The organism is Streptomyces sp. P17, assembly GCF_032436805.1.
Lineage (GTDB): Bacteria > Actinomycetota > Actinomycetes > Streptomycetales > Streptomycetaceae > Streptomyces.
On record NZ_JAVRBF010000006.1, the window covers coordinates 110,100 to 167,295 of the forward strand.

At 71.0% G+C, this 57,196-nt stretch carries 47 protein-coding genes, 1 tRNA gene and 8 pseudogenes (1 of these 56 running past the window's edge); 37 read left to right on the forward strand and 19 right to left on the reverse strand.

What is annotated here, in order from left to right:
- Positions 1-189: 189 nt before the first annotated feature.
- Both RMT89_RS05710 and RMT89_RS05715 read left to right on the forward strand, forming a co-directional pair.
- Positions 190-474, forward strand: a pseudogene (locus RMT89_RS05710) (Tat pathway signal sequence domain protein); the annotation flags it as partial.
- 91 nt (positions 475-565) lie between these two features.
- Entirely contained in the window at positions 566-790 is a 225-nt protein-coding gene (locus RMT89_RS05715) for a hypothetical protein (RefSeq protein WP_315882863.1), read from the forward strand.
- 7 nt (positions 791-797) lie between these two features.
- Here RMT89_RS05715 and RMT89_RS05720 read toward each other — a convergent pair whose 3' ends face one another.
- Together RMT89_RS05720 and RMT89_RS05725 are read right to left on the reverse strand one after the other, a co-directional pair.
- On the reverse strand, positions 798-2,624 hold the full coding sequence (locus RMT89_RS05720; protein WP_315882807.1) for an AMP-dependent synthetase/ligase: 1,827 nt from the start codon (positions 2,622-2,624) through the stop codon (positions 798-800).
- A gap of 210 nt (positions 2,625-2,834) precedes the next feature.
- Positions 2,835-3,698 carry a LysR substrate-binding domain-containing protein gene (locus RMT89_RS05725; RefSeq protein WP_315882808.1) on the reverse strand — a complete coding sequence of 288 codons (864 nt, stop codon included), beginning with the start codon at positions 3,696-3,698 and terminating at the stop codon, positions 2,835-2,837.
- Between the two features lie 160 nt (positions 3,699-3,858).
- Between RMT89_RS05725 and RMT89_RS05730 the strand changes: the two genes are divergently transcribed.
- Positions 3,859-4,872 (forward strand): bile acid:sodium symporter family protein, encoded by a 1,014-nt coding sequence (locus RMT89_RS05730; RefSeq protein WP_315882809.1) that lies wholly within the window; start codon positions 3,859-3,861, stop codon positions 4,870-4,872.
- Here RMT89_RS05730 and RMT89_RS05735 read toward each other — a convergent pair.
- The 6 genes from RMT89_RS05735 to RMT89_RS05760 form a co-directional block, all read right to left on the reverse strand.
- A complete protein-coding gene (locus RMT89_RS05735) occupies positions 4,808-6,031 on the reverse strand; it encodes a DUF4185 domain-containing protein (protein WP_315882810.1) in 1,224 nt (407 codons plus the stop codon). The two genes, RMT89_RS05730 and RMT89_RS05735, sit on opposite strands and share 65 nt — an antisense overlap.
- A 311-nt stretch (positions 6,032-6,342) precedes the next feature.
- Complete coding sequence (gene fdhD, locus RMT89_RS05740; protein ID WP_315882811.1) at positions 6,343-7,191, reverse strand: formate dehydrogenase accessory sulfurtransferase FdhD; 849 nt, start codon at positions 7,189-7,191, stop codon at positions 6,343-6,345.
- Between the two features lie 17 nt (positions 7,192-7,208).
- Entirely contained in the window at positions 7,209-8,069 is an 861-nt protein-coding gene (locus tag RMT89_RS05745) for a 2Fe-2S iron-sulfur cluster-binding protein (protein ID WP_315882812.1), read from the reverse strand.
- Positions 8,066-9,892, reverse strand: coding sequence for an NADH-ubiquinone oxidoreductase-F iron-sulfur binding region domain-containing protein (locus tag RMT89_RS05750; RefSeq protein ID WP_315882858.1), 1,827 nt, complete (start codon positions 9,890-9,892; stop codon positions 8,066-8,068). The genes RMT89_RS05745 and RMT89_RS05750 overlap by 4 nt, the downstream gene beginning before the upstream one ends.
- Positions 9,893-9,897: 5 nt before the next feature.
- A complete protein-coding gene (locus tag RMT89_RS05755; RefSeq protein WP_315882813.1) occupies positions 9,898-11,817 on the reverse strand; it encodes a molybdopterin-dependent oxidoreductase in 1,920 nt (639 codons plus the stop codon).
- Positions 11,814-12,785, reverse strand: coding sequence for a 2-dehydropantoate 2-reductase (locus RMT89_RS05760; RefSeq protein ID WP_315882814.1), 972 nt, complete (start codon positions 12,783-12,785; stop codon positions 11,814-11,816). The genes RMT89_RS05755 and RMT89_RS05760 overlap by 4 nt, the downstream gene beginning before the upstream one ends.
- A gap of 233 nt (positions 12,786-13,018) precedes the next feature.
- Between RMT89_RS05760 and RMT89_RS05765 the strand changes: the two genes are divergently transcribed.
- The 4 genes from RMT89_RS05765 to RMT89_RS05780 all read left to right on the forward strand — a co-directional run bounded on the left by RMT89_RS05765 (position 13,019) and on the right by RMT89_RS05780 (position 16,346).
- Positions 13,019-14,353, forward strand: a complete 1,335-nt coding sequence (locus RMT89_RS05765; protein WP_315882815.1) for an OFA family MFS transporter — start codon at positions 13,019-13,021, stop codon at positions 14,351-14,353.
- Positions 14,322-14,456 carry a hypothetical protein gene (locus tag RMT89_RS05770; protein WP_315882816.1) on the forward strand — a complete coding sequence of 45 codons (135 nt, stop codon included), beginning with the start codon at positions 14,322-14,324 and terminating at the stop codon, positions 14,454-14,456. The genes RMT89_RS05765 and RMT89_RS05770 overlap by 32 nt, the downstream gene beginning before the upstream one ends.
- Positions 14,457-14,619: 163 nt before the next feature.
- Positions 14,620-15,558 (forward strand): beta-ketoacyl-ACP synthase III, encoded by a 939-nt coding sequence (locus RMT89_RS05775; RefSeq protein WP_315882817.1) that lies wholly within the window; start codon positions 14,620-14,622, stop codon positions 15,556-15,558.
- 110 nt (positions 15,559-15,668) lie between these two features.
- Positions 15,669-16,346, forward strand: a complete 678-nt coding sequence (locus RMT89_RS05780; protein ID WP_315882818.1) for a GntR family transcriptional regulator — start codon at positions 15,669-15,671, stop codon at positions 16,344-16,346.
- Here the strand turns inward: RMT89_RS05780 and RMT89_RS45880 are convergent.
- On the reverse strand, positions 16,288-16,764 hold the full coding sequence (locus tag RMT89_RS45880; RefSeq protein WP_399497632.1) for an NmrA family NAD(P)-binding protein: 477 nt from the start codon (positions 16,762-16,764) through the stop codon (positions 16,288-16,290). The genes RMT89_RS05780 and RMT89_RS45880 overlap by 59 nt on opposite strands.
- Between RMT89_RS45880 and RMT89_RS05790 the strand changes: the two genes are divergently transcribed.
- From RMT89_RS05790 to RMT89_RS05850, 13 genes and pseudogenes are all read left to right on the forward strand, one after another.
- The gene (locus RMT89_RS05790) at positions 16,763-17,944 is read left to right on the forward strand and encodes an ROK family transcriptional regulator (RefSeq protein WP_315882819.1); all 1,182 of its coding nucleotides are present in this window, start codon (positions 16,763-16,765) and stop codon (positions 17,942-17,944) included. The two genes, RMT89_RS45880 and RMT89_RS05790, sit on opposite strands and share 2 nt — an antisense overlap.
- 137 nt (positions 17,945-18,081) lie before the next feature.
- A pseudogene (locus RMT89_RS05795) lies at positions 18,082-18,561 on the forward strand (ATP-binding cassette domain-containing protein); the annotation flags it as partial.
- A gap of 271 nt (positions 18,562-18,832) precedes the next feature.
- Positions 18,833-19,111, forward strand: a pseudogene (locus RMT89_RS05800) (ABC transporter permease); the annotation flags it as partial.
- A gap of 17 nt (positions 19,112-19,128) precedes the next feature.
- A complete protein-coding gene (locus tag RMT89_RS05805) occupies positions 19,129-20,166 on the forward strand; it encodes a substrate-binding domain-containing protein (protein WP_315882859.1) in 1,038 nt (345 codons plus the stop codon).
- Between the two features lie 50 nt (positions 20,167-20,216).
- On the forward strand, positions 20,217-21,407 hold the full coding sequence (locus RMT89_RS05810; protein ID WP_315882820.1) for a Gfo/Idh/MocA family oxidoreductase: 1,191 nt from the start codon (positions 20,217-20,219) through the stop codon (positions 21,405-21,407).
- Positions 21,408-21,425: 18 nt separating this feature from the next.
- Entirely contained in the window at positions 21,426-22,424 is a 999-nt protein-coding gene (locus tag RMT89_RS05815; RefSeq protein WP_315882821.1) for a sugar phosphate isomerase/epimerase family protein, read from the forward strand.
- Between the two features lie 477 nt (positions 22,425-22,901).
- Positions 22,902-24,206 (forward strand): inositol-3-phosphate synthase, encoded by a 1,305-nt coding sequence (locus RMT89_RS05820; protein ID WP_315882822.1) that lies wholly within the window; start codon positions 22,902-22,904, stop codon positions 24,204-24,206.
- Between the two features lie 154 nt (positions 24,207-24,360).
- Positions 24,361-25,302, forward strand: coding sequence for a sugar phosphate isomerase/epimerase family protein (locus RMT89_RS05825; RefSeq protein ID WP_315882823.1), 942 nt, complete (start codon positions 24,361-24,363; stop codon positions 25,300-25,302).
- Positions 25,299-26,030: an EboA domain-containing protein gene (locus RMT89_RS05830; RefSeq protein WP_315882824.1), complete on the forward strand. Its 732-nt coding sequence runs from the start codon at positions 25,299-25,301 to the stop codon at positions 26,028-26,030. Before RMT89_RS05825 ends, RMT89_RS05830 begins: the two co-directional genes overlap by 4 nt.
- Positions 26,030-26,877 (forward strand): annotated as a pseudogene (locus RMT89_RS05835) (TatD family hydrolase). The gene RMT89_RS05830 and the pseudogene RMT89_RS05835 overlap by 1 nt, the downstream one beginning before the upstream one ends.
- A 3-nt stretch (positions 26,878-26,880) precedes the next feature.
- Positions 26,881-28,038: a metabolite traffic protein EboE gene (eboE, locus tag RMT89_RS05840; RefSeq protein WP_315882825.1), complete on the forward strand. Its 1,158-nt coding sequence runs from the start codon at positions 26,881-26,883 to the stop codon at positions 28,036-28,038.
- Positions 28,035-29,417, forward strand: coding sequence for an alkaline phosphatase family protein (locus RMT89_RS05845; RefSeq protein ID WP_315882826.1), 1,383 nt, complete (start codon positions 28,035-28,037; stop codon positions 29,415-29,417). The genes eboE and RMT89_RS05845 overlap by 4 nt, the downstream gene beginning before the upstream one ends.
- 81 nt (positions 29,418-29,498) lie before the next feature.
- A pseudogene (locus RMT89_RS05850) lies at positions 29,499-29,984 on the forward strand (sugar phosphate isomerase/epimerase family protein); the annotation flags it as partial.
- Positions 29,985-30,204: 220 nt separating this feature from the next.
- Here RMT89_RS05850 and RMT89_RS05855 read toward each other — a convergent pair.
- From RMT89_RS05855 to RMT89_RS05870, 4 genes are all read right to left on the reverse strand, one after another.
- Positions 30,205-31,593, reverse strand: coding sequence for an OFA family MFS transporter (locus RMT89_RS05855; protein ID WP_315882860.1), 1,389 nt, complete (start codon positions 31,591-31,593; stop codon positions 30,205-30,207).
- Between the two features lie 122 nt (positions 31,594-31,715).
- Positions 31,716-33,902, reverse strand: a complete 2,187-nt coding sequence (locus tag RMT89_RS05860) for an acetate--CoA ligase family protein (RefSeq protein ID WP_315882861.1) — start codon at positions 33,900-33,902, stop codon at positions 31,716-31,718.
- A 4-nt stretch (positions 33,903-33,906) separates the two neighbouring features.
- Positions 33,907-35,148 carry a formyl-CoA transferase gene (gene frc, locus RMT89_RS05865; protein ID WP_315882827.1) on the reverse strand — a complete coding sequence of 414 codons (1,242 nt, stop codon included), beginning with the start codon at positions 35,146-35,148 and terminating at the stop codon, positions 33,907-33,909.
- Positions 35,149-35,158: 10 nt separating this feature from the next.
- Positions 35,159-36,841 carry a thiamine pyrophosphate-binding protein gene (locus RMT89_RS05870; RefSeq protein ID WP_315882828.1) on the reverse strand — a complete coding sequence of 561 codons (1,683 nt, stop codon included), beginning with the start codon at positions 36,839-36,841 and terminating at the stop codon, positions 35,159-35,161.
- Positions 36,842-36,985: 144 nt separating this feature from the next.
- On the opposite strand from RMT89_RS05870, the gene sucC reads away from it, so the two are divergent.
- The 6 genes and pseudogenes from sucC to RMT89_RS05900 all read left to right on the forward strand — a co-directional run.
- Positions 36,986-38,116 carry an ADP-forming succinate--CoA ligase subunit beta gene (gene sucC, locus RMT89_RS05875; RefSeq protein WP_315882829.1) on the forward strand — a complete coding sequence of 377 codons (1,131 nt, stop codon included), beginning with the start codon at positions 36,986-36,988 and terminating at the stop codon, positions 38,114-38,116.
- A 14-nt stretch (positions 38,117-38,130) separates the two neighbouring features.
- A complete protein-coding gene (gene sucD / locus RMT89_RS05880; RefSeq protein ID WP_315882830.1) occupies positions 38,131-39,015 on the forward strand; it encodes a succinate--CoA ligase subunit alpha in 885 nt (294 codons plus the stop codon).
- Positions 39,016-39,061: 46 nt separating this feature from the next.
- Positions 39,062-40,603 carry an aldehyde dehydrogenase family protein gene (locus RMT89_RS05885; RefSeq protein WP_315882831.1) on the forward strand — a complete coding sequence of 514 codons (1,542 nt, stop codon included), beginning with the start codon at positions 39,062-39,064 and terminating at the stop codon, positions 40,601-40,603.
- Between the two features lie 94 nt (positions 40,604-40,697).
- Complete coding sequence (locus tag RMT89_RS05890) at positions 40,698-41,045, forward strand: MarR family winged helix-turn-helix transcriptional regulator (RefSeq protein WP_315882832.1); 348 nt, start codon at positions 40,698-40,700, stop codon at positions 41,043-41,045.
- Between the two features lie 184 nt (positions 41,046-41,229).
- A tRNA-Leu gene (locus tag RMT89_RS05895) sits at positions 41,230-41,314 on the forward strand.
- A 148-nt stretch (positions 41,315-41,462) separates the two neighbouring features.
- Positions 41,463-41,960, forward strand: a pseudogene (locus RMT89_RS05900) (aldo/keto reductase); the annotation flags it as partial.
- Between the two features lie 16 nt (positions 41,961-41,976).
- Here RMT89_RS05900 and RMT89_RS05905 read toward each other — a convergent pair.
- From RMT89_RS05905 to RMT89_RS05920, 4 genes are all read right to left on the reverse strand, one after another.
- Positions 41,977-43,227, reverse strand: coding sequence for a glycosyltransferase family 39 protein (locus RMT89_RS05905; RefSeq protein ID WP_315882833.1), 1,251 nt, complete (start codon positions 43,225-43,227; stop codon positions 41,977-41,979).
- On the reverse strand, positions 43,224-44,411 hold the full coding sequence (locus RMT89_RS05910) for a bifunctional glycosyltransferase family 2/GtrA family protein (protein WP_315882834.1): 1,188 nt from the start codon (positions 44,409-44,411) through the stop codon (positions 43,224-43,226). The genes RMT89_RS05905 and RMT89_RS05910 overlap by 4 nt, the downstream gene beginning before the upstream one ends.
- 79 nt (positions 44,412-44,490) lie before the next feature.
- The gene (locus RMT89_RS05915) at positions 44,491-44,940 is read right to left on the reverse strand and encodes a hypothetical protein (protein ID WP_315882835.1); all 450 of its coding nucleotides are present in this window, start codon (positions 44,938-44,940) and stop codon (positions 44,491-44,493) included.
- Positions 44,941-44,950: 10 nt separating this feature from the next.
- On the reverse strand, positions 44,951-45,457 hold the full coding sequence (locus tag RMT89_RS05920; protein WP_315882862.1) for a SigE family RNA polymerase sigma factor: 507 nt from the start codon (positions 45,455-45,457) through the stop codon (positions 44,951-44,953).
- A 159-nt stretch (positions 45,458-45,616) separates the two neighbouring features.
- Between RMT89_RS05920 and RMT89_RS05925 the strand changes: the two genes are divergently transcribed.
- The 3 genes and pseudogenes from RMT89_RS05925 to RMT89_RS05935 form a co-directional block, all read left to right on the forward strand.
- A complete protein-coding gene (locus tag RMT89_RS05925; RefSeq protein ID WP_315882836.1) occupies positions 45,617-46,153 on the forward strand; it encodes a GNAT family N-acetyltransferase in 537 nt (178 codons plus the stop codon).
- Positions 46,154-46,160: 7 nt separating this feature from the next.
- Complete coding sequence (locus tag RMT89_RS05930) at positions 46,161-47,648, forward strand: ABC transporter substrate-binding protein (protein ID WP_315882837.1); 1,488 nt, start codon at positions 46,161-46,163, stop codon at positions 47,646-47,648.
- Positions 47,649-47,651: 3 nt separating this feature from the next.
- Positions 47,652-48,083 (forward strand): annotated as a pseudogene (locus tag RMT89_RS05935) (ABC transporter permease); the annotation flags it as partial.
- A 91-nt stretch (positions 48,084-48,174) separates the two neighbouring features.
- Here RMT89_RS05935 and RMT89_RS05940 read toward each other — a convergent pair.
- The gene (locus RMT89_RS05940) at positions 48,175-48,933 is read right to left on the reverse strand and encodes a CDP-alcohol phosphatidyltransferase family protein (RefSeq protein ID WP_315882838.1); all 759 of its coding nucleotides are present in this window, start codon (positions 48,931-48,933) and stop codon (positions 48,175-48,177) included.
- A 107-nt stretch (positions 48,934-49,040) separates the two neighbouring features.
- Between RMT89_RS05940 and RMT89_RS05945 the strand changes: the two genes are divergently transcribed.
- The 5 genes and pseudogenes from RMT89_RS05945 to RMT89_RS05965 all read left to right on the forward strand — a co-directional run.
- Entirely contained in the window at positions 49,041-50,024 is a 984-nt protein-coding gene (locus RMT89_RS05945) for a zinc-binding alcohol dehydrogenase (RefSeq protein ID WP_315882839.1), read from the forward strand.
- Between the two features lie 114 nt (positions 50,025-50,138).
- Positions 50,139-50,537 (forward strand): 6-carboxytetrahydropterin synthase, encoded by a 399-nt coding sequence (locus RMT89_RS05950; RefSeq protein ID WP_315882840.1) that lies wholly within the window; start codon positions 50,139-50,141, stop codon positions 50,535-50,537.
- Positions 50,534-51,715 (forward strand): glycosyltransferase family 4 protein, encoded by a 1,182-nt coding sequence (locus tag RMT89_RS05955; RefSeq protein WP_315882841.1) that lies wholly within the window; start codon positions 50,534-50,536, stop codon positions 51,713-51,715. Before RMT89_RS05950 ends, RMT89_RS05955 begins: the two co-directional genes overlap by 4 nt.
- On the forward strand, positions 51,712-52,689 hold the full coding sequence (locus tag RMT89_RS05960) for a class I SAM-dependent methyltransferase (RefSeq protein ID WP_315882842.1): 978 nt from the start codon (positions 51,712-51,714) through the stop codon (positions 52,687-52,689). The genes RMT89_RS05955 and RMT89_RS05960 overlap by 4 nt, the downstream gene beginning before the upstream one ends.
- Positions 52,686-53,918, forward strand: a pseudogene (locus RMT89_RS05965) (lysylphosphatidylglycerol synthase transmembrane domain-containing protein); the annotation flags it as partial. The gene RMT89_RS05960 and the pseudogene RMT89_RS05965, both read left to right, overlap by 4 nt.
- A 62-nt stretch (positions 53,919-53,980) precedes the next feature.
- On the opposite strand, the gene RMT89_RS05970 reads toward RMT89_RS05965, so the two are convergent.
- Positions 53,981-54,730 (reverse strand): creatininase family protein, encoded by a 750-nt coding sequence (locus RMT89_RS05970; RefSeq protein WP_315882843.1) that lies wholly within the window; start codon positions 54,728-54,730, stop codon positions 53,981-53,983.
- A gap of 38 nt (positions 54,731-54,768) precedes the next feature.
- Between RMT89_RS05970 and ribA the strand changes: the two genes are divergently transcribed.
- The 3 genes in view from ribA to RMT89_RS05985 are tightly spaced (at most 33 nt apart) and all read left to right on the forward strand, a layout consistent with a single transcriptional unit that may run on beyond the window.
- Positions 54,769-55,428 carry a GTP cyclohydrolase II gene (ribA, locus tag RMT89_RS05975; protein WP_315882844.1) on the forward strand — a complete coding sequence of 220 codons (660 nt, stop codon included), beginning with the start codon at positions 54,769-54,771 and terminating at the stop codon, positions 55,426-55,428.
- A 33-nt stretch (positions 55,429-55,461) separates the two neighbouring features.
- Complete coding sequence (locus RMT89_RS05980; protein WP_315882845.1) at positions 55,462-56,421, forward strand: ornithine cyclodeaminase family protein; 960 nt, start codon at positions 55,462-55,464, stop codon at positions 56,419-56,421.
- Positions 56,418-57,196, forward strand: the 5' portion of a protein-coding gene (locus tag RMT89_RS05985) for an FAD-binding oxidoreductase (RefSeq protein WP_315882846.1). 361 nt of this gene lie beyond the right edge of the window; only the first 779 of its 1,140 coding nucleotides appear in the window; its start codon is at positions 56,418-56,420; the stop codon falls past the right edge of the window. Before RMT89_RS05980 ends, RMT89_RS05985 begins: the two co-directional genes overlap by 4 nt.

The window sequence follows — 57,196 nt, forward strand, 5'->3', positions numbered from 1 at the left end:
CATTCCTGATCACGGAATCCGTGCCCGTTCCAGGATTGGCCGGAAACGGCTCCCCGCTCTTCGTCCGGACCGTTGACCGTGACCGTGACCGTGACCCGTCATCCCGCGACCCTCATATCGCGCCATCGGACGCGATGGTGAATGCCGTACACGAATGTGAACGGCGTCGACCATGTTGAGGGAGCGGCCATGAACCCCACTCGCAGAACCCTGCTGGGCGCGGCCCTCGGCGGCGCCGCCGTCGGCCTGCCCGCCACGCCCGCACGGGCCGCCACCTGGCAGCTGAAGTGGTCGACGTCGGCGAGCGCCGACGGCCTCGGCGCCTTCGAGGTCATCGAGGACGACCGTGCCGACTCGCACCCCGCCGGACAGCCGCACATCCGCACCGGGGGCAGCAACTGGCGGTTCAACATGCACATGGCGGACCGGGACACCTCGACCGACCGTCAGCGCCAGGAGGTGACCGGCCTGCGCGGTCACCAGCGGCGACCCGGCCTCCCTCGCCTCCGCCCGCAAGCTCAACTCCTGGATCAAGGCGAAGACGGGCGGCAACCCCGGGAACATCGTGACCGGCTACCACCTGAGCGGATCGGCGTTCGACAGCGGCAACGACATGGCGTTCACCGCGCCGTTCGCCGTCGCGGCGCTCACCGACCCCGGCTCCGAGGCCTGGCTGGACGCGCTGTGGAACAGGATGACGAGCACGCCCATCAACACGTCCACCTACTACGGCGGAGGCATCCAGCTCCAGTCGATGATCGTCGCGTCCGGGAACTACTGGGCCCCCTGACCGGGCGTCAGGCCCGGTACAGCGCCTCCACCTCACCGGAGTAGGCGTTCTCGATCGCCTTGCGCTTCAGCTTGAGCGAGGGCGTCAGCAGGCCGTGCTCCTCGGTGAAGGGCTGGGCGAGGATACGGAAGGTACGGATCGACTCGGCCTGTGAGACGAGGGTGTTCGCGGCGACCACCGCGCGCCGCACCTCCGCCTCCAGGTCGGCGTCGCGCACCAGCTGGGCCGGGGACAGCTGCGGCTTGTCCCGCATGGTCAGCCAGTGTTCCACGGCCTCCTGGTCGAGCGTGACCAGCGCCGCGATGTACGGGCGGTCATTGCCGACCACGATGCACTGGGCGACCAGCGGATGGTCCCGGACCCGCTCCTCCAGCACCCCGGGCGAGACGCTCTTGCCGCCCGAGGTCACCAGGATCTCCTTCTTGCGCCCGGTGATGGTGAGATAGCCGTCCTCGTCCAGCGAACCGAGGTCGCCGGTGGCCAGCCAGCCGTCGTGCAGGGTCTCGTCGGTGGCCTTCGGGTTGTTGAGATAGCCCTGGAAGACATTGCCGCCGTTCAGCCAGATCTCCCCGTCGTCCGCGATGTGCACGGTCACCCCGGGGATGGGCTGCCCGACCGAGCCGTAGCGGGTGCGCTCGGGCGGGTTGGCGGTGGCCGCCGCGGTGGACTCGGTCAGGCCGTAGCCCTCGTAGATGTGCACGCCCGCGCCCGCGAAGAACAGACCGAGCCGGCGGTCCATCGCCGAACCCCCGGACATCGCATGCCGGATGCGACCGCCCATCGCGGTCCGCATCTTGCCGTAGACGAGCTTGTCGAAGAGCTGGTGCTGCATCCGCAGACCGGCCGAGGGCCCGGGACCGATCCCCCAGGCCTTGGCCTCCATGGCGTCCGCGTACTTCACGGCGACCTCGACGGCCTTCTCGAAGGCGCCGGCCCGGCCCTCCTTCTCGGCCTTGCGGCGGGCGGCGTTGAAGACCTTCTCGAAGATGTACGGCACGGCGAGGAAGAAGGTCGGCTTGAACGCGGCGAGGTCGGGCAGCAGGGCGGCCGCGTTCATCTGCGGCTGGTGGCCGAAGCGGACGCCCCCGCGGATCGCGGCGACCTGCACCATACGGCCGAAGACATGGGCGAGCGGCAGGAAGAGCAGCGTCGCCGCCTCGTCGCCCTTCTTCGAGTGGAAGACCGGCTCCCAGCGCTCGATGACCGTGTCCGCCTCGTACATGAAGTTGCCGTGCGAGATGACACAGCCCTTGGGACGGCCGGTGGTGCCGGAGGTGTAGATGACGGTCGCGACCGAGTCGGGGGTGACCGCCTGGCGGTGCCGGTGCACCACCTCGTCGTCGAGGTGGGCGCCCGCGTCGTACAGCTCCTGGACACAGCCCGCGTCGAGCTGCCACAGCTCGCGCAGTTGTGGCAGCCGGTCGATGACCGTGGCGATGGTCATCGCGTGGTCCTCGTGCTCGACGATCGCCGCCGTGACCTCGGCGTCGTAGAGCATCCAGAAGCACTGCTCGGCCGACGAGGTCGGGTAGACGGGCACCACCTGGGCGCCGATGGTCCACAGGGCGTAGTCGAAGAGCGTCCACTCGTAGCGGGTGCGGGACATGATCGCGACCCGGTCGCCGAACCGGATGCCCCGGGCGAGCAGCCCCTTGGCGAGGGCGAGCACCTCGTCGCGGAACTCGGCGGAGGTGACGTCCCGCCAGTGCCCCGCCTCGTCCTTGCGGCCGAGGGCCACGTGTGCCGGGTCCTCCTGGGCACGCTGGAACACCACGTCGGCCAGTCCGCCCACCGGCGGTGCCAACGCCAACGGAGGGTTGGTGAACTCGCGCAAACCCCGCTCCCCGCTTCTTTTGACGCTCCGCGCAGGCCGTGAAAGCTACCCCACCCTCCGGCAGGGCGGGAGGGGGTGCAAACCCGCGCGGGGCCCGGGGAGCCACCGTTCCGTCACTGAAAATGCGCTCACATGGGGAAGGGTCGGACACAAAGCTGACGGTTGAGTAAGTTTCGGCGCCGTAATCTCCACCGAATCTGTACGACCCGATCAGCGCCGGTGCAGCCGCTCCCCGCCCGCCAGAATCGCCGCCGCCAGTGCTTCCGCCGCCCCCTGTGCGGCCGTCCGCCGCTGCCCGTGGACCAGGACGAAGTCCACCCGGCCCAGCTCCGGCAACCCCGACCGCTCCGGCATCCGCCCCAGCCCCGGAGGGATCAGCCCCCGGGAGTGCGCCATCACGCCCAGGCCCGCACGGGCCGCCGCGATCAGGCCATTGAGGCTGCCGCTGGTGCATACGATCCGCCACGCGCGGCCCTGGCGCTCCAGGGACTCCAGGGCGAGGGCGCGGGTGATGCCCGGCGGCGGGAAGACGATCAGCGGCACCGGCCGCTCGGGGTCCAGGCGCAGCCGCTCCGCGCCGATCCACACCAGCCGGTCGTGCCAGACCAGCTCGCCGCGCGGGTCCTCGGGGCGGCGCTTGGCGAGCACCAGGTCCAGCTTTCCGGCGGCCAGTTGCTCGTGCAGGGTGCCCGAGAGCTCGACCGTCAGCTCCAGATCGACCTCCGGGTGCTCGTACCGGAAGCCCTCCAGGATCTCCGGCAGCCGGGTCAGGACGAAGTCCTCCGACGCGCCGAAGCGCAGCCGCCCCCGCAGCCGGGTCCCGGTGAAGAAGGCCGACGCCTGCTCGTGGACCTCCAGGATCCGCCGGGCGAAGCCGAGCATCGCCTCACCGTCCTCGGTGAGCTCCACGGAGTGGGTGTCACGGGCGAAGAGCTGCCGGCCCGTCGCGTCCTCCAGGCGCCGCACATGCTGGCTGACCGTCGACTGCCGCAGACCGACCCGTTTGGCGGCCTGGGTGAAGCTCAGCGTCTGGGCGACGGCCAGGAAGGTACGCAGATGGGAGGGGTCGTACACAGCGCCAGCCTATCGCGGAACGTGATGACAGTCAGAGTGGTATACCGGATTCCCGATCAGACCGGCGCGGAGGACGATGGAGAGGGCACGACCGTGCCCGGGAACCGGACGTACAGCGAAGTAGTGGAGCACAGTGAAACGCCTGCGATGGCCGCGTCGGATGCCGATCGACCCGTACATCCTGCTGTTGCTCGGCACGGTGGGCCTCGCGGCGCTCCTGCCGGCACGCGGGACCGGGGCCGAGGTGGCCTCCGGCGCCTCCACGGCCGCCATCGCCCTTCTCTTCTTCCTCTACGGCGCCCGGCTCTCCACCCGTGAGGCGCTGGACGGACTGCGCCACTGGCGCCTCCACGTCACCGTTCTGGCCTGCACCTTCATCGCCTTCCCCCTCCTCGGCCTGGCGGCCCGGGGCCTGGTCCCGGTGATCCTCACCGACCCCCTCTACCAGGGCCTGCTCTTCCTCACCCTGGTGCCCTCGACCGTGCAGTCCTCGATCGCGTTCACCTCGATCGCCCGCGGCAATGTGCCCGCCGCGATCTGCGCGGGCTCCTTCTCCTCCCTGGTCGGCATCGTCGCCACCCCACTGCTCGCGGCGAGCCTGCTCGGGGGCAGCGGCGGCGGCTTCTCCGCGGACTCCCTCCTGAAGATCGTGCTGCAACTGCTGGTGCCGTTCCTGGCCGGACAGCTGCTGCGCCGCTGGACAGGCGGCTTCATCACCCGCCACAAGCAGGCCCTCGGCCTGGTCGACCGCGGCGCGATCCTCCTCGTCGTCTACACGGCGTTCAGCGAGGGCATGGTCCAGGGCGTCTGGCACCAGGTCAGCCCCGCCCGGCTCGGCGGACTGCTCGCCGTCGAGGCGGTGCTCCTCGCCGTGATGCTCTCGCTGACCTGGTACGGCGCCAAGGCGCTGCGCTTCAACCGCGAGGACCGGATCACCATCCAGTTCGCCGGCTCCAAGAAGTCCCTCGCCGCCGGACTGCCCATGGCGAGCGTCCTGTTCGGCGCCCATGCCTCGCTGGCCGTGCTGCCGCTGATGCTCTTCCACCAGATGCAGCTGATGGTGTGCGCGGTGATCGCCAAGCGGCGCTCGCACGACCCCGTCGAGGAGGTCACCCCCCGGACGCCAGCCGCACAGTCACGAACCGCGGTCGGTACAGGGACACGTTCCGGCTGAGGTTCGCCGCGGCGCCGTTGGTCTCCAGCCAGTTGACGTCGTAACTGAGCACGAGCCGCCCGTCCTCGCTCAGTTCGGGATGGGTCTGCGGGTTGTACGCGGCCACCTGCCCCTCCGGCAGAGAGGGACTGAAGTCCTTGGCCGGCCCGTGCCAGGGCCCGGTCGGCGAACAGGCCCAGTAGGAGGTCACGGTCGTCAGCCCCGCCCCGCCCGCCGCCATCGTGAACAGCACATACGTCCGCCCGTCGCGCACCACGGAGAAGGCGCTGCCCACCCCGGTGCGCCGCCCGTCCCCCAGCACCGCGCGCGGGCGGACCCCCGCCGCCCACTCCTCGCCGTCCCAGTACTCCCAGGCCCCCGGATCGGCGAGCCCGCCCTCCGGCACCCGGGCCACGTAAGCGTGGGAGGCCGGACGGGAGGCGGCCCGGCGGTCGTCGCCGCCGAAGACGTAGGTGAAGCCGTCCTCCTCCACCAGCGTCGTGCCGAACAGCACCCGCCGGGAGGGGTCGCTGACGAGCTGCTGGTCGAAGACCTTGTCGACCGACTCGACGCGCAGATCGGGCAGGGAGACGGTGGCGACCTCGGTGGCCGTAGGCACCCCGTAGATCCACGGGGCCTGCCCTGCCGTCCGTACCCACAGCACGACCCGCAGAACCTCCTCCGAGGACCCGGGGGAACGGGGCTCCACGCGGGCCGCGACGGGCCAGCGCCACTGACCTGGCGCCGGATCGGGGAAGAGCGGGGCGGGCAGGGTGCTCTCCAGCCGCCCCTCCCGCATGACCACGGCCGAGTTGCGCACCATCGGGGCCGCGGTGTCCCGCCAGGCGTAGGACTCGCCGACCGGGTTGGGCGGGCCGTACACCTGGCCCAGGTAAGTGTCGGAGAACAGCCACAGCACCCGGCCGTCCGGCAGCCGCACCGAGTGGGTGCCGTCCCCGCCGGTCCAGTCGTCGGTCCGCGAGGCGTCGTCGCCGTAACGGGCGAACTCCGAGGTGAGCCGCTCATCGGCGGACCAGGCCCGGACGGTACGAGGAGAACAGGCGCCGTCGCCGCCGTCGTCCTCCGGGAGGGCGGTGAGCAGCACAGCGCCGAGAACCAGGGCCAGCAGCAGACCGAGCCCCGTTCCCGTCCGGTGTCGTGCGCGTGTGGAGTCGGGCACGCGACGGGACGTTAGTGGCCGGGGCCGACCTGGTCCATGGTGCCTCCAGACGTGGCGGGTGAGATTGACCAACTGACGGCACAGGCCAACCAAGGGCGCCTGTACCGAGGCCACCGGCCGGGAGGGAGCCGTAGGGGCGCGCCGGTGTCGAGGAGGCGAACGCGCGGAGGCCCGAAGGGCTGAGCACGATCGCCTCCTCGACACCGGCACAGAGCGCTCCGAAGGCGACCGCCCCAAACAGCGGGGCCCCAAAAGGCGCAGGGGGCGCTCCCCGCCGTAAGGGGCCCCGCCGCCGTGTCGCGGGGAACCGTTCAGCCCTGGGCGGCCGCGGCCCGCAGGGCGATGCGGTTCTCGCCCGCGTACACGTTCATGGAGCTGCCCCGCAAAAAGCCCACCAGGGTCAGCCCGGTCTCCGCGGCGAGGTCCACCGCCAGGGACGAGGGCGCCGAGACCGCCGCGAGCACCGGAATCCCCGCCATCACGGCCTTCTGCGCCAACTCGAAGGAGGCTCGCCCCGAGACCAGCAGGATCGTCCGGGAAAGAGGAAGCCGGCCGTCCTGGAGCGCCCGCCCCACCAGCTTGTCCACCGCGTTGTGCCGGCCCACGTCCTCCCGTATGTCCACCAGTTCCCCGTCCTCGGTGAACAGGGCCGCCGCGTGCAGCCCCCCGGTCCGGTCGAAGACACGCTGGGCGGCGCGCAGCCGGTCGGGGAGGCTCGCCAGCAGCTCGGGTTCGACGCGGACCGGGGGAGTGTCGGCGATGGGCCAGCGCGCGGTGGTGCGCACGGCGTCGAGACTCGCTTTGCCGCACAGGCCGCAGGAGGAGGTCGTATAGACGTTCCGCTCCAAGGTGATGTCCGGGATCACCACCCCCTGCGCCGTCCTCACGTCCACCACGTTGTACGTGTTGGAACCGTCCGCCGTGGCGCCCGCGCAGTACACGATGTTCTGCAGATCGTCCTGCTCGGCCAGCACCCCCTCGCTCACCAGGAACCCCGCGGCGAGCGCGAAGTCGTCCCCAGGTGTCCGCATGGTGATCGCGAGGGGTTTGCCGTTGAGCCGGATCTCCAGGGGTTCCTCGGCGACGAGCGTGTCCGGGCGGGTGGAGACCGCCCCGTCCCGGATGCGGATCACCTTGCGTCGTTCCGTGACTCGTCCCATGTCCCCATCAGCCCCGATCAGTTCCGGTTCTGGACGTGCTGGTAGCCGAAGCGGCCCTTGATGCACAGATTGCCGTGGGTCACCGGGTTGTCGTGCGGCGAGGTGACCTTCACGATCTCATTGTCCTGCACGTGAAGCGTGAGGTTGCAGCCCACTCCGCAGTACGCGCACACCGTGGTCGTCTCGGTCTGCTGGGCTTCGTCCCATGTCCCCGCCGCGCGCATGTCGAACTCGGACTTGAAGGACAGGGCTCCCGTCGGGCACACCTCGATGCAGTTCCCGCAGTACACGCACGCCGAATCGGTCAACGGAGCATCGTGCTCCACCGCGATCCGCGCATCGAACCCCCGCCCCGCCACCGAGATCGCGAAGGTGTTCTGCCACTGGTCTCCACAGGCGTCCACGCACTTGTAGCAGAGGATGCACTTGTCGTAGTCGCGCACATACAGGTCGTTGTCGACCCTGGGCTCCTCGTTCAGCCGGGCCGCGTCCGGGCCGAAGCGGTCCGGCTTGGCCTCGTACTCCTTGATCCACTCGGCGACTCGGGGGGTGGTCGACATATCGACCGACGAGGCGAGCAGCTCAAGCACCACCTTCCGACTGTGCCGCGCCCGCTCGGTGTCGGTGCGGACCGCCATGCCCGGCTCGGCCTTCCGCGAGCAGGCCGGGACCAGTGTCCGGGCCCCCTCGACCTCCACCACACACACGCGGCAGGCGTTCTTCGGCCTCAGGGTGTCCCCTTCGCACAGGGTCGGGACGTCCTTCCCGGCGGCCCGGCAGGCGTCGAGGATCGTCGAGCCCTCGGGCGCCCGTACCGGTTCCCCGTCGATCGTGAACTCCAGCAGTCGGCGGGGGATCCCCAGCGGTGTCACGGTCATTCGTACGCCCCCAGGCGGTCGATGGCGGATTCCACGGCGTTCCACGCGGTCTGTCCGAGACCGCAGATCGAGGCGTCACGCATGGCGCGGCCGACCTCCCTGAGCAGGGCGATGTCATCGGCGGCCGCCGCACCGGCGCGCTCCGCGATCCGGTGCAGCGCCTCCTCCTGGCGCACGGTCCCGACCCGGCACGGCACGCACTGCCCGCACGACTCGTCGCGGAAGAACTCGGCGATGCGCAGCAGCAGCCGGGGCAGCGGGACGGTGTCGTCGAAGGCCATCACCACACCCGAGCCGAGCGTGGTGCCCGCCTCCCGGGTGCCTTCGAAGGTGAGCGGGATGTCCATTTCATCGGGCCGTACGAAGCCGCCCGCGGCGCCGCCCAGCAGCACGGCCCGCAGGCCCTGATGTGCCCCAGCGAGTTGCAGCAGCTCGCCCAGGGTGGCCCCGAAGGGGAGTTCATAGATCCCGGGCCGCTCCACCGCCCCCGACACACAGAACAGCTTCGGCCCGGTCGACTTCGCGGTGCCGATCGCCGCGTACGCCGGGGCGCCCATGGTCAGGATCGGCAGGACGTTGACCAGCGTCTCCACGTTGTTCTCCACCGTGGGTTTGCCGAACAGGCCCTTCTCCACCGGGAACGGCGGCTTGGAGCGCGGCTCGCCGCGGTAGCCCTCGATGGAGTTGAAGAGCGCGGTCTCCTCACCGCAGATGTACGCGCCGGCGCCCCTGCGGATCTCGATGTCGAAGGCGTAGCCCTGCCCGAGGATGTCCTCGCCGAGCAGCCCACGCGCGCGTGCCTGCGCGAGAGCGTGCTCCATGCGCTCCAGCGCACGGGGATACTCACCGCGCAGATACAGATAGCCCTGGTGCGCGCCGGTCGCGTAGGCCGCGATCGTCATCGCCTCGACCAGCGCGTACGGATCGCCCTCCATGATCACGCGGTCCTTGAAGGTGCCCGGCTCGGACTCGTCGGCGTTGCACACGAGGTAGTGCGGACGGTCGGGCTGGGCCGCCGTGGCCTGCCATTTGCGGCCGGTGGGGAAGGCGGCGCCACCGCGCCCGACCAGGCCGGAGTCGGTGACCTCGCGGATGACGCCGGCCGGACCGAGAGCGAAGGCCCGGCGCAGGGCGGCGTAGCCGCCGTGGGCGCGGTAGTCGTCGAGGGAGGACGGGTCGACCACGCCGACCCGTCGCAGGAGCGTCAGGTCGCCGGAACCCGCCTGGGGCACCGCCGGCGCCGCCGACGGCTCCTCGGGCGCCGAGCCCGGTGAGGTCGCGGCGAGCACGGCGTCGTGCACGGTGGCCGGCGCCGACACGGCCGTACGCACGGGATCGCCCGCCCTGATCGCCAGGGCCGCCGGAGCGCGCTCGCACAGGCCCAGGCAGGGGCTGCGTTCGACATGGACGCCGCGGCCGAGGCCCGCCTCGACGCCCGCGCACAGTTCGGCCGCGCCCGCCGCCGCGCAGGCCAGGTCGGTGCAGACGTGCAGGACGGTCGCGGGGCGGGGCCTGACGGAGAACATGGCGTAGAAGGTGGCGACGCCGTACGCCTCCGCGGGCGGCACCGTCAGGCGTCGGCACAGGTAGTCGAGGGCGCCGTCGCTGATCCAGCCGATCCGGTCGTTGATGGCGTGCAGCCCCGGCAGCAGCAGGTCCCTGCGGTCCCGGGCCTCGCGTCCGCCGCGCGCCCACCTCAGGTCGGCGGCTCGCATCTCATCGCGGGCGGCGCCCTCCCAGGAGGACTCCGGGGGGCCCAACAGGGCGTCGACGGCCGCCCGTTCGTCGTCCGTCGGCTTGCTGTCGCCGAAGTGCAGGTCCACTTGCGTCACCTCACGATGGTCGCGACGGGGAGTTTCTCGATCCGGATCGCCGACGCCTTGAACTCCGCCGTCCCCGCGATCGGGCAGTTGGCCTCGATCGTCAGCTGGTTGGTGTCCACCTCGTCGGGAAAGTGCATGGTCATGAAGGCGAGCCCGGTCCTGAGGGCGGTGTCGATCCACACCGGCGCGACCACGGATCCCCGGCGCGAGCTCACCTGGACCTCCTCGCCCACCACGACCCCGTACCGCTCGGCGTCCTCCGGGCACAGCTCGATGTACTCGCCGCGCCTCAGCGGGGAGGCGAAACTGCCGCTCTGTACACCGGTGTTGTAGGAGTCGAGCCGTCGTCCGGTGGTGAGCCGGATCGGGTACTCCTCGTCGGTGAGGTCGACCGGCGGATCGTGCTGGACGAGGCCGAAGGGGGCCAGGCGGCCCCGGTTCGCGGGGTCGGGATCCCACAACCTGCCGTGCAGATAGGTGGGTTCGAGTTCCTCGGTGCTCGGGCACGGCCACTGGATGCCCTGCTGCTGCTCCAGACGTTCGTACGTCATCCCGTAGTGGTCCGGCGAGACGGACCTGAGCTCGTTCCAGACGGCCTCGGCGTCGGCGTACTTCCACTCGTGGCCGAGCCGTGCGGCCAGTTCGCAGATGATGTCGATGTCCTCGCGCGCCTCGCCGGGCGGGGCGACCGCCCTGCGGACGCGCTGAACCCGGCGCTCGCTGTTGGTCGTGGTGCCGTCGGTCTCGGCCCAGCCGGCGGTCGCGGGCAGGACGACGTCGGCCAGCTCGGCCGTCCTGGTCAGGAAGATGTCCTGGACGACGAGGAAGTCGAGGGCCTTGAGACGCCGTACTGCCTGTTCGCTGTCGGCCTCCGACTGGGCGGGGTTCTCGCCGACGCAGTAGACGGCCTTGAGCGTGCCCTCCTCCATCGCCTCGAACATCTCCGTCAGGTTCAGCCCGTAGTGCGGCTGGATGACGGTGTCCCACGCCGCCTCGAACTTCAGCCGGGAGCCGGGGTCGAGGATGTCCTGGAAGCCGGGCAGGCGATTGGGGATCGCGCCCATGTCGCCGCCGCCCTGGACGTTGTTCTGGCCGCGCAGCGGTTGCAGTCCGCTGCCGTAGCGGCCGACATGGCCGGTGAGCAGGGAGAGGTTGATCAGCGCGCGGACGTTGTCGGTGCCGTTGTGGTGCTCGGTGATGCCGAGGGTCCAGCACAGCTGGGCGCGCTCGGCACGGGCGTAGGCGTGTGCCAGCTCCTTGATGGCCTGGCCCGGTACGCCGGTCACCTTCTCGGCCAGCGACAGCGTCCAGGGCTCGACGAGTGCCTTGTACTCGTCGAAGCCGCTGGTCGCCCGCTCGATGAACGCCTCGTTGGCGAGCCCCGCGTGGATGATCTCGCGGCCGATCGCGTGCGCCATCGGGATGTCGGTGCCGACGTTCAGGCCCATCCAGCTCTCCGCCCATTCGGCGGTGGAGGTGCGGCGCGGGTCGACGGCGTACATCCGGGCGCCGTTCCTGATCCCCTTGAGCACGTGCTGGAAGAAGATCGGGTGCGCGAAGCGGGCGTTGGAGCCCCACATCACGATGACGTCGGTGTGCTCGATCTCCTCGTAGGAGGAGGTCCCGCCGCCGGAGCCGAAGGCCGCGCTCAGTCCGGCGACGCTCGGGGCGTGGCAGGTGCGGTTGCAGGAGTCGACGTTGTTGGTGCCCATGACGACCCGGGCGAACTTCTGGGCCACGTAGTTCATTTCATTGGTGGCGCGGGCGCAGGAGAACATGCCGAAGGCGCCGCGGTTGCGTTCGATGCCCCGGGCCGCCCGCTCCAGGGCCTCCTCCCAACTCGCCTGTCGGAACGGCTCGTCGCGGGAGTCCCTGATCAACGGATGGGTGAGCCGGGTGTAGGTCTTCGGCTGGCGTTTCCTCATGCGGCGCTCCTCAGTGCGAGCAGGTCCGAGATGGCGTGCACGGTGCGCAGGGTGGGCACATCCACGCCGGTGATCTCCGCCAGCTCGACGACCGCCGCGAGGAGTACGTCGAGTTCGAGCGGCTTGCCGCGCTCCAGGTCCTGGAGCGTGGAGGTGCGGTGGTCGCCGACCTTCTCCGCGCCGGCCATCCGGCGTTCGATGGAGACGCCGACCTCGCAGCCGAGGGCCTCGGCGACGGCGAGCGTCTCGGCCATCATGGTCTCGATCACCTTGCGGGTGCCGCCGTGCAGACACATCTGCCGCATGGTGGCGCGGGCCAGCGCGCTGATCGGGTTGAAGGAGATGTTGCCCAGCAGCTTGACCCAGATGTCGCCGCGGAGATCGGGCTCGACCGGGCACTTGAGGCCACCGGCCCTCATGGCCTCGCTGAAGGCCAGACAGCGCTTGGAGACACTGCGGTCGGGCTCGCCGATGGAGAACCGGGTGCCTTCCAAGTGCCGTACGACGCCCGGTCCTTCGAGTTCGGTGGCCGCGTAGACGACACAGCCGATGGCCCGTTCGGGCGCGAGCACCGCACTGACCGCGCCGCCGGGGTCGGCGCTCTCCACGCGATGGCCGTCGTGGGGGCCGCCGTGCCGGTGGAAGTACCACCAGGGGATGCCGTTCTGGGCGGCGATCACCGCCGTGGAGTCGTGCAACAGGGGCTCGATCAGCGGCCCGCACGCCGCGTACGAGTTGGCCTTCAGACCCAGGAACACATAGTCGACCGGGCCGATCTCGGCCGGGTCGTCGGTGGCATGGGCGTGGGCGGTGAAATCGCCGCGCGGGCTGAGTACCCGCACGCCGTGCTGCCTCATGGCCGCGAGATGCGGTCCACGGGCGACGAGATGCACATCGGCGCCGGCGCGGTGGAGCGCGGCACCGACGTAGGCGCCGATCGCACCGGCGCCGAGGACTGCGACTTTCATACGGCGGAGCTCCGTTCGGTTCGAGGGATACCGCGGAGATGGGCACTGCCGAAACTCTGTCGACGAAATACTGTCTACAGTATGCCCGTTGGGCGGGCAAGGGTTCGCGCAGCACTGGAAGCACGCTGGAAACCGGTCGGTTCGACCGTTCGTCGCGCATGGGATACCGCTCACCGCATACCGTCGACGTGCCGCCTTCTCAACTCCCTTCCGGCTTCCTACCGTTCGGGATCATGAGTCCACCGGTCGCACCCCCGGGTTGGAGCCGCTGGCTGGTTCCCCCCGCCGCCCTCTCGGTCCACCTCTCCATCGGCCAGGCCTATGCCTGGTCCGTGTTCAAGCCGCCCCTGGAATCCGCGCTCGGCCTCAGCGGCACGCAGAGCGCGCTCCCCTTCCAACTGGGCATCGTCATGCTGGGCCTGTCGGCCGCGTTCGGCGGCACGCTCGTCGAGCGCAACGGCCCGCGCTGGGCGATGACCGTCGCCCTGTGCTGTTTCTCCTCCGGCTTTCTGCTCTCCGCGCTCGGCGCGGCCACCGAGCAGTACTGGCTGATCGTCCTCGGCTACGGCTTCGTCGGCGGGATCGGCCTCGGCATCGGCTACATCTCGCCCGTCTCCACCCTGATCAAGTGGTTCCCGGACCGGCCGGGCATGGCCACCGGCATCGCCATCATGGGCTTCGGCGGCGGCGCGCTGATCGCCTCGCCGTGGTCGGCGCAGATGCTGGAGTCCTTCGGCAGCGACCCTTCCGGGATCGCCCTCGCCTTCCTGGTGCACGGGCTGTCGTACGCCGTCTTCATGCTGCTCGGCGTTCTTCTGGTACGGGTTCCGCGCACCGAGAAGCCGGTCAGCGGCGCGCCCAGTGTGCTCGCCGGCCCGCAGGTCTCGGCGAACCAGGCCGTGCGTACCCCGCAGTTCTGGTGTCTGTGGGTCGTGCTCTGCATGAACGTGACCGCGGGCATCGGCATCCTGGAGAAGGCCGCCCCGATGATCACGGACTTCTTCGCGGACACCTCGACAACGGTGTCGGCGACCGCCGCGGCCGGCTTCGTCGCCCTGCTGTCGGCCGCCAACATGGCCGGACGCATCGGCTGGTCGTCCACCTCCGACCTGATCGGGCGGAAGAACATCTACCGCCTCTACCTGGGCGTCGGTGCGCTGATGTACGCCTCCATCGCCCTGTTCGGCGACTCCTCCAAGCCGCTGTTCATCCTGTGCGCCCTGGTGATCCTCTCCTTCTACGGCGGCGGCTTCGCGACGATCCCCGCCTATCTGAAGGACCTCTTCGGCACCTATCAGGTCGGCGCGATCCACGGCCGGCTGCTCACCGCCTGGTCCCTGGCCGGTGTCCTCGGACCGCTGATCGTGAACTGGATCGCCGACCGGCAGGAGGAGGCGGGCAAGTCCGGCTCATCTCTGTACGGGCTCTCCTTCGTCATCATGATCGGCCTGCTGGTCATCGGCTTCGTCGCCAACGAACTGGTCCGGCCCGTCCATGCCCGCCACCACATTCCGTCACCCAGGCAGGAGCGCGTCGATGTCCAGCGACAGCAGTCAGAGTCCGCCTAGCCGCCGCGGGCTGATCGCCTTCGCCTGGCTGTGGGTGGGGGCACCGCTCTGCTACGGCCTCTACGAACTCGTACAGAAGGCGACACAGCTGTTCACCGGGTGACCGTGGGCGGCTGGCCGTTCGAAAAGTGTTCGGGCGTCCGAGTGCCTGACAGAAGCCGACAACCCGGGCGCCCTATTCCTGTGGCTTCACCTGCCGCCGTACCGGCGAGTCACTGATCAGACTGGTGGATCCCGCTACCCAAGGCAACGAGGGGGATCACCCGATGAACGGCTCGCGCATCGCAGCGCTCGGCCATTACCAGCCGGCCAAGGTACTCACCAATGAGGACCTGGTCGGCATGGTCGACACCAGTGACGAGTGGATCAGATCGCGGGTGGGCATCCGCACACGCCATATCGCCGGGCCTGACGAGCCGGTCGACGAACTCGCCGGGCACGCCGCGGCCAAGGCGCTCGCGACGGCGGGCCTGACGCCGGGCGACATCGACCTGGTGCTGGTGGCCACCTCCACCGCCGTCGACCGCTCCCCGAACATGGCCGCGCGCGTGGCCGCCCGGCTGGGCATCCCCTCGCCCGCCGCGATGGACGTCAACGTCGTCTGCGCCGGTTTCACCCACGCGCTGGCCACCGCCGACCACGCCGTCCGGGCGGGCGCCGCCACCCGGGCCCTGGTGATCGGCGCCGACAAGATGTCCGATGTGACCGACTGGACCGACCGCACGACCTGTGTGCTCGTCGGCGACGGGGCGGGGGCCGCCGTGGTCGAGGCATCGGACGAGGCCGGCATCGGGCCCGTGCTGTGGGGCTCGGTGCCCGAGATGGGGCACGCCGTGCGGATCGAGGGGACGCCGTCGCGGTTCGCGCAGGAAGGGCAGAGCGTCTACCGCTGGGCGACCACCCAGCTGCCGTCGATCGCGCGGCAGGCGTGCGAGCGGTCCGGGCTCGCCCCCGCCGACCTCGCCGCGGTCGTACTCCACCAGGCCAACCTGCGGATCATCGAACCCCTTGCAGAGAAGATCGGCGCGGTGAACGCCGTGGTGGCGAAGGATGTCTCCGAGTCCGGGAACACCTCGGCGGCGAGCATCCCACTGGCCTTCTCCAAGCTCGTGGAGCGCGGCGAGATCTCCGGCGGTGACCCGGTGCTGCTGTTCGGCTTCGGCGGGAACCTGTCGTACGCCGGGCAGGTCGTGCGCTGTCCCTAGGCGGGGTGTGACAAGGCCAACTCCCCTGTTCCCTGGCCTTTGTGCGCCGTAGACTGTAGACGAAAGACAATCCATACTTTGCTGTCCGACGGCTCTGGAGGGGGACCGCGATGTTGTCGACAGGACTTCCGCAGGGGGCGGTGCCCAAGCTCGAACGGCCCGGGCCGCTGCGGGACCGTGTCTACGAGGCACTGCTCGAACTCATCACCACCCGTGCCCTGCGCCCCGGGCAGCATCTGGTCGAGAGCGAACTGGCCGGTCATCTCGGCGTGTCCCGGCAGCCCGTGCGGGAGGCGCTGCAGCGTCTGAACACCGAGGGCTGGGTCGATCTGCGGCCCGCCCAGGGCGCGTTCGTGCACGAGCCCACCGAGGAGGAGGCCGACCAGCTCCTCACCGTGCGCACCCTGCTGGAGGCCGAGGCGGCCCGGCTCGCCGCCGCCAACGCCGGAGCCGCCGGGATCACCGCCCTGGAGGAGCTCTGCGCCGAGGGCGAGCGCGCGGTGGAGGCCGACGACGTGGACGGCGCCGTGGCGATGAACGCCCGCTTCCACGCGAAGGTCATGGAACTCGCGGGCAACGCCGTCCTCGCCGAACTCGCCGCCCAGGTCGACCGCCGGGTGCGCTGGTACTACACGCCGGTGGCCCGGCAGCGCGGCCGGCAGTCCTGGATCGAGCACCGCCGGCTGATCGCGGCGATCTCGGACCGGGACCAGCAGCGCGCCACCGACCTCATGCGCGAACACACCGAGCACACCCGGACGTCGTACCACGCCCGTCAGCGGTCCTGAGCGCCCTTTTGGGGTTCAGAACGCGTCGGTGTGCTCCCGCCACCGCCTCGGCGCCCAGCGGCAGACCGTCCGTCGTCCCGGAGCGGCTGAGCGCGCGGACCGGCTCACCGGCCACCGCCAGGGCCCGGACGAGCTCGGCACCGACGTTCCCCGTCGCACCAGTCACCAGTAACACGAGGTCCCCCTTTTCCTCCGCGGGCTTGGGCATGGTGCCCATCCTGTTTCCTCCGCGGGCTTGGGCACGGTGCCCATCCTGCGATGCCGGCGCGGGAGACACGAGGCTTTGTCCTGTGAGTGGAAGAAGTCGTCGGCAATTCGTGCACAGATTCTTCCCGGCCACGGCAACCGCTGCTACGTTCCCCTCGAAAGCCCGGCAACTGGTGGCCGGAACAGGCGGGGAGGGGCACGTGAGACGCATGAGGGCACGACCCGCGAACGCCCATCAGGCCCGGCTGCTCAAGCTGTTGCGTGACGGGGGGCCCAACTCCCGGGCGCAACTGGGCGATCAGGTCGATCTCTCACGGTCCAAGCTGGCCGTGGAGGTGGACCGGCTGCTGGAGACGGGCCTGGTCGTGGCCGACGGACTCGCCGCCTCGCGCGGCGGCCGGCGCTCCCACAACATCCGGCTCAACCCGGGGCTGCGCTTCCTCGGTGTCGACATCGGCGCGACCTCGGTCGACGTCGCCGTCACCAACGCGGAACTGGAGATCCTCGGACACCTCAACCACCCCATGGACGTGCGCGAAGGCCCGGTCGCGGTCTTCGAGCAGGTCCTCGCCATGGCCGCCAAGCTGAGGGCGTCCGGGCTCGCGGAGGGGTACGACGGCGCCGGCATCGGCGTCCCGGGACCGGTCCGCTTCCCCGAGGGCGTCCCGGTCGCGCCGCCGATCATGCCGGGCTGGGACGGCTTCCCGGTACGGGAGGCGCTCAGCCAGGAACTCGGCTGCCCGGTCATGGTCGACAACGACGTGAACCTGATGGCGATGGGGGAGCAGCACGCGGGCGTGGCACGCTCCGTGGGCGACTTCCTCTGCGTGAAGATCGGCACCGGTATCGGCTGCGGCATCGTGGTCGACGGCCATGTCCACCGCGGCACGACGGGCAGCGCCGGCGACATCGGGCACATCCAGGCGGTGCCCGACGGCAGGCCCTGCGCCTGCGGCAACCGGGGCTGCCTGGAAGCCCACTTCAGCGGGGCGGCCCTCGCCCGGGACGCCGTGGAGGCGGCCCAGCAGGGGCGCTCGGTCGAACTCGCCGCACGTCTTGAGACGAACGGCGGCCTCAGCGCCGTCGACGTCGCCGCCGCGGCCGCCGCGGGTGACGCCACCGCCCTCGATCTGATCCGCGAGGGCGGCAACCGCACCGGCCAGGTCATCGCCGGCCTGGTCAGCTTCTTCAACCCGGGCCTGGTGGTGATCGGCGGCGGGGTGACCGGCCTCGGCCACACCCTGCTCGCCGCGATCCGCACCCAGGTCTACCGCCAGTCGCTGCCGCTGGCGACCGGCAACCTGCCCATTGTCCTCGGGGAGTTGGGCCCCACCGCCGGAGTCATCGGCGCGGCCCGGCTCATCAGCGACCACCTGTTCTCACCCGCGTAACCGATCTCTTCCAAGAGCCCGCGCAACGACGTCTTACACGAGTAACGCCAGCACGGCGCCCTGCTTCGCCCTGCCCTGAAACCGGCCCGCACGCCCGCCAAGGGGAGCTCATGGCACCAGAACCACCGCTGCTCAGCATGTCCGGCATCACCAAGTCCTTCCCCGGCGTCCGGGCACTCGACGGAGTCGACCTCGACGTCCAGGCCGGCGAGGTGCACTGTCTGCTCGGTCAGAACGGCGCGGGCAAGTCCACCCTCATCAAGGTCCTGGCCGGCGCCCACCAGCCCGACACGGGCTCCATCCGCTGGCGCGGCGAGGAGGTCACCCTGCGCTCCCCGATCGCCGCCATGCGCCTGGGCATCGCCACCATCTACCAGGAACTCGACCTGGTGGAGCACCTGTCGGTGGCCGAGAACGTCCACCTCGGCCATGAACTGACGGCCGCCGGTTTCGTCGTACGACGGAAGACGGCGCGAGCCTCGACCGCCCAGCTCCTCAAGCGACTTGGGCATCCCGAGATCGATCCCGGGCGTCTGGTGGGGGAGTTGTCGGCGGCCCAGCAGCAGATCGTCTCCATGGCGCGGGCGCTCTCTCATGACGTACGGCTGATCGTGATGGACGAGCCGTCCGCCGCCCTCGACCCGGACGAGGTCGACAACCTCTTCCGGATCGTCGGCGACCTGACCGCCGACGGGGTCGCCGTCGTCTACATCTCGCACCGGCTTGAGGAGATCCGGCGCATCGGCGACCGGGTGACGGTGCTCAAGGACGGCCGGGCCGTGGCGGTCGGACTGCCCGCGAAGACGACACCCACGCGGGATGTCGTGGCGCTGATGACGGGCCGCAATGTCGAGTACGTCTTTCCCGACCGGCCCGTGGGTGTGGCGGATCGCCGCCTTCCTGCTGATCATCCTGTCCGGCTCGGGACAGAACACCAACGGCAACTTCTACGAACTCGACGCCATCGCCGCAGCGATCATCGGCGGCACCCTGCTCAGCGGCGGCCGCGGCACCATCACCGGCTCGGTGCTCGGCGTCCTGATCTTCACCACGATCACCAACATCTTCGCCCTGAACAACCTGCAGAGCGACGTCCAGCAGATCGCCAAGGGCGCGATCATCGTCGCCGCCGTGCTGGTCCAGCGCCGTACCGCGAGCACGACCTGAGGAAAGGGTTCACCGCCATGCCAGAATTCACCAGTCGCAGAGGGCTGCTGTTCGGATCCGCCGCCGTGGGCGCGGGTGCCCTCCTCGCGGGTTGCACGAGTAACGAGTCCGGCGACGAGCCTGCCGCGAACGACCAGCCGGCCGCCGACGACAAGCCCGGCAAGCCCGTCACCATCGGTTTCGCGGGCCCGCAGGCCGACCACGGCTGGCTCAACGCCATCAACGACAACGCCAAGAACCGAGCGAAGAAGTACTCCGACGTCACCCTGGAGATCACCGAGGGCTCCAATGACACCGCCGCCCAGATCGGCCAGATCGAGACGCTGATCAACAAGAAGGTCGACGTCCTGGTGATCCTGCCGGCCGACGGCAAGGCGCTCACCCAGGTCGGCCTGAAGGCGATGCGCGCGGGCATCCCGGTGATCAACCTGGACCGGATCTTCAACTCCCCGCAGGCGTACCGCTGCTGGATCGGCGGCGACAACTACGGCATGGGGCTGAACGCCGGGCACTACATCGGCGAGAAGCTCAAGGACAAGTCCGGTGCCCGGGTGATCGAGCTGGCGGGCCTGGACAACCTGGAGCTCACCCAGCAGCGCACCCAGGGCTTCGACGACGCCCTGAAGAACTACCCCGACATCAAGAAGGTGGCCCGCCAGGCCGCCGAGTTCACCGTCGAGTCGGGACAGGCCAAGATGGCCCAGCTCCTGCAGGCCCAGTCCAACTTCGACGCGCTGTGGAACCACGACGACGACCAGGGCGTCGGCGCGCTGCGCGCCATCGAGCAGGCCGGACGCGACGACTGCCTGATGGTCGGCGGCGCGGGCGCGCTCTCCGCCTTCCAGGCCATCAAGCAGGACGCCGGGGTGCTGAAGGCGACGGTCCTGTACCCGCCGACCATGGCCGCCTCCGCGATCGACCTCGCCCGTGGGCTCGGCCAGGGCAAGGGGGTCGGCGGCCTCGCCGAGTTCGAGATCCCGGCCTCGCTGACCCTGTACTCGGCCGTCGTCGACAAGGAGAACGTCGACCAGTACATGCCCACCGGCTTCAAGTAGGCCGAGTCGCGCCCGCACCCCCCACCGTGAAGGACGAGGAGGACATCCGCATGTCAGAAGGTGCTGTGACGGAGAAGCCGCCGCTGCGCGTCGGCATGGTCGGCTACGCCTTCATGGGCGCCGCCCACTCCCAGGGCTGGCGCACCGTGGGGCGCGTCTTCGACCTGCCCCGGCGACCCGTCCTGGCCGCGATCTGCGGACGGGACGCGGCCGCGGTGGGCGCGGCGGCCCACCGGCACGGCTGGGCGGCGGCCGAGACCGACTGGCGTGCGCTGATCGCCCGGGACGACGTCGACCTCGTCGACATCTGCACGCCCGGCGACAGCCACGCCGAGATCGCCGTCGCCGCGCTGGCCGCGGGGAAGCACGTCCTGTGCGAGAAGCCTCTGGCCAACACGGTCGAGGAGGCCTCGGTGATGGCGGACGCGGCCGAAGCGGCGTACCGGATAGGCCAGTTGGCGATGGTCGGCTTCAACTACCGCCGGGTGCCCGCGACCGCCCTCGCCCGGCGGATGGTCGCCGAGGGGCGGATCGGCGCGCTGCGGCATGTGCGGGTGACGTACCTTCAGGACTGGCTCGTGGACCCCGAGTTCCCGCTGACCTGGCGGCTGCGCAAGGAGTACGCCGGATCGGGCTCACTCGGCGACCTCGGGGCGCACATCGTGGACCTCGCGCAGTATGTGGCGGGCGAGCGGCTGGCCGGGGTGTCGGCCCTCACGGAGACCTTCGTACGGGAACGGCCGCTGCCCGGCGCGAGCAGCGGACTGTCCGCGGTGTCCGGCGCGGGCACGGGGACAGTCACCGTGGACGACGCGGCCCTGTTCACCGCCCGCTTCCCCTCCGGCGCCCTCGCCTCCTTCGAGGCGACCCGCTACGCCACCGGCCGCAAGAACGCCCTGCGCCTCGAACTCAACGGCGAGCGCGGCTCGTTGGCCTTCGACCTGGAGCGGCTCAACGAACTCTCCTACCACGACGGCACCGAGCCCGGAGCGCGCGCCGGCTTCCGCCGCATCCTCGTCACCGAGCCCGACCACCCCTACCTGGACGCCTGGTGGCCGCCGGGCCACGGTCTCGGCTACGAACACACCTTCGTCCACCAGGCCCGCGATCTGGTCGACGCCATCGCCGAGGGCCGGCAGCCCGACCCCTCCTTCGCCGACGGGCTCCAGGTGCAGCGCGTCCTCGCGGCGGTGGAGGAGAGCGCCGAGAAGAACTCCGTCTACACGCCCATAGCGGTCTGAAATCGAGGAGCCCCCGACATGCCGCGCACCTTCACGCTCTTCACCGGTCAGTGGGCCGACCTGCCCTTGGAGGAGGTCTGCCGTCTCGCCCGTGACTTCGGCTACGACGGTCTTGAACTCGCCTGCTGGGGCGATCACTTCGAGGTCGACAAGGCGCTGGCCGATCCGTCGTACCTCGACTCCCGGCATCAGCTGCTGGAGAAGTACGGCCTCAAGTGCTGGGCGATCTCCAACCACCTGGTCGGCCAGGCGGTCTGCGACGCCATCATCGACGAACGCCACCAGGCCATCCTGCCCGGCGCGATATGGGGCGACGGCGACGGCGAGGGGGTACGGCGGCGCGCCGCCGACCGGATGAAGGACACCGTGCGGGCCGCGGCCGCCTTCGGTGTCGACACCGTCATCGGCTTCACCGGCTCCGCCATCTGGCACCTGGTCGCGATGTTCCCGCCCGCCCCCGAGTCGATGATCGAACGCGGCTACGACGACTTCGCCCGGCGCTGGAACCCGATCCTGGACGTCTTCGACGCCGAGGGCGTCCGCTTCGCCCACGAGGTCCACCCCGGCGAGATCGCCTACGACTACTGGACAACGCAACGCGCCCTGGAGGCGGTTGACCGGCGACCGGCCTTCGGTCTGAACTTCGACCCCTCGCACTTCGTGTGGCAGGACCTCGACCCGGTCGGCTTCCTCTACGACTTCCGTGACCGGATCTACCACGTCGACTGCAAGGAGGCCCGCAAACGCCTCGACGGCCGCAACGGGCGCCTCGGCTCCCACCTGCCCTGGGGCGACCCGCGGCGCGGCTGGGACTTCGTGTCCGCCGGCCACGGGGACGTCCCGTGGGAGGACGTCTTCCGGATGCTGCGCTCCATCGACTACCAGGGCCCGATCTCCGTGGAATGGGAGGACGCCGGAATGGACCGGCTCCAGGGCGCCCCGGAGGCGCTGGCCCGCCTGAAGGCGTACGACTTCGAACCGCCCTCGGCCTCCTTCGACGCCGCCTTCGGCAACTGAGCTCTCCCCTGTGTCTCCGGGGTGACGGCGCACCCCGGCGCAAGGCACCCGCAGGTGCGACGAGCCCCATCTACCTGGTCTTCAAGGGGGCAACGGGCTCGGGCGCGCTGTTCGACGTCGACGACTTCACTTGCACCACCGGCTGAAAAGAGGTGTGCGCGATGCGATCAACTGTCGGAGGTTCAACGGTGGTTGCGGGTACGGCCGCCCTGCTCCTCGGCTGTATGCCGGGACCGGCCGCGTCCTCTCGATTTCACCAACACCGATCCGGCCCGGAGCCTGCGTGACGGGGCATGTCGGCATCCAGAACCACGGATCCGACGACCAGGTGTCCTTCCGGGACATCCGGATCAAGGAACTGCCCGTCAAGGGCGACTGATCGGCGGCGGGCGGGGGGACGCCGGACTCCCACCCGCCGTCTTCCACCCCCCTTCTTGGGGGAGCACCGGGGTTTCCCGCACGACAAGGAGGCTGCCCATGTCCATGTCCCGTTCTGGATCCCGAGTCGGAGTCTGGCTCATCGGAGCGCGCGGCTCCGTCGCCACGACGGTGGTCGCGGGCTGCGCCGCGGTCTCCGCGGGCCTGCACCCGCCGACGGGCATGGTCACCGAAACCCCGCCCTTCGCCGCCTCGGGGCTGCCGCCGCTGCCCTCCCTGGTCTTCGGCGGCCACGACACCGTGGCCTGTCCGCTGCCCAAGCGCGCGGAGGAACTGGCCGCGGGCGGCGTGCTGCCGCCCGGCCTCCCGGCCGCCGTGGCGTCCGAACGGGCCGCCGCGGACCGGGAGATCAGGCCGGGCGGCCCCCTCCCCGGCGACACCCGGGACGCGGACTCACTGATCACCGCCTTCGCCGCCGACATCCAGGACTTCGTACGACGGCTCGGCCTGACCCGCGCCGTCGTGGTGAACGTCGCCTCGACCGAACCCACACCCACCGACCAGGCCCTCCCGCCCAGCACCCTGTACGCGGCGGCGGCCCTGCGCGCGGGCTGCCCCTACATCAACTTCACCCCATCAACAGGCCTGCACCATCCGGCACTTGCCAGGTTGACCGCCGAATCCGGGCTCCCTCACGCGGGCCGCGACGGCAAGACCGGCCAGACCCTGCTCCGGGCAGCCCTGGCCCCGATGTTCACCCAGCGCGCCCTCGCGGTGCGTGCCTGGTCCGGCACGAACCTCCTCGGCGGCGGCGACGGAGCCGCCCTCGCCGACCCGGCGGCCGCCGCGAAGAACGCCGGCAAGGAACGCGTCCTCACCGACACCCTCGCCACCCCTCCCGAGGGCGAGGTCCACATCGACGACGTCCCCGCCCTCGGCGACTGGAAGACCGCCTGGGACCACGTGGCCTTCGACGGCTTCCTGGGCACGCGGATGATCCTCCAGACCATCTGGCAGGGCTGCGGTTCGGCGCTGGCCGCTCCCCTGGTCCTGGACTTGGCCCGACTGACGACACGGGCACATGAGCGGGGCCTGTCCGGGCCGCTCGGTGAACTCGGCTTCTGCTTCAAGGACCCGGTGGGCGAGGGGCCGGCGGGGCTGGCTGAGCAGTATGCGGAGCTGGTGCGGTTCGGGGAGCGGTTGCGGGGTGGGGGAGCGGGGGCTGGGAGCGGCTCGGGCGAGGTGGGGCTCTGTGGTGCGGATGCGGGGGAGGACGGTGCGGGGTTGGGCGGTGGCTCCGGTGAGGTCGGGCTTCGGGGTGGTTCGGGGGAGGGGTGCGTGGGGTCGGGCGGCGGCATCGACGACGTCGGGCTCGCTGGCGGCGGTGCGGGGGAGGAGCGGTGAGCGGGGGTGTGGCGGGTGGGGCGGCGGTGGGTGCGGACGCGGAGTTGAGGGCTGTCCTCGTCCAGGCCTCAGCCGCCCGCCGCGGCGCCACCACTCTGCTGGTTGCGGTCCCTGCCCCGCTGGACCGTCGGTTCGTGAGGAAGGTGAGCATCACATGACCTCCGAAGCACGCCACCCCCTCGCCGTCACCTCCCTCCGTTTCGGCTACGGCACCAACGGTCTCGCCGACCTCCGTCTGGACGATGCCCTCTCCCTCCTCGCCGACCTCGGTTACGACGGCGTCGGACTCACCCTCGACCACATGCACCTGGACCCGCTGGCGCCGGGCCTCGCCGCCCGGGTCGGCCGCGTGGCAGATCGTCTGGGCTCCCTCGGGCTGGGCGTCACCGTCGAAACCGGTGCCCGCTATGTGCTTGATCCGCGCCGCAAACACGGCCCCTCCCTGCTCGACCCCGACCCGGACGCCCGTGCCCGCCGCGTCGACCTTCTGATCCGCGCCGTCCGGATCGCCGCCGACCTCGGCGCCCACGCCGTGCACTGCTTCAGCGGCATCGCCCCGGACGTCACCGACCAGGACACCGCCTGGAAACGCTTGACCGAGGCCCTCACGCCCGTCCTGGACGCGGCCACCTGCGCCGGAGTCCCGCTCGCCGTCGAACCCGAACCCGGTCACGTTCTGGCCACCCTCGCCGACTTCCACCGCCTCCGCCGCGTCCTGGGCGACCCGGAGCCCCTCGGTCTCACCCTCGACATAGGCCACTGCCAGTGCCTCGAACCCCTCCCTCCCGCCGACTGCGTTCGCGCCGCCGCGCCTTGGCTGCACCACGTCCAGATCGAGGACATGCGCCGCGGCGTCCATGAACACCTCCCCTTCGGAGACGGCGAGATCGACTTCCCGCCCGTCCTCGCGGCCCTCGCCGCCACCGGCTACCAGGGCCTGACCGTCGTGGAACTGCCCCGCCACTCCCACGCGGGCCCCCAATACGCCGAACTCTCCCTCCCGTTCCTCCGCAACGCCGCCATCGCCGCCGCGGGCCCCACCAGGTCCCCGCATCCCGGCGAGCCCTGCGCCACCCCCGAAGGGAGCACCCCATGACCCACCCCCGCCCCACCACGGGCACACCGGCGGCGGGCAAACAAGGCCCCCAGGGCCCTCCCGCCCCCTCCCTCGCCCTGACCCCACCCCCCACCCTCCACGCCCACCTCACCACCCATCTCGCCGGAGCCGCCCGGGCCTGGCTGGACCAGGCCCTCGACGAGGCCGCCGCCCACCCCGGCACCCACGGACCCATCTCCGTATGGGAGTTGCGCCTGGCCGAGGCCGGCCGCCGCTGTGGCTCCGGGTACGCCGACGCCGCCCGCGTCCTCATCCTGCACGCGGCCCGAGCCGACGCCGACGCCCTCACCCGCGTCTACTCCCAGGGCACCGGCGCCGAACGCCGCGCCGTCCTGCACGCCCTGCCCCATCTCGTGCCGGGCCCGGACGCCCTCCCGCTGGTCGAGGACGCCCTGCGCGCCAACGACACCGGCCTCCTCGCCGCCGCCGTGGGCCCGTACGCCGCCCGGCACCTCGACCCCCACCAGTGGCGGCACGCCGTCCTGAAGTGCCTGTTCACCGGCGTGTCCGTCAGCGCGGTGGCCGACCTGGAACGCCGGGCCCACGCCGACGCCGAGCTCGCCCGCATGCTCGGCGACTACGCCGCCGAACGCACCGCCGCGGGCCGTCCCGTACCCGAGGACCTGTACCGCGTCCTGGCCCTGACCGAATCCGGCTCCACACCCCCACCGCACGGCGACGCCCACCCCCACGGCAAGGAGTCCTGATGCGCATCTTCGACCCCCACATCCATATGACGTCCAGGACCACCGACGACTACGAGGCCATGCACGCCGCAGGTGTCCGCGCCGTCGTCGAGCCCTCCTTCTGGCTGGGCCAGCCCCGCACCTCGCCGGCCACCTTCTTCGACTACTTCGACTCCCTCCTCGGCTGGGAACCCTTCCGCGCCGCCCAGTACGGCATCGCCCACCACTGCACGCTCGCCCTCAACCCCAAGGAGGCGAACGACCCGCGCTGTCTGCCCGTCCTCGACGAACTGCCCCGCTATCTCGTCAAGGACCAGGTCGTCGCCGTCGGCGAGATCGGCTATGACTCGATGACCCCGCCGAGGACACCGCACTCGCCGCCCAGCTCCAGCTCGCCGCCGACCACGAACTGCCCGCGCTCGTGCACACCCCGCACCGCGACAAGGCGGCCGGTCTGCGCCGCACCCTCGACGTCGTCCGGGAGTCCGCACTGCCCCCGGACCGCGTCCTGGTCGACCACCTCAACGAGACCATCGTCAAGGAGGCCAAGGACAGCGGCTGCTGGCTGGGCTTCTCCGTCTCTCCGGACACCAAGATGGACGAGTAACGGATGGTCGCCATCCTCCGCGCCTATGGCCCCGAGCAGGTGCTGGTGAACTCCGCCGCCGACTGGGGACGCAGCGACCCGCTCAAGACCCGCAGGGTCGGCGACCTGATGCTGGCCGAGGGCTTCACCGAGGACGAGGTCGACCGGGTGCTGTGGCGCAACCCCGTCGCCTTCTACGGGCTCAGCGGCCGGCTGGACCTGGACGTCACGGCCACCGACGCCACCCACGAGGGCAACTCCATCCTCCGCGGCGGGGCGTGAGCCATGCGCTTCCGCCACCCCGACGGCTCCACCGTCCACCTCGCCTACTGCACCAACGTCCACCCCGCCGAGACCCTCGACGGCGTCCTCGCCCAGCTCCGGGACCACTGCGAGCCCGTCCGCCGCCGCCTCGGCCGTGACCGCCTCGGCATCGGTCTGTGGCTCGCCCGCGCCGCGGCCCACGCCCTGGTCACCGACCCCTCCGCCCTGCGCGGCCTGCGCTGCGAGCTGGACCGCCGAGGCCTTGAAGTGGTCACCCTCAACGGTTTTCCCTATGAGGGCTTCGGCGCCGAAGAGGTCAAGTACCGCGTCTACCGGCCGGACTGGACCGAACCCGAGCGCCTCGACCACACCACCGCCCTCGCCCGCCTCCTCGCCGGACTGCTCCCCGACGACGTCGACGAGGGCAGCATCTCCACCCTCCCGCTCGCCTGGCGCACCCGGCCCATCGACACGGCCCACACCGCGCTGCGCACCCTCGGCGAACGGCTCGACGCGCTGGAGGAACTCACCGGCCGCTCCATCCGCATGGGTCTGGAACCGGAGCCCGGCTGCGTCATCGAGACCACCGCCGACGCCATCGCACCGCTCACCGCGATCGACCACCCACGCCTTGGCATCTGCGTCGACACCTGCCATCTCGCCACCTCCTTCGAAGATCCGCACATCGCCCTGGACGCCCTTGTCGCGTCCCGCATACCTGTCGTGAAATCCCAGCTCTCGGCAGCACTGCACGCCGAGCATCCCCACCTCCCCGAAGTCCGCGAGGCCCTCGCCGCCTTCGACGAACCCCGCTTCCTGCACCAGACCCGCACCCGAACCGCCGCTGGACTGCGCGGCACCGACGATCTCGGCGAGGCCCTCGGCGGCCAGGCGCTCCCCGACGCGGCGCCCTGGCGCGCCCACTTCCACGTCCCGCTGCACGCGGCCCCCGCCGCGCCCCTCACCTCCACACTCCCGGTTCTGAAGGCCGCCCTGGTCCGGCTCGTCGGCGGCCCGCACCCGCTGGCCCGTCATCTGGAGGTCGAGACCTACACCTGGCAGGCCCTCCCGCCCGAGCTGCGCCCCAGCACCCGGACGCAGCTCGTCGACGGCATCGCCGCCGAACTGACCCTCGCCCGCGACCTGTTGACCGACCTCGGCCTGAAGGAGCTGCCATGAGCGCCCCTCCCACCCCGCTCCTGGTCCTGGACGTCGTCGGCCTCACCCCCCGTCTCCTCGACCACATGCCCCACCTCAAGCGCCTCGCCCAGTCCGGCTCCCGGGCCGTGCTCGGCACCGTCCTGCCCGCCGTGACCTGCGCCGCCCAGTCCACCTTCCTCACCGGCACCCACCCTCGCGAGCACGGCATCGTCGGCAACGGCTGGTACTTCCGCGAACTGGGCGATGTCCTGCTGTGGCGCCAGCACAACGGCCTGGTCGCCGGCGACAAACTCTGGGACGCCGCCCGCCGCGCCCACCCCGGCTACACCGTCGCCAACATCTGCTGGTGGTACGCGATGGGCGCCGACACCGACATCACCGTCACCCCCCGCCCCGTCTATTACGCCGACGGCCGCAAGGAACCCGACTGCTACACCCGGCCGGCCGCCCTGCACGACGAACTCACCGACAAGTTCGGCACCTTCCCCCTCTTCCACTTCTGGGGCCCGGGCGCCAGCATCGTCTCCAGCCGCTGGATCATCGACGCGACCCGCCACATCCTGCGCACCCGGCACCCGGACCTGACACTCTGCTACCTCCCTCACCTCGACTACGACCTGCAGCGCCACGGCCCCGACGACCCGCGTTCCCTGAAAGCGGCCGCCGAACTCGACGCCGTCATCGGCCCGCTGCTCCACGACGCCCGCGCGGAGGGCCGTACCGTCGTCGCCCTGTCCGAGTACGGCATCACCCGCGTCAGCCGCCCCGTCGACATCAACCGCGCCCTGCGCCGGGCCGGACTCCTCGAAGTCCACACCCAGGCCGGCATGGAGTACCTGGACCCGATGGCACCCCGCGCCTTCGCCGTCGCCGACCACCAGATCGCCCATGTCTACGTGCGCCGCCCCGAGGACCTCGACGCGACCCGGGCCGCGCTCGACGGGCTGCCCGGCCTGGGCCAACTCCTCGACGACGAGGGCAAGAAGGCGCACCATCTCGACCATCCGCGCTCCGGCGAACTCGTCGCCGTCGCGGAGCCGGACGCCTGGTTCACGTACTACTACTGGCTCGACGACGCCCACGCACCCGACTTCGCCCAGCTCGTCGAGATCCACCGCAAACCCGGCTACGACCCGGTCGAACTCTTCATGGACCCGCTCGACCCCTACGTCAAGGTCAAGGCCGCCACCGCGCTGGCCCGCAAGAAACTCGGCATGCGCTACCGCATGGCGGTCGTGCCGCTGGATCCCTCACCTATTCGCGGCAGCCACGGCCGCCTCCCCACGAGCGACGACGACGGTCCGCTCCTCATCTGCTCCACCCCCCGTGCTGTCGGCGACCGCATCGCGGCCACCGATGTGAAGTCACTGCTGCTCCAACTCGCCGGCCTTGCCTGAGGGATGAACCTCTCAGGTCCGACTGGTCCCCAGTGAAGCACTCACCACTGACAACGCCCCGTGATCACGAGGAGTTCCAGCATGAGCCGCACCTCTCGGACCGATCCCGGACTCACCCACCGTCTCAGCAGACGCGGCATGCTCGGCGTGGCCTCCGGCGCCACCGCCGCCCTGCTGGGCGCCGCGGCGACCCCCGCCACGGCCGCCACCGACGCCGAGACGTCTGCCGCGGGCCGCGGCCGCCCCGTCCTGCCGCCCGGCCGGCTCGGCATCCAGCTGTACGGCCTGCGCGACAAGGTCTCCACCCTCGGCTTCGCCGCCGTCTTCGCCGAACTGGAGAAGTACGGCTACGACGAGGTCGAGTTCGCCGGCTACAGCCAGGGTTCGGCAGGCCCGATCACCCTCGCCCAGCTCAAGCGGCTGGCCAGGAACCACGGTCTGAACCCCATCGGCAGCCACGTCGGCTACTACTCCAACGACCCGAACGCGTACACCTTCGCCCAGAACCTCACCAAGGTCCTCGACGACGCCCAGGCCCTCGGCCTCAAGCACATCGGCACCGCGTCGCCGAGTCCTTCACCTTCGCCCGGCGGTCCGGCGAGCACCTGCACTCACTGCGCGAGAAGTGCTGACGGCCGTACCCGTATGAGGAGGCCCTCCCCACCGCGGGGAGGGCCTCCTCATACATACGCTCAGGACATTGCTCACGTGGAAGGGCGGTAGGGACGGTGTGCGGCGTCGTGCGGTGCGGACGAGCTGTTGTGCTGCCTACGGATCTGCCGTCATCTCACGCCGTTTCCTCGCCGAGCGGTTGCGGGTTGGGAACGATGCGCTTCTTCTTGGTGTCACGCCCCGGCGGACTGAGGAACAGCGCCACGAAGCCGGCGACGAACGCGATGGAGCCGGCCAGGATGAAGGCGCCGTTGAGACCCCAGGCCCCCACGACGACGGCTCCCATGCCGGAGCCGAGGCCGGAGACCAGTTTGGAGCTGTACACCATGCCGTAATTGGTCGCGTTGTTGTTCTCACCGAAGTAGTCCGCGGTCAGCGCGGCGAACATCGGGAAGATGGCACCGCCGCCGAAGCCGGAGACCGCGGAGAAGAACAGGAACAGCGGCAGGTTCTTGATCTCGGCCGACCAGATGATGCCGAACTGGGCGAGGCCCAGAATGACGCAGACGTACAGCAGGCACTTCTTGCGGCCGTAGAGGTCGGAGAGCCAGCCGATGACGCCGCGCCCGGTGCCGTTGACGACCGCCTTGAGCGACATGGCGGTGGCCACGATTCCGGCGGCGAATCCCGCTTGCTCGCCGATTTCGACCTGGAAGGCGATACCGAAGATGTTCACGCCCGAAGTACAGGCGAGGCAGAACCACATGAGTGCCACTCGGCCGGTCTTCCAGGCCTCCGAGGGGCTGTACTGGTGGACGGCCGGCGGGTTCTTCTCCAGGGAGCGGCGTGCGCGCGGGTCTTCCGGCGGGTTGATCGGGTCGATATGGGCGGGCCACCAGTTCTTCGGCGGGTCCTGGAAGAAGTAGCCGGCGACGGCCACGACGAGCGCGAGGAAGACGCCGACCGAGACCAGGACGACCTTGAAGTTGGAGATGTCCATCATGGTGGTGAACAGGAAGACGAAGGGCACCGAGCCATAGGCGAAGCCGCCGTTGACGAAGCCGGTCTTGCCGCCCTTTCGCTCCGGATACCACTTGCCGACCATGTTGACGCAGGTGGCGTACACCATGCCCGCGCCCATACCGCTGAACATGCCGAAGCCGATGAAGGCGAGCATGACGTGCGGCGCGTAGGCCAGTGACAGATATCCCATCAGCGTGCCCAGCGCGCCCAGCACCATCGCCCAACGCGCGGGCAGCTTGCCGGTCTCCCGCAGCCGCCCCGCAGGGAAAGCCACCGCGGCCTGGAAGAACACCCACACGGTGAGCATCCAGAAGATGCTGCCTTCGGACCAGCCATTTGCCTGGTGAATCGTATCCTCGGCGGACGCGAACGCATATTCCGCGGAGGAGATGCCCATCATGCCCACCCAGGGCAGGATCACCATCCACTTGCGTTTGCGCCCCATGATGTCGATGTCGGACTCGCCCACCCGATAGACGCGTCCGTTCTTGTCGGTCACCTCCCGGTACGCGGCGACCTGAGGAACGTCTGTGGTTGTCACGGCTCGTTGCACCCCTTGCGTCGAAAGTTCTGGCCAGCGCCCCCTGTCCAATGCCTTTCGTGCGCGCACGGGTCCTGGGGCCGGCCGACGCGCACCGTCGGCCGGCCCCCTTCGACCTCACCTCATGAACCGCCCCCCAACAGCCCCGCCGCGCGGGCCCAGCGGTACTTCGCGCCGAGCACGGCCACCGGCTTCTCGGTCGTGTACGGGTACGCCACGACCCCTCGCTCGTACAGGTACTGGCAGGCGTCCTCGACCTCGACGTCGCCCGCGAGCGACGCCACCACCGGCTTCTCGATGCCGCGCTCCCGGAACTCGGCCACCACGCGCGCGGTGAGCTCGGCGAAGACCATGGGGGGAGTGACGATGGTGTGCCAGTAGCCGAGGACCAGCGCGTGGATGCGCGGATCCTCAAGACCGAGCCGGATCGTCGCCTCGTACGTCGACGGCGGCTCGCCCCCGGTGATGTCGACCGGGTTGCCCGCGGCCCCGAAGGGCGGGATGAACTTCCGGAAGGCCTCGTCCAGGTCGGAGGGAATCTCCATCAGGGACAGGCCGTTGTCGGTGACCGCGTCGGACAGCAGCACCCCGCTGCCACCGGCGCCCGTGATGATCACGATGTTGTCGCCCTTGGGGGCGGGCAGCACCGGCAACGCGCGCGCGTACTCCAGCATGTCGTGGAGACCGGGCGCCCGGATGACCCCGGCCTGCCGCAGGATGTCGTCGTACACGGCGTCGTCGCCCGCGAGCGCCCCGGTGTGCGATCCGGCCGCCTTGGCTCCGGCGGCGGTCCGGCCGGCCTTGAGCACCACGACAGGCTTCTTCGGTACGGTCGCCCGTGCGGCCTCCACGAAGGCCCGCCCGTCCTTGAGGTCCTCCAGGTGCATCGCGATGCACTCGGTGTGCGGGTCCTCTCCGAACCAGGTCAGCAGGTCGTCCTCGTCCAGGTCCGACTTGTTGCCGAGACCGACGATCGCCGACACGCCCGTCTTCGTGGTGCGGGCGAAGCCCAGGATGGCCATGCCGATGCCCCCGGACTGGGAGGTCAGCGCCACCCCGCCCTTGACGTCGTACGGCGTGCAGAACGTGGCGCACAGGTCCTGCCACGTCGAGTAGTAGCCGTAGATGTTCGGGCCGAGCAGCCGGACGCCGTGCCGTTCGGCGATGGCCACGATCTCGGCCTGGAGCTCGTGTTCCCCGGTCTCCGCGAATCCGGACGGGATCAGTACGGCGTTGGGGATCTTCTTGCGTCCCGCCTCCTCCAGCGCCGCGGCCACGAACTTGGCGGGGATCGCGAAGACCGCCACATCCACCTCACCGGGAACGTCCGTGACACTCTTGTACGCCTTGCGGCCCAGAATGTCATCGGCCTTGGGGTTCACCGGGTGGATCTCCCCGGCGAAGCCGCCGTCGACGAGGTTGCGCATCACCGAATTGCCGATCTTCCCCTGCTCGTTGGAGGCGCCGATCACGGCGACCGAGGAGGGCTGCATCAGACGGCGCATCGAGGTGAGGATCTCCTCGCGCGTGTACCTCCGGCGGGGCTTCGGCTGTTTCTCCGCGAGGATCACACGGATGTCGGCGGCCACCGCGCTCTCCGGTGTGGCGATCACCGGGTTGAGATCCACCTCGGCGATCTCGGGGAAGTCCGCGACCAGTTGGGACACGCGGCGGATCTGTTCCGCGATCGCCCACCGGTCCACGGCCGCCTGGCCGCGCACGCCGCGCAGGATCTCCGCCGACCGGATCGAGTCCAGCATCGACAGCGCCTCGTCCGCGTCCAGCGGCGCGAGCCGGAAGGTGACGTCCTTGAGGACCTCGACCAGCACCCCGCCGAGCCCGAAGGCGACGACCTTGCCGAACGTGGGATCCGTCACCGCGCCGACGATGACCTCCTGCCCCTTGGGCAGCAGTTCCTGGACCTGGACGCCCTCGATGCGCGCGGACGCGTCGTACGCGCGCGCGTTGTCGATGATGGTGTGGAAAGCGGCCCGTACATCGGCCGCACCCTCCACGCCGACGATCACTCCGCCGGCGTCGGTCTTGTGCAGGATGTCCGGAGAGACGATCTTCATCACCACGGGCCCGGCGAAGCGCGCCGCGTACGCCACCGCCTCCTCGACGTCGGTGGCGAGTTCCTCTCCGGGTACGGCGATCCCGTACGCGTCGGCGATCACCTTGCCCTCGGGCGCGGTCAGCGCGGTGCGTCCCTCGGCCCGCACGGAATCGAGGAGCGTGCGCACCCGGGCCAGGCGCACCGGCCGTACGCGCGCGTCGGGGGCCGCCCTCAGGACCCGGTCTTCGGCCATCACGTCAGATCACTCCGTTCGACTTGAGCAGGCGCAGTTCCTCGTCACCGAGGCCGAGCTCGCCGATGAAGACTTCTTCGTTGTGCTGGCCGAGCAGCGGTGAACTGGTCACGTCCACGGGGGAGTCGGACAGCTTCAGCGGGCTGCCGACGGTCACGAACTCGCCTCGCTCGGGGTGCGGCACGGTGACGACCATCTCGTTGTCGACCAGCGAGGAGTCCTCGATGATCTCCTTGGTGGAGAGGATCGGACCGCACGGGATGTTGTGCGCGTTGAGTTGTTCCAGCACCTCCCACTTGGGCAGGGTCGAGGACCACTCCTCGATCAGCTGGAACATCTTGTTCAGCTTGGGCAGGCGGGCCTCCGGCGTGGCCCACTCGGGGTCCTCGGCGAGTTCGGGCCGGCCGATGAGCTCACTGATCGGCTTCCAGCCGACGGGCTGCACGATGACGTACACGTAGTCGTTCGGGCCGCCCGGCGCGCACTTGACCGCCCAGCCCGGCTGGCCGCCGCCGGAGGCGTTTCCGGAGCGGGGAACCTCCGTGCCGAAGTCCTCGTTGGGATATTCAGCGAGTGGGCCATGGGTCAGGCGCTGCTGGTCGCGCAGCTTCACCCGGCAGAGGTTGAGCACCGCGTGCTGCATGGCCACGTTCACCCGCTGACCACGCCCGGTGGTCTCGCGCTGGAACAGCGCCGCGAGAATCCCGGCCACCGCGTGGACGCCCGTGCCCGAGTCCCCGATCTGGGCCCCGGTCGCCAGCGGCGGCCCGTCCTCGAAGCCGGTGGTCGACATCGACCCGCCCATGGCCTGCGCGACGACCTCGTACGCCTTGAAGTTGGTGTACGGGCCGTCCCCGAACCCCTTGATGGAGGCATAGACGATCCGTGGATTGATCTCCTGGATGCGGTCCCAGGTGAAGCCCATGCGGTCGACCGCGCCCGGACCGAAGTTCTCGACCATGACGTCGGAGCGCCGGATCAGTTCGGTGAGGAGCTCCTTGCCGCGCTCGGTCTTGGTGTTGAGGGTGATGCTCCGCTTGTTGCAGTTGAGCATCGTGAAGTAGAGGGAGTCCACGTCGGGGAGGTCGCGCAGCTGCTTGCGCGTGATGTCCCCGGTCGGCGCCTCCAGCTTGACGACGTCCGCGCCGAGCCAGGCGAGCAGCTGGGTCGCGGAGGGACCGGACTGGACGTGCGTCATGTCCAGGACGCGGATGCCTTCGAGGGCCTTGGTCGGCGTTCCAGTCATGGCAGCCACCTCACTTGTACATGGTCTGGTTCATGGTTCCGGGGGCGTACGCGTCCGGGTCGACCCAGACGTTGATCAGCGAGGGCTTCCCGGACTCGCGGGCGCGCCGGAGTGCGGGGCCGATGTCGGCGGGGTCGCGCACCTCCTCGCCGTAACCGCCCAGCATCTGCGCGAACTTGTCGTAATGGACGTCGCCGAGGGTGTTGCCGACGCGCTCGCGTGCCTCGCCGTACTTGGCCTTCTGGCCGTAACGGATCTGGTTCATCGAGGAGTTGTTGCCGACGATGCCGACGAAGGGGAGGTTGTAGCGGACGAGGGTCTCGAAGTCCCAGCCGGTGAGGGAGAAGGCGCCGTCCCCGAAGAGGGCGACGACCTCCTTGTCCGGGCGGGCCTGCTTGGCCGCGAGGACGAAGGGGACGCCGACGCCGAGGGTGCCGAGCGGGCCCGGGTCCATCCAGTGGCCGGGCGACTTGGGCTGCACGACCTGACCGGAGAAGGTGACGATGTCGCCGCCGTCGCCGATGTATACGGAGTCCTCGGTGAGGAAGTCGTTGATCTCGCTGACCAGCCGGTAGGGGTGGATGGGGGAGGCGTCCGAGCGCAGGTGCGGCAGTCGCTTCTCGATCGCGGTCTGCTCGGCCGAACGCAGCTCGTCCAGCCACTCCTTGCGCTTGGACGCACCGCCGTTGAGGCGTCCGGAGGCGGCCTCGGTCACGGCCTTGAGCACCAGCCCGGCGTCGCCGACGATGCCGAGGTCGATGTCGCGGTTCTTGCCGACGGTCCGGTAGTCGAGGTCGATCTGCACGACGGTGGCGTCCGGCGACAGCCGCTTGCCGTAGCCCATGCGGAAGTCGAAGGGTGTACCGACGATGACGATGACGTCGGCGCCCGAGAAGGCGTACCGGCGCGACAGCTGGAAGTGGTGCGGGTCGCCGGGCGGCAGGGTGCCGCGTCCGGCGCCGTTCATGTAGGCCGGGATGTTGAGGGTGCGGACGAGTTCGATGGCGGCCTCGGTGCCACGGGTCGTCCATACCTGGCTGCCCAGCAGGATCGCGGGCTTCTCGGCGTGCACCAGCAGGTCGGCGAGTTTCTCGATCGCCTCGGGGTCGCCGGCGGAGCGGGTCGAGGCGCGATAGGCGCCGGGCCGGGGCACGCGGGCCTTGGCGGCGGGCACCTTGGCGTCGAGGACGTCCCGCGGGATCTCCAGGAAGGAGGGCCCGGGCGCGCCGTGGTAGCACTCGCGGAACGCCATGGACACCATGTCCGCCGCGCGCGCCGTGTCCGGCACGGCCGCGGCGAACTTGGTGATCGGCGTCATCATGTCGACGTGCGGGAGGTCCTGGAGGGACCCCATCTTGTGCTGGGTGAGCGCCCCCTGGCCGCCGATCAGCAGCATCGGGGACTCGGCGCGGAAGGCGTTGGCGACGCCGGTGACCGCGTCGGTCGTACCGGGACCCGCGGTGACGACGGCGCAGCCGGGCTTGCCGGTGATGCGGGCGTAACCGTCGGCGGCGTGCGCGGCGACCTGCTCGTGACGCACGTCGACGACCTCGATGCCCTCGTCGACGCAGCCGTCGTAGATGTCGATGATGTGGCCGCCGCACAAGGTGTAGATGCGGTCGACCCCCTCGGCCTTCAAGGCCTTGGCTACGAGATGACCACCGGAAATGACGTCCTGGGTGTCGTCGGGCATGGCGAAGTCCTGTCCCTTCGTAGGGGGTTGGAAGGCTCTCGCGGTACATTGCATACAGTCGACGAATACTGTATGAAGCTTGTTATCCCGCATCCGGTGGGTGGTGTCCAGGGGGCGTGCGGCACTTTTGAGTCAGGAGCCGGAATGGACCTGTACGAGCACCAGGCAAGGGAACTCTTCGAGGACCACGGCATCTTGGTGCCGAGAGCCGAGGTCACGGACTCGGCGAAGGAGGCGCGCGAGATCGCTCGCCGGCTCGGCGGACGTGTAGTCGTCAAGGCGCAGGTGAAGACGGGCGGGCGCGGCAAGGCGGGCGGAGTGAAGCTCGCCGCGGACCCGGCCGCCGCCGAACTGACGGCCCGCCAGATCCTAGGTATGGACATCAAGGGCCATCGCGTCGGCAAGGTGATGCTGGCCCAACCCGTGGACATCGAGACGGAGTTCTACGTCTCCTACGTCCTCGACCGCGCCGCCGGCCGCTTCCTCGCCATCGCCTCCGCGGAAGGCGGTATGGAGATCGAGGAGGTCGCCGCCAGGAGGCCGGAGGCCGTGGCCCGCGTCCACATCGACCCGGCCGAGGGCGTCACCTCGGGAAAGGCGAGCGAGATCGCCGGGGCGGCAGGACTCCCGCCCCGGACCGTCGACGTCCTGGTGCGGCTGTGGGAGGTGCTGGTCCGCGAGGACGCCGTGCTCGTCGAGGTCAACCCACTCGTCCGTACGCGGCAGGGGCAGATCCTCGCCCTCGACGGCAAGGTCACCCTCGACGACAACGCAGGTTCCCGGCAGGCGCGTTGGGGCGCCGAGGGCGAGGTGCACGACGGCCCGCTGGAGGCGGCCGCCGCCGCCAAGGGCCTCACCTACGTCAAGCTCGACGGCGAGGTCGGCATCATCGGCAACGGCGCGGGACTCGTGATGTCGACGCTCGACGTGGTCGCCGGCTGTGGTTCCCGCCCCGCCAACTTCCTCGACATCGGCGGCGGAGCCTCGGCCCAGATCATGGCCGACGGTCTGTCCGTGATCCTCTCCGACCCGGCCGTGAAGTCGGTCTTCGTCAACGTCTTCGGTGGCATCACCGCCTGCGACACGGTCGCCGACGGCATCGTCAAGGCCCTGGACGAGGTGCGGTTGACCAAGCCGCTCGTCGTACGGCTCGACGGCAACAACGCGGCGCGCGGCCGCGCCATCCTCGACGAGCACGCCCATCCGCTGGTCGAGCAGGCCACCACCATGGACGGCGCCGCCCGCCGGGCCGCCCAACTCGCCACCTCAGCCTAAGGAGACGGGACACCATGGCGATCTACCTCACCAAGGAGAGCAAGGTCCTCGTCCAGGGCATGACCGGCGGCGAGGGCATGAAGCACACCCGGCGCATGCTCGCGGCCGGCACCGACGTCGTGGGCGGCGTCAACCCCCGCAAGGCGGGCCGCAGCGTGGACTTCGACGACCGGGCCGTCCCCGTCTTCGGCTCGGTGGGCGAGGGCATGGCGGAGACCGGCGCGGACGTCAGCGTCGTCTTCGTGCCGCCCGCCTTCGCCAAGGCGGCCGTCGTGGAGGCCGCCGACGCCGGCATCGGCCTCGCGGTCGTGATCACCGAGGGCATCCCGGTGCACGACTCCGTCGCCTTCACGACGTACGCGAAGGACAAGGGCACCCGTGTCATCGGCCCCAACTGCCCCGGCCTGATCACCCCGGGCCAGTCCAACGCGGGCATCATCCCCGCCGACATCACCAAGCCGGGCCGTATCGGCCTGGTCTCCAAGTCCGGCACGCTCACCTACCAACTCATGTACGAACTCCGTGACATCGGCTTCTCGACCTGCGTGGGCATCGGCGGCGACCCGGTGATCGGGACGACCCACATCGACTGCCTCGCCGCCTTCCAGGACGACCCCGACACCGAAATCGTCGTCCTCATCGGGGAGATCGGCGGCGACGCGGAGGAGCGCGCCGCCACGTACGTCCGCGACCACGTCACCAAGCCCGTCGTCGGCTACATCGCCGGATTCACCGCCCCCGAGGGCAAGACCATGGGCCACGCCGGCGCCATCGTCTCCGGCTCCTCCGGCACGGCGGCGGCGAAGAAGGAGGCGCTGGAGGCGGCCGGGGTCCGGGTGGGGAGCACCCCGACGGAGACCGCGGGACTCGTGCTCGCGCGACTCGAAGAACAGCGGTAAGCCGCGTACCACCGCCCCCGACTGTGCACCGAGAGCGGAGCAACCCATGACAACCACCCTCACCCTCAAATCCGGCACCTCCTGGACCGAGGCCTGGCAGCGGTGTCTCGCCGCCGCCCCCGAGGCCTTCCGGGACGACCGTGTCCTCAACCTCTGGAACGGCGCCTGGCAGGCGGACGGCCGTGCCGTGCCCGGCATCAGCCCCGTCGACGGCAGCCCCGTCGCGGGCCCGCCCCGCCTGGACCGGGCCACCGCCCACCGGGCCGTACGCGCCTCGCTCGACCAGCACCGCGCCTGGCGGCACATCTCCCTCGACGAACGCCGTGCCCGTGTCGCGGCCACCCTCGACGCCCTCACCCAGCACCGCGAACTCCTCGCCCTGCTGCTGGTCTGGGAGATCGGCAAGCCCTGGCGGCTCGCGCAGGCCGACGTCGACCGGGCGATCGACGGCGTGCGCTGGTACGTCGACGGCATCGAGCCGATGCTCGCCGGACGGGCCCCGCTGGACGGCCCGGTTTCCAACATCGCGAGCTGGAACTACCCGATGAGCGTGCTCGTTCACGCAGTACTGGTACAGGCATTGGCGGGCAACGCGGTCATCGCCAAGACCCCGACCGACGGCGGCGTCTCCTGTCTCACCCTGGCCTCGGCGCTCGCCGCCCGCGAAGGGATTCCCGTCACCCTCGTCAGCGGCAGCGGGGGCGAGCTGTCCCAGGCGCTGGTGCGGGCGCCCGAGATCGGCTGCATCTCCTTCGTCGGCGGCCGCGACACCGGCGCCGCGGTGGCCACGGCCGTCGCCGACCTCGGCAAACGACATGTACTCGAACAGGAGGGACTGAACACCTGGGGCATCTGGAACTACACGGACTGGGACGCGCTCACCGCGGTCGTGCCCAAGCTCTTCGACTACGGCAAACAGCGCTGCACGGCGTACCCGCGCTTCGTCGTCCAACGCACGCTGTTCGACGAGTTCCTGGCGGCGTACCTCCCGGCGGTGCGCACGCTCAGGGTCGGCCACCCACTGGCCGTCGAGCACCCCGACGACCCCTGCCCGGCGCTGGACTTCGGTCCGGTGATCAACGCGGCCAAGGCCAAGGAGCTGCACGACCAGGTCGCCGAGGCCGTCGACCGGGGCGCCGTGCCGCTGCACCGCGGCAGTCTGCGCGACGCGCGCTTCCTGCCCGGCCAGGACACGGCGGCCTACGTCCAGCCCGTCACGCTGCTCAACCCGCCGCCGTCCTCACCGCTGCATCACGCGGAGCCGTTCGGCCCGGTCGACACCATCGTCCTGGTCGACACCGAAGCCGAACTGCTGGCCGCCATGAACGCCTCCAACGGCGCCCTGGTCGCCACGCTGTCCACGGACGACCGGTCGGCCTTCGACCGCCTCGCCCCGCAGATCCGCGCCTTCAAGGTCGGCCATGGCACCCCGCGCTCCCGTGGCGACCGCGACGAGCTGTTCGGCGGGTTCGGCGCGTCCTGGCGCGGCGCCTTCGTCGGCGGGGCGCTGCTGGTGCGCGCGGTGACACAAGGGCCGGCGGGGGAGCGGTTGCCGGGGAACTTCCCGGAGTACCACCTCATGCCGTAAGAGCGGGGACGCCGTCGGAGGCGGCCGGAACCCGCGGTGATTCGGGTCGGGTGATGATCGGGTCGGAGCGGAAGCTGATCGCTGCAGTCCGCGCATGGTGAGTGACGAACCTCCCGCGTCCCCCGACCCACACCCCGGCGCTCGCCCGGACACCCGTCTCGGCCACCTCCTCCGGCTGGCGCAGGTCAAGCCGGCCCGTACCTACGCCGCGGCGCCGGCTCCGTACGGGGTGGGCGCGCATGAGCCGGCGGTGCTCGCGGTGCCGTCCAGCGCGCGGCCGCTGTCGCAGGTCGAGGCGGCCGGCCGGCTGAGCGTCGACCGCACCACCATGGTGTCGCTCCTGGACGGACTGGAGGACCACGGCCTGGTGGCGCGGCGGCGCAGCACCCGGGACCGGCGCAAGAACATCGTCGAGCTCACGATCGCGGGGGACACCTGCTGACCTGGGAGGACCAGGCCATGAACACCCCAGGGTGAGCAATCCATCGCTCTTGGTGAAACCTTCCGGAGGAGGCTCCGCTCACGCCCCTCGGCCGACGGATATGCAGGTGAAGGCCACTCCGAAACCTTGGTATTGTTGTCCCTGTCGCCGCGGGGAACACCCCCGTCAAGGCGGCAGACACCTAGTCCGGGTGGCGGAATGGCAGACGCGCTAGCTTGAGGTGCTAGTGCCCTTTATCGGGCGTGGGGGTTCAAGTCCCCCCTCGGACACATTCCCAGCTTGTGCGGGTCGAGGTTCTCCTCGGTCCGCACAAGCTGTTTTTGCGTAGGGGCCTCGTCGCGTCGCCGGACACCGTCGTTCGACTTGGAGAGCACTCCAATTCCTACCGTTCCGGGCAGACGTCTCCGACGAGCCCAGGAGGCCGCCGACTTCCACGGCACCGGGTACAACGACGAACTGATCGGACGGGCCGTCGCCGGACGCCGTGACGAGGTGGTGCTGGCCACGAAGTTCGGGTTCGCCAACCGGCTGGGCCTGCGAGGCATCGCTGCGCCGGCTCGGGGTCGACCACATCGACCTCTACTACCAGCACCGGGTCGACCCCGAAGTGCCGATCGAGGAGACCGTCGGGGCCATGGCCGAGTTGGTGCGCGCCGGGAAGGGCCGGTACCTCGGGCTGTCCGAGGCGAGGGCGGACACCTCCGGCGGGACCACGCCCTCGCCTGGGTGCAGCACCGGGGCGACGACGTCGTGCCGATCCCGGGCACCCGGCGCCAGCGGTACCTGGAGGAGAACCTCGCCGCCCTCGCCGTAGACCTGTCCTCCGAGGATCTGGCTGCCATCGAGGCCGCCGCCCCGCCCGAGCAGATCGCCGGTAACCGCTACGACCCGACCAGCCTGACCTTCCTCAACGGCTGGGCGCGAGCCTTCCCTACGGCACGCCGAGCTCGAAGAGCACGTACCCCGCGTACGACCCGGAGGCCACCGCCGCGATGCCGAGAGGCCAGCACATCATCAGGGGGCTGAGGCGGCGCAGGGCGAGGGCGAGGGGGAGGAAGAGGGGGAACGCGGGAAGGAGGTAGCGGGAGACGTTGGCGAAGATCTGCTGGCTGCCGAGGATCAGGGCCAGGGTGAGCGCCGTGTAGACCACGAGCGGCGCCGGCGGACGGTGGCGGAACAGCAGCCCGAGCATCGTGAAGGCGAGCAGGACCGTGCCGACACCGACGACGTCCGCGAAGGGATAGGCGAACAGGTAGTCGAAACGGCCCACCGGGACGGAGGTGAGGACGTCCAGGGTCTGTTCGCCGTAGTCGAAGGTGTGCGCCCAGGCGCCGTCCTGGAGTTTGAAGTAGCCGCCGTAGTCGCCCATGCGGTGCCCGACCCAGGCCAGGTACCCGAAGAGGCCGAGCGGTGCCATCGCCAGGGCGAGCAGCGGGCGTACGACGCCCTCCTCCCGCCGATGCCGGTGCAGGGCGAGCGCGACGGCGACGCCCAGGGCCGCGATCAGGGCGCCAGCGGTGGGGCGGTTGAGTCCGGCGAGGAACGTGAGGAGACCGGCGGTGAGCCAGTTGCGGCTCAGCATGGCGTGGCAGGCCCAGGCGGCCAGGGCGACGTAGAGGGAGTCGGAGTACACCGCCCACTCCACGCCCGAGCCGGGCCATACGGCCCACAGCCCGGCCGCGGCAAGACCCGCCCGCCGGCCGCCGAACTGTTCGGCGACCGTGTAGATCCCCAGGGCCGCCGCGAAGGACGCGACGACCGAGACAAGCAGTCCGGCGCCGTACGAACCCAGCCCTGTGGCCTCGGAGACCAGGCGCATCAGCGCCGGGTACAGCGGGAAGAAGGCGGCCGAGTTGCCTTCGATCGTGATCATTCCGGTGGCGCCGGGGACCGGCACGAGTGCGGGGTCGTAGCCGTGTTCCGCGACCTGCTGGTACCACCAGCCGTCCCAGGTGGCGAGCACGTCCCAGGGGCGTGCGCCGCCACCGAAGCGGGGGTGCTTCTCGCGGAAGTCGCCCGCGGAGTGCAGCAGATACAGGAAGACGGTGAAGCCGATCAGCTTCAGGGCGCCGTAGAGGGCGAGTACGGGGCCGTAGTGTGCGGCGGCCGCACGCAACGGGTGCGGAGGCCGGACCTCCGTGAGGCGGGCGTTCCAGGTCGGCCGGGTGTCGGTGGCGTTCATCGGGCCCCCTTGCGGAACACCCAGGCGCGGAAGAGCAGGAACCGCAGCAGGGTCGCGGTGAGGTTGGCGGCGACGAGTACGGCCAGTTCCGTGCGCGGAGAGGCGTCGAGTGTCGTGAGGTGGAGCGTGGCCAGCGCTCCGGAGGTGAGCGTCAGGCCCAGGGCGAAGACCAGCAGGCCGCGGGCCTGGTGCCGCAGCGCCCCGTCCCGGCCGCGTAGACCGAAGGCGAACCGCCGGTTGGCGGCCGTGTTGGCCACCGCGCACACCAGGAGCGCGAGCGCGTTGGCGGCCTGCGCTCCGGTCGCCGGGCGCAGGGCGGTGTAGAGCAGCAGGTGGGCGAGGGTGCTGAGGGCGCCGACGAGGGCGAAGCGCAGGAGTTGGGGGAGGAGCCCTGGGCGCGCCGCGTCGGACGGAAGGGTGCCGCGGGCCAGGGCCGTGCCGATGCGGGCGATTCCGCGCAGGTCGGCGAGGGCGGTGGCGAGGATGTCGACGCGGCTGTCCGGGTCGTCCACCCAGTCGACCGGCACCTCGTGGATGCGCAGCCCGGCCCGTTCGGCGATCACCAGCAGCTCGGTGTCGAAGAACCACTCCTCGTCCCGCACCAACGGCACCAACCGCTCGGCGACATCACGCCGTACCGCCTTGAACCCGCACTGCGCGTCGGAGAACCCGACGGCCAGGGTGGAGCGGAGCAGGGTGTTGTAGCCGCGGGAGATGAACTCCCGTTTGGGGCCTCGGATCACACGTGATCCCGGCGCCAGTCTGGTGCCGATGGCGAGGTCGGAGTGGCCGGAGATGAGGGGCGCGACGAGCGGCAGCAGCGCGGCCAGTTCGGTCGACAGATCGACATCGACGTACGCCAGTACTGGCGCCGACGACCGTGACCAGGCCGCCCGCAAGGCCCGGCCGCGCCCCTTCTGCTCCAGCCGCAGCCACTGTGCCTCCGGCAGCTCGCGGGCGAGGCGGGCGGCGATGCGGGGGGTGGCGTCCGTGCTGGCGTTGTCGGCGACGGTGATGCGGAAGGGGTACGGGAAGCCGGCGTGGAGATGGGCATGGAGCCGGCGCACGCTGCGTTCGAGCTCGGCCTCCTCGTTGAAGACGGGCACGACGAGGTCGAGAACGGGGGCGCGGGGGTCGACGTCTATGGGCCGCCGCGTCGCGAGCTGCTCCCGCTGTTTTGTCACTGTTCGTCCTTGTCTGTGCTCTGCCGCCGGGCAGGCCGAAGGCAGCCGGGGCGGGGTGTTCCGGAGGCGCGGGGCCCGGTCAGGGGGTGGTGGTCTCGGGCGGAGTGGTGTTCTCGGGCGGGGGGACCGACTCCGATTCCGATTCCGTGGAGGTGACCGGCGGCGAGGTGGCCACGGAGGTGTCCGTGGGAGTGGACGTAGGGGTGGACATGTCCGTGGACGCGTCGCTGGACGTCGGCGTCGTGCTCGGCTGGTCCGACGTCGGCGTGGGGGAGGGGCCCGGCACCGTGGTGGTCGGCGCGGGAGCCGGGGAGCTGGGCTCGACCTGCTGGGTCCCGCCGGGGCGCAGCAGCAGGGCGAGCGCGAGTACGGCGACCGCGAGCACCGACCCGGCGGCGTTACGGGCGGCACGGAGCCGGCGCCGGGTCCGCACCGCCTCATGGAGCCGGTCCCGGTGCCGGGGCTCGAAGGGGGTGTACTCCTGGGAGGAGCGCATCAACTGCGCCAGCTGCTCTTCGAAGTGGTCCATGGCTCCTCCTTCACCCCACCGGCTCGATGACGTCGGACAGGAGCTGCCGCAGCCGGGCGACTCCGCGGGAGGCGTGCGAGCGGGCGGTGCCCACCGGGCAGCCCAGCACCTCCGCGACCTGCCGATCGGGCAGGTCCTGGTAATAGCGCAGCACCACGGCCGCGCGCTGCTTGGGGGGCAACTGCGCGAGCGCGGTTTCGAGCCGCGACCGCTCGGCGACGACAGCGGACACATCGCCGGGCAGCGCCACCTCCGGCACCTGCTCGACGGGCCGCTCGCCCCACCACCGCCGTCGCGCCGACCGGGCTGCGGCGCGTGCCATGACCTGACGGACGTACGCCTCCGGCGCCTCCTCGCCCACCCTCGCCCAGACGAACCAGAGCTTGACCAAGGACTCCTGCAGCAGATCCTCGGCCCGATGCCGATCCCCTCCGGTGAGCAGGCGTGCGAGATGGAGCAGCCCGGACCACCGGGCCGCCACAAAGCCGTCGAACTCACCGCCCCGAGCCCGCTGCATCCACACGTCCCTGCTGTCGCCAGTCACCTACACCTGTGAGAAGGCCCTGGCACCCCTGTGGCGCTGCACTCGTGACGAGTGATCTGCGCCACACCGCACAGCCGGTGATCACCACGCAGCCGGTGATCACCACGGCGCCTTATTGCATATGATGTGCAAGTGCGTGACTACAACATCAGGGCGGCGGGCCCGGACGACGTCGGTGGTGCCCGGGCCGTGATGCTCGACACCGTCTACCGGGACTTCGGCAGTGGGTATGTGCCCCGCTGGCACGGGGACATCGTCGATCCGGTCGCCGCTTATCTGGTGCCGGTTCGGCACACCCTCCTCGTCGCGCTCGACCCCGAGGACGGAGAGATCGTCGCCACCGCGGCCCTCGACTCCCGGGGCCCCGCTCACACCCCGAACCCGCGCGAGCTCGCCGAGCGGTATCCCTCCGGTGAGACCGCGCAGCTGCGGCGGATCTATGTGCGTGCCGGGCATCGGCGGCGCGGGCTGGTTCGGCGGCTTGTGCGGGAGTTGGTCGCCTTTGCCGCCGCGGACGGGGGGTATCGGGCCGTATGTCTGCACACCGATCCGGCAGTTGAGGGTGCGGAGGCGTTCTGGCGGTCCCTGGGGAAAGTGGTGCATGACGAGCGGGAGGATCCCGGTGCTGGGCAGGGGATCGTTCATTTCGAGATACCGATGGGGCGGTAGAACGACCGTGCGCCGACTGCGTCTGCTTCTGGCCCTCCTGCTCGCTCCCGTGCTCACCGGCTGCTTCGCCTCCTCCGGCAGCGGCTCCTCCGACGATGCCGCCGCCGGCTCCCGGCTGCGTGTCGCGCTCGCCTTTCCGCCTGCCGAGAATCTGTCGCCCTACGGCGCCGACGCCACCATCCTCAGCCGGCTCGGGGTCACCGAAGGGCTGACCTCCCTCGACGCCAACGGGGCCGCCGCTCCCGCGCTGGCCGCCTCCTGGCGGCAGGAGGGCGCGCGCACATGGGTGTTCACGCTGCGCGAGGCCACCTTCCAGGACGGCACCGCCGTCACTCCGGCCGCGGTCGCCGCCTCCCTTGCGCACGCCACCGAGGCCAAGCCCGCGCCCGCCGCCCTGGCCGGCGTCGGACTCACCGCCAAGGCCATCGGCGACACGGACGTACGGATCACCACCGACGATCCCGACCCCGTCCTCCCGCTGCGGCTGTCCAGCCCTTCACTCGCCGTCCTCTCCGCCAAGGCGTACGGCGCCGCGGATCGCGTCGATCTCGTCGGTACCGCCACCGGACCCTTCGAGCTGACCAAGATCATGGGCAGCACCGCCGCCACCCTCGACCGCTACGACGACTACTGGGGCGGTCGTGCCCAGGCGCCCGGGATCGACGTCAAGTTCATCCCGGACGGCACCGCCCGTACCAGCGCGCTGCGCACCGGGCAGATCGACCTCGCCGAGGCCGTGCCCGTCGCCCAGGCCGCCTCGCTCGACCAGGGCGTCCGTGAGGCCACCGCCACCGCACGGACCACCAGCCTGCTGCTCAACTCCCGGTCCGGGCCCTTCAAGGACGCCGCGCTGCGGGCCGCCGCCCGGGGTGCCGTCGACACCTCCGTGCTCGCCGAGGATGTGTACGAGGGGTACGCCGACGCCGGTGCCGGGATCTACGGGCCCGCCGTCACCTGGGCCGAGGGCAAGCGGCAGCGGCCGGTGGGGAGGGCCGGGGCGGCCGGACCGGACGGCACGAAGATCACCCTCGCCACCTACGACAACCGTCCAGAGCTCCCCGAAGTCGCCCAGGTGCTCAAGCAGCAGCTGGAAGAGGCAGGGTTCGACGTCACCCTCGAAGTGCGCGAGTACTCGCGGCTGGAGACCGACGCCCTCGCGGGCACGTTCGACGCCTTCGTCCTCGCCCGCAACACCCTGGTCGACACCGGCGATCCCGTCTCCATCCTCGCCGGCGACTACACCTGCGACGGCGGCTACAACATCGCCCAGCTCTGCGACAAGGACGTCGACCGGGCGGTCGCCAGGGCCGAGGACGCCGTCGGCACCGCCGAGCGGCAGGACGCGGCGATGGCCGCCGAAGCGCAGATCCTCGGCACCGACGCCGTCGTGCCGTTGGTGCATCAGCGGATCATCACCGGCGTCGGCGCCTCGGTGCGCGGCGCGCTGCTCGACCCGTACGAGCGCACGCTCGTCGGCCTCGGCACCCGGCGCTGATCCGTGCGTCGACAGGCAGGCGCCCTCCTGTGGCGGGCCGGGATCGCGGCCGCCCTGGTGTGCGCCATCGGTGTGCTGCCCTGGGTCTCGCACACCGACCCGGCGCTCACCGTGCTCAGGGCACGCTCGGCGGACCGCGATCCCACGCCGGAGGTGCTGGCGGACATCCGGGACCAACTCGGCCTCGAAGCAGGCCCGTTCCAGCTGCTCGGGCAGTGGCTGGGCGGGCTCCGGCGGGGCGGCCTCGGCCGGTCCTGGCTAAGCGGCCGGGAGGTCGCGCCCGAGGTCCTCCAGGCCCTCGGCGTCTCCCTGTCGCTGATGGCGGTCGCCCTCCTCGTCGCCGTCGTCACCGCCGCGCTCATCTGCGCCCGCACCCTCCACCTCGGCGCCCGCCGCCGACCCGCCGGGGGAACCGGCTCCGCCGTCCTCGCCGCAGCGGGCTCCCGGTGGCCGTGCCCTGGCTGGTCCTGGCGGCCGTACCGCCGGCGGCGGTGGCGCTGTTGCCGCGTCGGGCGGGGACCGGCTGTCACACAGACACGGAGACCAGTTCCTCCGCCTCGACGGCCTCCTGAACCCGCGAGGTCCGCCACAGCCACAGGATGTCCCGCCCGAACGACCACACCAGCGCCGCGAGCGCCGTGGCGACGACACCGAACTCGACGAGGTGCGGCAGCAGGCCCGAGGCGGCCAGCAGCAGGAACACGCCCTGGAACGCGGCCACCGTCTTGCGGGCCGTGCTCGGCGGCAGCGGGGCGTTCAGCCACGGCCAGAAGCGGGCGGCGGCCACGAAGCCGTAGCGCATAGCGCCGATCAGCAGCACCCACGGGCCCTGCGCCACCGAGACGTAGACGCTGAGCACCAGGATCAGGAACGCGTCGACCTCCATGTCGAAGCGGGCGCCCAGCGCGGTCGACGTGCCGGTGCGGCGGGCGACCTTGCCGTCGACGCCGTCGAGGATCAGGGCCACGGCCGTCAGACCGACGAGGAGGGTCAGCGGTGGCGGGCTCTGGAAGGAGTCCGCGACCAGCGCGGTCACACCGCCGACCAGGATGGAGCGGCCGAGGGTGACCCGGTTGGCGGGACCGAAGGAGCGCAGCCGGGAGCGGTGCAGGGCCCGGGAGAGCACCGCCCAGGTGGCGACGGCGAAGGCGAGTCCGGTCAGCCAGCCCGCGGGCCCCATGCCGATCGCCGTGCCGAGCAGCGTCAGCACCAGGATCTGGACGCCCGCTCCGAGCGCTGTCTCCTGCTGGACCAGCCTCGCGTCGTACGTGTTGTTCAGGGCCACCGAACATCCTCCGGCCGTGTGACAGAGTCGATCAACGCCGCGTACTGTGCGCGGCCTGTGCACACCTCGGTACGTGAACTACTTCCCGATCGTTCAGGAGGATGCGGATGAGGCCACCCGCACGCGCGTTCTGGCTCAGCAGTCCGGGTGAAGGCGAGGTCCGGGAGGTCACCCTTCCGGCCCTCGCCGAGGGGGAGGTGCTGGTCCGCGCCCTGTACTCCGGAGTGAGCCGCGGCACGGAAACCCTCGTCTTCCGCGGCGGCGTCCCCGAGAGCCAGTACGCGGCCATGCGGGCGCCGTTCCAGGAGGGCGACTTCCCGGCACCCGTGAAGTACGGCTACCTCAGCGTCGGAGAGGTCGAGGAAGGGCCCGCGGACCTGGTCGGCAGCACCGTCTTCTGCCTCTACCCCCACCAGACCCGCTACGTCGTCCCGGCCACCGCGGTGACCCGGGTACCCGCGAACGTACCCGCCGAACGAGCCGTCCTCGCCGGCACCGTCGAGACCGCGGTCAACGCGCTCTGGGACGCCGCGCCCCTGGTCGGCGACCGGATCGCGGTCGTCGGCGGCGGCATGGTCGGCTGCTCGGTGGCCGCGCTCCTGGCCCGCTTCCCGGGCGTACGGGTCCAGTTGGTGGACGCCGATCCGGCGCGGGCCAAGACCGCCGAGGCGCTCGGCGTCGACTTCGCGCTGCCGCAGGACGCACGCGGGGAGCGCGATCTCGTCGTGCACGCCAGCGCGACCGAGCAGGGCCTCGCCCGCTCACTGGAACTGCTGTCCAGCGAAGGGACGGTCCTCGAACTGAGCTGGTACGGCGACCGGCGGGTCAGCCTCCCGCTCGGCGAGGCCTTCCACTCCCGGCGGCTCGTCATCCGCAGCAGCCAGGTCGGCACCGTCTCCCCCTCCGCGCGCGCCGGCCGCACCTACGGCGACCGGCTCGCTCTCGCCCTCGAACTCCTCGCCGACCCGGCGCTGGACGCCCTGGTCACGGGGGAAAGCGCGTTCGAGGAGTTGCCGGAGGTGCTGCCGAGGCTCGCGTCCGGGGAGATTCCGGCGCTGTGTCACCGGGTGCGGTACCGCGGAAGCGCCTGACCTGAGAAAAGAGTGAGAGACGGCTGAACAACGGGAAGCGAAGAGCCGTACTACTCCACATCCCGGGCAACGATCAGCCGGGGATCAGACGCGCCGCACCTGGAGGGTCGTCCGTTGTTCAGCATCACCGTCCGCGATCACATCATGATCGCCCACAGCTTCCGCGGCGAGGTCTTCGGCCCCGCGCAGCGACTGCACGGAGCGACGTTCCTGGTGGACGCCACGTTCCGGCGCGAACAGCTGGACGAGGACAACATCGTCGTCGACATCGGACTCGCCACCCAGGAACTGGGCGCCGTCGTGGCCGAGTTGAACTACCGCAACCTCGACAACGAACCCGACTTCGCCGGGATCAACACCTCCACGGAGTTCCTGGCCAAGGTCATCGCCGACCGGCTCGCCGAGCGCGTGCACAAGGGGGCGCTGGGCGAGGGCGCCAAGGGCCTCGCCGGTCTCACGGTCACGTTGCACGAGTCGCATGTCGCCTGGGCGAGTTACGAGCGTGCCCTGTGACCGACCTGACCGTGGACCGGGCGCGCCTCACCTATGTGCCCGTACAGCACTCCGCCCTCAAGAACGCCGAGATCGTGCCCATGTCCCTGCGCTCCGTGCACTTCGTCATGCCGGGCGGCGTCGACGACCCGGCCACGCCGAGCGGCGGCAACGCCTATGACCGCAGGGTGAGTCTGGACCTGCCCGGCTTCGGCTGGCAGGTCCATCAGCACGCGGTGGCGGGGGAGTGGCCCCGGCCCGGTGAGGCGGCGCGGACGGAACTCGCGCGCATGCTCGGGGAGTTGCCGGACGGCACGGTGGTGCTGGTCGACGGTCTCGTCGCGTGCGGGGTGCCCGAGATCGTCGTACCCGAGGCGGAGCGGCTGCGGATCGCGGTGCTGGTGCATCTTCCGCTGGGTGACGAGACGGGGCTTTCGGCCGGCGTGGCAGCTGAGTTGGACGCGCGGGAGCGGGCGGTGCTGCGGGCGGTCCCGGCCGTCATCGCGACCTCCGACTGGGCCGTCCGCCGCCTCGTCTCCCACCACGGCCTCGCCCCCGACCGCGTCCATGTCGCCGCCCCCGGCGCCGACATCGCCCCCCTCGCCGCCGGCACCGACGGGGTCTCCCGGCTGCTGTGCGTGGCCGCGGTGACCCCGCGCAAGGGCCAGCACCGGCTGGTCGAGGCGCTGGCGGCGGTGACCGACCTGCCGTGGAGCTGCGTGTGCGTGGGCGGACTCGCCCACGATCCGGAGTACGTGGCCGGACTTCGGGTCCTGATCAGGAAGTACGGCCTTGAGGACCGGCTGGTCCTGGCGGGACCGCAGGCCGGCGCCGAACTCGACGCCAGCTACGCCGCGGCCGACCTGATGGTGCTCACGTCCTACGCCGAGACCTACGGCATGGCCGTGACCGAGGCGCTCGCGCGCGGCATCCCGGTGCTGGCGACGGACGTCGGCGGCCTGCCCGAGGCGGTCGGACGCGCCCCCGACGGCGGGGTGCCCGGCATCCTCGTCCCGCCGGAGGACCCCGCAGCGCTCGCCGCCGAACTGCGGGGCTGGTTCGGCGAGGCGGACGTACGACGCCGGCTGAAGGCGGCCGCCCGGGGCCGCAGGGCCGCCCTCGACGGCTGGGCGACCACGGCCCGCAGCCTGGCCGGAGTACTGGGCCGACTGCCGAACGAACCCAGGAGGGCGGCATGAGGAAGACGGCGCAGACACACGACACGGGGTGGATTCCGGCGCCGAGGGAGGCGACAGACGTGGCCGACGATCTCGTCATCCCCGGTGCGGGTCCCGGCGAACGCCCGACGCTCAAGCTGCGGGAGTCCGGCCCGGAGGAGGCCCCGCGCTACGCCCCCGAGTGGCTGGAGCTGCGCGAAGGGCCCGACGGGGCCGCGCGGGCAGCCGAGTTGATCGATCCACTGCGGATCCGGCTGGCCAATCTGCCCGGCAAGGCCGACGGACTGGTCATCCACGACCTGGGCTGCGGGACCGGCTCGATGGGCCGCTGGCTCGCGCCCCGACTCGACGGCCCCCAGCACTGGATCCTGCACGACCGCGACCCCTACCTGCTGCACTTCGCCGCCGTCGCCTCCCCGCGCGCCGCCGCCGACGGCAGCCGGGTCACCGTCGAGACCCGCCGGGGCGACATCGCCCGGCTCACCCCGGACGGCCTGGCAGGAGCCTCGCTGGTGACGGCCTCCGCGCTGCTGGACGTTCTCACCCTGGAGGAGATCGAGACCCTCGTCGCCGCCTGCACCGGTGCCGGCTGCCCGGCGCTGCTGACCCTGTCCGTCGCGGGCCGCGTGGAGCTCACCCCGTCCGACCCCCTCGACGGCGAGATCGCCGAGGCCTTCAACGCCCATCAGCGGCGCTCCGGCCTGCTCGGACCGGACGCGATCACAGTCGCCTGCGAGGCGTTCTCCGCACGCGGGGCGACCGTACGGGTGCATCCGAGCCCCTGGCAGCTCGGCCCCGCCGAGTCCGCGCTCACCGCGCAGTGGCTGCGCGGCTGGGTCGGCGCGGCGGTGGAACAGCGCCCGGAGCTGCGCGTCCCGGCCGAGCGCTATCTGCGGGAACGCCTGGAGGCCTGCGCGGCCGGAGAGTTGCGGGCCGTGGTCCACCACAGCGACCTGCTGGCGCTGTCCCGCCCGGCGGACGGGGCGACGTCATGAGCGCGGAGACGGTGGGGGCCCCGGCCGGGTCGGCCGGTGTTCCCCTGCGGGCGGAGGCGAGGGGCACAGGTACTCATCCGCGAGCCTCCGTGACGCGTACCGCCGAGCGGCCCTGCGCGCACCGACGCGCCTCGGTGGCCCGGGCGGCCCAACGGCCGACCGCCCTGTCCGTCCCCGCGGCCGCCACCGTCTCAGCGGCCCCCGCCGTGTCCCCGACTCCGGCTACGGCCGTGGTGGCCCAGCGGCCGACGGCCCTGTCCGTCCCTGCGGCCGCTACCGTGTCCGCGGTTCCCGCCGTGTCCCCGACTCCGGCTACGGCCGCATCGGCCCAGCGGCCGACGGCCCTGTCCGTCCCCGCGGCCGCCACCGTCTCCGCCGCCCCCGCCCCCGCCCCCGATAAGGCCGCCCCCAGCACCCCCCGGGCCGCGAAGCTCCGCGCTCGCATCGGCACCGTCGGTGGCCTCGCCATCCTCACCGTGCTTCTCTGGCGGCTCGGTACCGGCGTTTTCCTCGACGGCCTGCGCCGCATCGACGCCACCGCCGTGCTCGCGGCCGTCGGGATCGGCGTCGTCACCACCGTGTTCAGCGCCTGGCGCTGGCAGTTGGTGGCCCGGGGACTGCGGATCCGGCTGCCGCTCGGCGCGGCCGTCGCCGACTACTACCGCGCGCTGTTCCTGAACGCGGCCCTCCCCGGCGGCGTCCTGGGTGATGTGCACCGCGCGGTCCGGCACGGACGCAGCGCCGGTGACCTAGGCCGGGGAGTGCGCTCGGTCGTGCTCGAACGGGCCGCGGGACAGATCGTGTTGGCCCTGGCCGGCGCCGTCGTCCTGCTGACCATGCCGTCGCCCGTGCGCGACGACGCCCGCCACCTGGTGCCGCTGCTCGCGCTCGCCGCCATCGGCGCATCCGCGGTCGTCCTCGCACTACGGATGAGCCGAGTGCGCGCCTCGCTCAGCGGGCTGGCGTCGCTGTGCAACTGGCCCGGCGTCGCGGTGTCGTCCGTCGTCGTGCTGGCCGGACACCTCGCCACGTTCGTCCTCGCGGCACGCGTCGCGGGCACCACCGCCTCCGTCGCCGTACTGCTGCCGCTGGCCGTGCTCGCCCTGCTCGCGATGAGCCTGCCGCTGAACGTCGGCGGCTGGGGCCCCCGAGAGGGCGTCACCGCCTGGGCGTTCGGCGCCGCAGGGCTCGGCGCGGGCAGCGGACTCGCGGTCGCCGTCGTGTACGGCGTCCTGTGCCTTGCCGCGAGTCTGCCCGGTGTCCTGGTTCTGGTCGTCCGCCGCTGGGGGCCCTACTCTGCGCCCAGCACGGAGAAATACGCGGCGAAGGAATCCGAAAGGCTCGCCAGCAGTTGCTTCCCCTTTTCCACCGAACCCAGGGAAGGGCGGCCGATGACACCCGAATCGGTATAGGCGGACATACCGAGGGAGAGCAGATGACGCCGGTCGTCCGCGACGAAATCGGAGGTCTCGTATCCGGGCCGCAGCATTTCCGGATGCGTATGCAGAAGGATGGAGGTCTCTATTTCCCCCGCATGCATGTCGGTCAGCAGCGAGGTGGCGACCCCGGCCCGTTCCCGAGCCGTCTCCCAGTCCTCCGCGGCCGGGAACAGCGCGATGCGCTCACCGCGCGCGGAGGACTCCTGAACGACGTTGCCCAGTACATAGTTTCCGCCGTGGCCGTTGACCACCACCAGGGCCTCCACGCCCGAGCGGCGGAGCGATTCCGCTATGTCCCGTATCACCGCATGAAGGGTCACCGAGGAGATGCTGACGGTTCCCGGCCACGCCGCGTGCTCGTGCGAGCAGGAGATCGTCACCGGAGGGAGGAGGTGCACCGGGTACGCGGCGGCGATCTCCCGTGCGACGGCACAGGCGACGAGCGTGTCCGTGGCGAGCGGCAGGAAGGGGCCGTGCTGTTCGAAGCTCCCGACGGGAAGGACGGCGACCTGCCGTGAGACGCCCGCCCCGCGCGTCCGCACGTCTTCCGTGGTGTCCGCCGGCACCAGAGCATGTGCCGACCGCGTTTCCGAACCACTCATCTTTTCACGGCCTTTCGTCTCTGCTTAGGAACCAGATCATGACAGAAAAAGTTGGCGTACTCGGAAAGAAGTCACAGAAGCGCACCGGCGTGGAACGCGTTGTGAATGCCCCGTTGCCCACGGTGTACGGGAAATTCAGCGCGGTCGGCTATCTCGACCACGACCGCGGTGACGAGCAAGTGGCCCTGGTCTACGGTGACATCGGCACCGAGAACGTCCTGACCCGGCTGCATTCGGAGTGCCTGACCGGTGACGCCTTCGGCTCCCAGCACTGCGAGTGCGGCGACCAGCTGGCCTCGGCGCTGCGCGCGGTCGTCGCCGAAGGCCGCGGTGTCGTCGTCTACTTGAGAGGGCACGAGGGCCGCGGCATCGGACTGCTCGCCAAGCTGCGCGCGATGGCCCTGCAGGCGGAGGGCCTGGACACCGTGGAGGCGAACCTCGCCCTCGGACTGCCCGTGGACGCCCGCGACTACGGCGTCGCCGCCCGGATCCTGGACGACCTCGGCGTACGCAGCGTCCGCCTGATGTCCAACAACCCGCGCAAGCGGGAGGCATTGCTGGAGCACGGCATCACGGTCGCCGAGCAGGTCCCGCTGCTCATCCCGCCGTGCGAGAACAACATCACCTATCTGCGCACCAAGCGGGAGCGTCTGGACCACCATCTGCCCCATCTGGACGCCGTGGCGCACTGGTCCTGATTGGCGCGAGGGCCGCCCGGACAGGAAGAGGGAATGACCGACGACGTCCTCTTCCTCTCCGGCGACCAGGTCACCCGGCTGCTCTCCTGGGACGCGGCCATCGCCTCGCAGCGCACGGCCTTCGTCGCCCTCGGCTCCACGGGCGCCGATCTGCCCGGGAAGATCATGCACCCGAGCCGCTTCGACGACAGCGTCATGTTCGCCTACCTCTCCCGGCTCTCCGCGGACACCGGGGCGGTCGCGAAGATCGGCAGCGTCAACCCGGGCAACGCGGCCGCCGGGCTGCCCACCGTGCACGCCGTCGTCACCGCGCTCGACCCGGTCACGGGCCGCCTGGCCGCGGTCATGGACGGCACCGCGCTCACGACCCTGCGCACAGCGGCGGGCAGCGCCGTCGCCGTCGACGCGCTGGCCGGCCCCGACAGCACGGACCTCGCCCTCCTCGGCTCCGGCACCCAGGCCCTCGCCCACGCCCACGCGTTCGCCCGGGTGCGGGACCTGAAGTCCGTACGGCTGTGGAGCCCGACCGCGCGCAACCGGACCCGCGCCGCCGAGACCCTGACGGCCGAGCTGGGCCTCACCGTCGAACCGGTCGGCACCGCCGAGGAGGCCGTCACCGGGGCCTGCCTCGTCGCCGCCTGCACCCTGAGCGCCACCCCGGTGGTGCGCGGCGAGTGGCTGGCGCCCGGCTGCACGGTGGTGAGCGTCGGCTCCTTCGAACCGACCCGCCACGAGGTCGACGCGGAAGTCGTACGGCGGTCAGCGGCCGTCGTCGTGGACGACCCGGAGACGGCGGCCCATCACGCGGGCCCGATCGTGGCCGCCCGGCTCGCGCCCGATGACCTGATCCCCCTGGGCGGCGTCCTCACCGGCTCCCACACCGCCCGCACCGGGCCCGCCGACATCGTCTACTACAACAGCGTCGGCCTCGGCATCCAGGACGCCGCCGCGGCCTGGGCCGTGATCGACGCGGCGCGGCAGGCGGGCCGGTGAAGGCCGAGGCCGTGGTCATCGGCGGCGGGGTGATGGGCGCGAGCATCGCCTGTCATCTGGCCCGCGCGGGCGTACGGGACGTCGTCCTCGTCGAACGCGACGAACTGGCCGCGGGCTCCACCTCCAAGGCGGCCGGCGGGGTGCGGGCGCAGTTCTCCGACGAGCTCAACATCCGGCTCGGCGCCCGCAGCCTGGAGGCCTTCGACCGGTTCGAGGCGGAGACCGGGCAGGACATCGGGCTGCACAAGGTCGGCTATCTGTTCCTGCTGTCCACTCCCGAGGAGGTCGCCTCCTTCGAGGCGGGCGTACGGCTCCAGAACTCCCTCGGTGTGCCCAGCCGCATGCTCGACCCGGACGAGGCCCGCCGGCTCTCGCCGCTGATCGTCACCGACGGTCTGCTGGCCGCCGCGTACTCACCCGACGACGGGCACTGCACCCCCGAGTCCGTCGTCCAGGGCTACGCGGCCACCGCCCGCCGCCACGGCGCGACCGTGCTGCGGCACACCGAGGTCACCGGCATCGACCTGCACGGCGACACCATCACCGGCGTGCGGACCACCAGGGGCCGGATCGCCACCGGCACGGTGATCTGCGCGGCCGGTGCCTGGTCGCGGGCCGTCAGCGCGATGGCCGGGGTCGACCTGCCGGTGGTGCCGCTGCGCCGCCAGATCGCCGTCACCGAACCGGTCCCCGGCCTGCCACCCGGCCTCCCCATGACCATCGACTTCACCACCAGCCTGTACTTCCACTCCGAGGGCCCCGGCCTCCTCGTCGG

Coding starts and splice junctions, on each gene's coding strand:
- RMT89_RS05730 (WP_315882809.1), top strand. CDS start 3,859: ATGCCGATCGACCCGTACATCCTGCTGTTGCTCGGCACGGTGGGCCTC.
- fdhD (WP_315882811.1), bottom strand. CDS start 7,191: ATGGGACGAGTCACGGAACGACGCAAGGTGATCCGCATCCGGGACGGG.
- RMT89_RS05745 (WP_315882812.1), bottom strand. CDS start 8,069: ATGACCGTGACACCGCTGGGGATCCCCCGCCGACTGCTGGAGTTCACG.
- RMT89_RS05755 (WP_315882813.1), bottom strand. CDS start 11,817: ATGAGGAAACGCCAGCCGAAGACCTACACCCGGCTCACCCATCCGTTG.
- RMT89_RS05760 (WP_315882814.1), bottom strand. CDS start 12,785: ATGAAAGTCGCAGTCCTCGGCGCCGGTGCGATCGGCGCCTACGTCGGT.
- RMT89_RS05765 (WP_315882815.1), top strand. CDS start 13,019: ATGAGTCCACCGGTCGCACCCCCGGGTTGGAGCCGCTGGCTGGTTCCC.
- RMT89_RS05770 (WP_315882816.1), top strand. CDS start 14,322: ATGTCCAGCGACAGCAGTCAGAGTCCGCCTAGCCGCCGCGGGCTGATC.
- RMT89_RS05775 (WP_315882817.1), top strand. CDS start 14,620: ATGAACGGCTCGCGCATCGCAGCGCTCGGCCATTACCAGCCGGCCAAG.
- RMT89_RS05780 (WP_315882818.1), top strand. CDS start 15,669: ATGTTGTCGACAGGACTTCCGCAGGGGGCGGTGCCCAAGCTCGAACGG.
- RMT89_RS05790 (WP_315882819.1), top strand. CDS start 16,763: ATGAGGGCACGACCCGCGAACGCCCATCAGGCCCGGCTGCTCAAGCTG.
- RMT89_RS45880 (WP_399497632.1), bottom strand. CDS start 16,764: ATGCGTCTCACGTGCCCCTCCCCGCCTGTTCCGGCCACCAGTTGCCGG.
- RMT89_RS05805 (WP_315882859.1), top strand. CDS start 19,129: ATGCCAGAATTCACCAGTCGCAGAGGGCTGCTGTTCGGATCCGCCGCC.
- RMT89_RS05810 (WP_315882820.1), top strand. CDS start 20,217: ATGTCAGAAGGTGCTGTGACGGAGAAGCCGCCGCTGCGCGTCGGCATG.
- RMT89_RS05815 (WP_315882821.1), top strand. CDS start 21,426: ATGCCGCGCACCTTCACGCTCTTCACCGGTCAGTGGGCCGACCTGCCC.
- RMT89_RS05820 (WP_315882822.1), top strand. CDS start 22,902: ATGTCCATGTCCCGTTCTGGATCCCGAGTCGGAGTCTGGCTCATCGGA.
- RMT89_RS05825 (WP_315882823.1), top strand. CDS start 24,361: ATGACCTCCGAAGCACGCCACCCCCTCGCCGTCACCTCCCTCCGTTTC.
- RMT89_RS05830 (WP_315882824.1), top strand. CDS start 25,299: ATGACCCACCCCCGCCCCACCACGGGCACACCGGCGGCGGGCAAACAA.
- eboE (WP_315882825.1), top strand. CDS start 26,881: ATGCGCTTCCGCCACCCCGACGGCTCCACCGTCCACCTCGCCTACTGC.
- RMT89_RS05845 (WP_315882826.1), top strand. CDS start 28,035: ATGAGCGCCCCTCCCACCCCGCTCCTGGTCCTGGACGTCGTCGGCCTC.
- RMT89_RS05860 (WP_315882861.1), bottom strand. CDS start 33,902: ATGGCCGAAGACCGGGTCCTGAGGGCGGCCCCCGACGCGCGCGTACGG.
- frc (WP_315882827.1), bottom strand. CDS start 35,148: ATGACTGGAACGCCGACCAAGGCCCTCGAAGGCATCCGCGTCCTGGAC.
- RMT89_RS05870 (WP_315882828.1), bottom strand. CDS start 36,841: ATGCCCGACGACACCCAGGACGTCATTTCCGGTGGTCATCTCGTAGCC.
- sucC (WP_315882829.1), top strand. CDS start 36,986: ATGGACCTGTACGAGCACCAGGCAAGGGAACTCTTCGAGGACCACGGC.
- sucD (WP_315882830.1), top strand. CDS start 38,131: ATGGCGATCTACCTCACCAAGGAGAGCAAGGTCCTCGTCCAGGGCATG.
- RMT89_RS05885 (WP_315882831.1), top strand. CDS start 39,062: ATGACAACCACCCTCACCCTCAAATCCGGCACCTCCTGGACCGAGGCC.
- RMT89_RS05890 (WP_315882832.1), top strand. CDS start 40,698: ATGGTGAGTGACGAACCTCCCGCGTCCCCCGACCCACACCCCGGCGCT.
- RMT89_RS05905 (WP_315882833.1), bottom strand. CDS start 43,227: ATGAACGCCACCGACACCCGGCCGACCTGGAACGCCCGCCTCACGGAG.
- RMT89_RS05915 (WP_315882835.1), bottom strand. CDS start 44,940: ATGGACCACTTCGAAGAGCAGCTGGCGCAGTTGATGCGCTCCTCCCAG.
- RMT89_RS05920 (WP_315882862.1), bottom strand. CDS start 45,457: ATGCAGCGGGCTCGGGGCGGTGAGTTCGACGGCTTTGTGGCGGCCCGG.
- RMT89_RS05945 (WP_315882839.1), top strand. CDS start 49,041: ATGAGGCCACCCGCACGCGCGTTCTGGCTCAGCAGTCCGGGTGAAGGC.
- RMT89_RS05960 (WP_315882842.1), top strand. CDS start 51,712: ATGAGGAAGACGGCGCAGACACACGACACGGGGTGGATTCCGGCGCCG.
- RMT89_RS05970 (WP_315882843.1), bottom strand. CDS start 54,730: ATGAGTGGTTCGGAAACGCGGTCGGCACATGCTCTGGTGCCGGCGGAC.
- ribA (WP_315882844.1), top strand. CDS start 54,769: ATGACAGAAAAAGTTGGCGTACTCGGAAAGAAGTCACAGAAGCGCACC.
- RMT89_RS05980 (WP_315882845.1), top strand. CDS start 55,462: ATGACCGACGACGTCCTCTTCCTCTCCGGCGACCAGGTCACCCGGCTG.